Here is a 57,671-nt window from a genome sequence, read left to right as displayed (position 1 = left end):
GCCTTTTAAATATTCAAACATTTCTTTGCTGTCTTCCGCTGTTCCGTAGTCGTACGCCCAACCTGCACCTGCGGTGAAGGTGTGGTAACGAAGCATATCCAATACACCCACTGCCGGAAGAGCCACTTTCATCAATTCGGGGCGTTGCGTCATGGTAGCGCCCACGAGCAAGCCTCCATTTGAGCCGCCACGAACCGCGAGATAATCACTGGAAGTATAATTGTTTTCTATTAAATATTCAGCGGCAGCTATAAAATCGTCAAACACGTTTTGCTTTTTCATCTTAGTGCCGGCGTCGTGCCATTTTTTTCCATATTCCCCGCCTCCGCGAAGGTTGGGTACGGCATAAATACCGCCCTGCTCCATCCAAACCGCGTTTGCTATGCTGAAACTTGGCGTCAAACTTATGTTGAAACCACCGTAGCCATATAGAATAGTTGGATTTTTGCCGTCCATTTTCAATCCTTTTTTGTGAGTAATGATCATCGGGATTTTGGTACCATCTTTTGAATTATAAAAAACTTGGTGGCTTTCAAAATTTTCAGGGTTGAAGTCAATTTCAGGTTTTATGAACAACTCAGAATTTCCGCTTGCAATATCATATTTATAGATGCTGCCGGGAGTAACATAATTTGTGAAGGAATAGTACAGTTCCTTTTCTTCCTTCTTTGTACCAAAACCACCTGCCGAACCAACGCCAGGAAGTTTTACTTCTCGGATCAATTTTCCATCATAGTCATATTGTAATACTTTTGAAACGGCATCTACCATGTAATTTGCAAAGATGTTTCCACCTCCGGTACTAGGCGAAAGTACATTTTCTGTTTCAGGAATAAAATCTACCCAATTATCTGGAGTAGGATTATTGGCATCTACGGTAACTATCTTCCTATTTGGTGCATTTCTATTGGTAACTATATATAATTTTGAACCTACGTTTTCCAAAATAGAGGTATCAGAGTCGGTATCATCCAAAATAGTTACGAACGCAGCGCCGGGCTTTGTTAGATCCTTTATAAATAGTTTATTCCCCGAAGTTGAAGTACTTGCTCTAATTATAAGATAATTGTTGTCCTCGGTAACACTCGCATTTATGTACCGGTGCTTTTCCTCTGGGGTGGCACCAAAGATTACCTTATCCTCGCTTTGAGGTGTTCCCATTTTATGATAATACACTTTATGCTGATCTGTTTTTGCGGAAAGCTCACTACCTTTTGGCTTGTCATAACTGGAATAGTAGAATCCATCCTCACCCTTCCACGAAAGGCTACTGAACTTGATATCCTTTAGCGTATCGCCTACCAATTCCTTGGTTTCGGTGTTCATTACAAGTACTTTTCGCCAATCGCTTCCACCTTCGGAAATGCTATAAGCCAGTTTGCTTCCGTCTTTGGAAAAACTTGTTTCGCCCAATGAAATGGTGCCATCTTCCTTAAAAGTATTGGGATCTAAAAATACTTCGGCAGTACTTGGGTCTTCCCCAGTTTTGTAGCGATATAGCACATATTGGTTCTGAAGACCGTCATTTTTGTAGAAATAAGTATAGTCGCCTTCTTTAAACGGAGGCCCTACTTTTTCATAGTTCCATAAATCGGAAAGCCGTCCCTTTAATTCTTCCCGAAACGGAATTTTATTCAAATAATCAAAAGTCACCTCGTTTTCGGCCTTTACCCATTCAGCGGTCTCGGCACTTCGGTCGTCTTCCAACCAACGATAGGGATCCTTTACTTCTTCACCGAAGTAGGTATCAACGGTATCAACTTTTTTTGTTTGAGGATAGGTCACGGAAATAACTTCTTTTTTTGGTTCTTCCTTACAGCCCACAAAGGCAAGTACAAGGATTGCTGGAACAATTGTAAATTTCATATTATTGATTTTTTCGAAATGTAAATGTAATGTTTTTACTTAAAAGGAAATATTGCAATATGTAAAAGGCTTCCGCAAAGAAGCCCTTAAATACTGCGTACAGTTGAATTTAATGAAATAAGGGTTTATAAACTTTCCAATGCTTATAAATCAAAATAACATTCAATATAGTTATTACCAAGGCCACAAGAAGACCTGGTGTATCCAAAAATAAATGAAATAATAAGATATTAACCGTAATGGGGGCCAACAAAAGCAATGCAAACGAAACCCACTTATTAATAAGCAAAAGCAAACCGATAAAGATTTCCAAAATTCCAATGACTTTTAGAATGTAGCCTGTGCTGCTAAGCGAATCGATAAAAATTGCCGCATCTCCCGTATAAATATGTGTAGGCATAATGTGAAGATTAATCAATTTGCTTAGTCCAAAAAAAAGTAATCCCAAGCCTAAAACGATTCTCAGGATTTTAGTAAATGTTGAATTCATAGGCTTTACGTTTAAGGGTTAATCCTTTAAAGGTACTGAAAAATAAAAAACGCACCTTTAAATAAAGTGCGTTTTTTTAACAAATTTTTAGTTTTTCTCTTAAATGCTTAAACTAGCTTATTGTTTACCAAGTATTCTGCAATTTGAACGGCATTGGTAGCAGCGCCTTTCCGAAGATTATCGCTCACAATCCACATATTCAACGTATTGGGTTGTGACTCGTCCCGACGAATTCTTCCCACAAACACTTCGTCTTTGTCGTGCGCGTACATAGGCATCGGGTAAGTGTTGGTATCTGGATTGTCCTGAACGGTTATACCTGGTGTTTCGTGAAGTACTTTTCGTATATCACTCAATTCAAAATCGTTTTCAAACTGCACGTTTACCGCTTCGCTGTGGCCACCGGCCGTAGGAATTCTCACCGCCGTGGCAGTAACTGAAAATGTACGGTCATCCAATATTTTTTGGGGTTCGCGGGCCAGCTTCATCTCTTCCTTTGTGTAACCATTCGCTTCAAAAACATCACAATGTGGAAGCGCGTTTTTATGGATAGGATACGGGTAAGCCATTTCTCCCTTTACTCCCGCCATTTCGTTCTCCATTTGCCGTACTGCCTTTAGGCCCGTTCCCGAAACAGATTGGTAGGTAGAAACCACTACCCTTTTCATTTTATACTTTTTATGAAGTGGCGCCAAAGCCATCACCAGTTGGATAGTGGAACAGTTGGGGTTCGCGATTATTTTATCTTCTTTTGTAAGTAAGTGGGCATTGATTTCCGGAACGATAAGCTTTTTATCGGCTTCCATGCGCCACGCTGAAGAGTTATCTATTACGGTAGTACCCACCTCTGCAAATTTTGGCGCCCATTCCAAAGAAGTGCTTCCGCCAGCCGAAAATAGGGCGATATTGGGTCTTGCCGCAACAGCCTCCTCTAAACCGATAACTTTATGGTTTTTTCCTTTAAAGGAAATTTCCTTTCCTACAGATTTTTCCGAAGCTACCAAAAGCAGTTCGTCAATCGGGAAATTGCGTTCCTGCAACACTTTCAACATTACCTCGCCAACCATCCCGGTGGCACCAACCAAAGCTAATTTCATTGTTTTATAATTTTAGGCAAAAGTAATTTATAGTAAGCTATTATTTCTGAATAAAAAGCAAAAAAAACCCTCTCCATTTTGGAGAGGGGTTAGGTTAGAATATGTAATGCAGCGGTGGCTGTAAATTATTTTTTTCTGAGTTCGTCGCGAATCTGCATCAGCAAATCCTTTTCAGAGGGCCCTGGATCTGGCGCAGGAGCTTCTTCTTTTTTCTTGCGTACTTTTCCGTAGGCTTTCACTATCAAGAATAATACAAAACCAACGATAATTAAATTGATGATAGAGTTTATCCATTTTCCGTACATAATGGCGTTCTCGGGCTTGGTAATCTCTCCATCGGGAGTAACCACGGCCTCTGAAAGCACTACTTTTAAATCGGCGAAGTCAACACCTCCGGTAAAATTACCTACTATGGGCATCATCACATCATTGGTGAAACTTGAAACAACAGTGCCTACTGCAGCGGCAAGTAGAACAGCTACGGCAAGGTCTACCACATTGCCGGTCATAATAAAATCCCTAAATTCTTTTAACATGTTGATTGGTTTTAGAAGTTAATAGCCACTAATTTACTCAAAAAGAATTCATTTTCTCAAATAATTTCCCAAAAGGAATTAATTCCTACAAACAACCCGTTTCACTCTTTGGGAAACTGCAGTAATCAATTCATAGGAAATAGAATTTATCGTGGCCGATAATTCCTCAGCAGTGGAAGAAGGTCCAAATACAATGGCCTCATCACCTTCCTGACATTCAATACCGGTAACATCAACCATAATCATATCCATGCACACATTGCCAAGAATGGGCGCTTTTTTTCCGTGTATGGTCACCCAGCCTTTTCCTTTTCCGTAGGAACGTGGAATTCCGTCAGCGTGGCCAATAGGAAGCGTTGCTGACATTGTAGTTTTTTCGGCTATAAAACCTCGGTTGTAGCCCACGCTTTCATTTTTTTGTACCGTATGGATTTGTGAAATGACCGTTTTTAAAGTGCCAACAGGCTTTAAATGTTTGTTCTCCTCTTTATCATTTCCAAAACCGTAAAGACCTATACCCGTGCGCACCATGTCAAAATGTGCTTCGGGATAGTTGATAATTCCAGAGGTGTTGGCGCAATGCAGCAAGGGTTTGTAGCCAAGTTTTTCTGAAAGTTCTTCAGAAATTTTTCGAAAATCTTCAATCTGTCTTTTTGTAAAATCCTTCAGCTTTAAATCTTCACTCGCGGCAAGATGTGAAAAAGCAGATTTTACCTTTACAGTTGTGGTTTTTGAAAGTGTTTCCACAATAAAATCCACATCACTTTCAACAAAACCCAAGCGGTTCAAACCCGTGTTGAATTTTAAGTGAATTGGGTAATCTTTCTGTTTTTTCTCTTCAGCGAAAGCAACGAATTCCTTTAGTGTTTTTCGGGAATAAATACTGGGTTCCAAACAGCGATCCACGATTACTTCAAAATTAATGGGTAGCGGATGCAGCACCAAAATGGGGGTTTCAATCTTTGCATTTCTAAGGGTTTCGCCTTCATTTGCATACGCAACTGCAAAATAATCAACGCCTAATACCACAAGTTCTTTTGCAATAACTACAGAATCGCTTCCATAGGCAAAAGCTTTTACTACTGCAAGTACTTTAGTGTTGGGCTTTAATTTTGAGGTAAGGTATTTATAATTATTGTCGAGTGCATTTAAATCAATCTCCAATAATGTTTCGGTGGCTTTGGGCATATTACGCTTGTTTTCCAGGTTTTTCAGGAGCATTCTGCTTACTCAGGTCTTCAGCATCTTTTACTTCCAGTTTTACCACTTTGTCCCGAAGTTGTGCCTTAAAAAATGCAGCGCGGCTCAAAGGTTCGTATTCTTCAGTTTCACCAAGCAATACAAGGTCTTGGCTTTTCGCTTTGCGGTAACTGTAATTGGCAAGGTTTCCCGTGCGGGTACATACGGCATGAACCTTGGTAACATATTCGGCTGTAGCCATTAATGCGGGCATTGGCCCAAACGGATTTCCTTTGTAGTCCATATCCAATCCTGCAACTATCACACGAACGCCGCGATTGGCGAGATCGTTACATACTTTTACTATTTCGTCATCAAAAAATTGGGCCTCATCTATTCCCACCACATCACAGTTATCTGCAAGTATAGGGATGTTTGCAGCAGCGGGAACGGGCGTGGAACGAATTTGGTTGCTATCGTGGCTGGTCACGGCATCCTCGGCATAACGTGTGTCTATGGATGGTGTAAAAATTTCGACTTTTTGACGGGCAAACTGGGCGCGTTTCAACCTTCGGATTAGCTCTTCGGTCTTTCCTGAAAACATAGATCCGCAGATTACCTCAATCCAGCCAAATTGTTCTTTCTGATTTACGGTATTTTCAAGAAACATAGTTTAATTTTACGCGAAACATTTAGTAATAATGCTATTCCCTAAACGTATTCAACTTGAAGATTGTTTGTGGTTTTGAACAAGAAAACAAAAATAGTTGACGTTTACATAAAGGATGCGTAAATTTATAAAAACAAAATAGAAAATCCGGTTAATTTAAAAAGATATGAAGAAGAAACTCCGTGAGCAGGTAACAGCGCTAGCACAGCAATTAATTGAAGAAGAAAAAACGTTTAAAGCCGCCTCCATAAAGGGATTGGTGGGTGAGCTTCATGAAAAATTGGCCGTGCTCGAATATCTTGAAAATCAATTGGAAGAGCCTACCGAACAACCAACCGCTGAATCGCTAGATTCAAAAAGCTTCCGGGAGGAAAATTGGTTTACCGAGCCAGAACCCGTGCCACAACCCGAACACAAGGAAGACCTGATTGAACCTTTGATGGAAAAAATAAAGGATATTGTGGCGCAAATGCCGGAAGAAAGCGAGCGCATAGACGAACTTTTGGATGAAATGCTTCCAAAAAACCACGAAAGCGAAACTGCCAAAATTCAGGAAAAGCCAACGCCAAAATATGCTAAAAACGATTTGGAGGAGTTTGCGTCAAACTACCAGCAAATGCCAGAATTTGAAAGAAAAACCACTGCGCTTTTTCCCAAATCCGTAGAAGGAAAAGAAGCCAGTAAAACATTGACCGAATCGCGCGCAAGATCTATCAATGATACCATAAATAAAGGCTTGAACATAGGCCTTAACGACCGTTTGGCATTTATTAAACATCTTTTTGAAGGACAGACTGAGGATTATACCCGCGTGCTTTCACAGATAAATACGATGGAGAGTTTTGAGGAAGCACAAAGTTTCATCAAAGGCAAAGTAAAGCCAGATTACAACTATTGGCTCAACAAAGAAGAGTATTCCGAAAGGTTTATGAACATTATCGAAAAGCGCTTCAACTAAATTTCACATTTATGACAGCCCAAAAATCAATCTATTGGATAGCCACAGGGCTGCTAAGTGCTCTCTTTCTGTATTCCGCAGTTATGTACTTAACCGATACTGCGGTAATTGAAGGATATTACCAGGATTATCAATACCCCACCTATTTGGTAATTCCAATGGCGCTTGCAAAAATCTTTGCAATTGTTTTTATCCTTTTACGAAAACCAAAATGGGTCATGGAATGGGCATATGCCGGACTCTTTTTTGATATGGTTTTGGCCTGCTTTGCGCATTATCGGCTTAACGACCCAGGGATAACGCTTCCTTTGTTGGGAATTCTTTTTTTGTTGGTTTCCTATTTCTTCGGAAAAACTGTACGCCCATAAATTATGACGGGAAAACTCTATTTGGTGCCTACACCCATTGGCAATTTAAAAGACATGACCTTTCGCGCTGTTGAAGTGCTGAAGGACGTAGATTTAATTTTAGCCGAAGATACACGCAACAGTGGAAAACTGTTGAAACATTTTGAAATAGGCACCCAAATGCACTCGCACCACATGCACAATGAGCACAAAACGGTGGAAGGTATTGTAAAGCGGATTCAAAACGGTGAAAACATTGCGCTCATTAGCGATGCCGGAACTCCCGCCATTAGTGACCCCGGATTTTTATTGACTCGAGCCTGCATAGAAGCTGGTATTGAAGTAGATTGCCTGCCTGGCGCCACAGCCTTTGTTCCAGCACTTGTAAACAGTGGTTTCCCGAATGATAAATTTGTTTTTGAAGGTTTTCTTCCTGTGAAAAAAGGCAGACAAACCCGACTCGAACTTTTAGCCGAAGAAACCAGAACCATTATTTTTTATGAATCGCCGCACAAACTGCTAAAAACCCTTGCGCAATTTGTGGAATATTTTGGTGCCGAAAGACCAGTTTCCGTTTCGCGGGAATTGACAAAACTACACGAAGAAACTGTCCGTGGAACTGCCGAAGAAGTTTTAAAGCATTTTGAAAATAAGCCCCCGAAAGGAGAGATTGTGGTTGTTGTAAAAGGAAATAGTTGATTAAATGTGCTTACCCTTATTCCAACCGTGTTTACCAAGATACTGCTCCCCACTTTCCACAGCGCCCTCTTCAATGGAAGTTCCCATAGAGTCGTTCCAGCGGTTTAAATAACCAAAAAGCGAAATAACGCCAAGCATTTCCACAATTTCGCCTTCGTTCCAATATTTGTAAAGTCTTTCTTTAATTTCCCCGTCAACCGCATTTGGCACTTGGCTGGCAGCCAAAGAAAAGTCCAAAGCGGCTCGTTCCGCTTCCGAAAAGGCGGGATGGGTTCTGTATTCCCAAATGTTGTCAAGCTGTTCCTGCTCCGCTCCGTAGCGTTCCGCAGCGCGGATGGCGTGGGCTTGGCAATAGCGGCAACCTGTGGCATTGCTGCTTACCCAAGCAATCATTCTTTTAAAGGAAGAAGTAACGCGTCCCTCATTAGCCATTACGGCTTTGTTGAGATTGATAAACGCTTTGCTTATTGCCGGGCGGTGTTGCATCGTTAGTACGCTATTGGGACAGAAGCCGAGGGTTTCGTTGAAAAATTCAGCCAATTGTTTGGTTTCGGTGTCGTGGTCTGGGGAAAGCGGTGTTACTAATGGCATCGGTAATTTTTAGAATATTTTATCCGAAGATAGGAATTGCCGATGGCAAATTCCAAATCACAAACTCCAAATTTCAAAGAAATCGCAAACCTCAAATTCCAAAGAAAATATTTTCACCTTAGTTTTTCAACAAACGAAAAATACTGTTTGAGGTTTTTAAAAAATAAACCCCGCTTTGGGCAGCAGTGAGATTTAGCTGCGATTGCTTTTCGGTCAATTCGCCCGAGGCAATAGTTTTCCCGGCAATGTCAGTTATTTCATATTGTTCATTTTCAGAAAACAGTTCACGTTCAATAGTGAAAATTCCATTTGAGGGGTTTGGGTAAATGGTTGTTTTTTGATTTTTGAAGTTAGGAACACTTAGTTGTGAATTATTAAAACGAGCTACTAAAATATTTTGAGGACCACTTAACGGAGCTGTAATACCAGCACCTACAATCTTTCCATCAGTTTGAACAATGGTTTTACTATCTACAAATTCCAAACCTAAAATGAAAGAATAATCTCTATATCCTCCTGAAAAGTACCGCTTAACATTATATACGCCAAGTTCAAAACAATCAGTAGTGCTACCAATGGCAAGCATTCTTTGATTTTCTTGAATTATTAATTGGGAAATAGAGAATCCTGTCTCGGATAATAATCTCGTTCCATTATTTCCAAAATTTAAATCTGGTTGGCCATCACTTAAGAAACGAATAAAATATTGCTTAAAGAATGGTTCTAATTGCAGAGTACAATAACCGTAACTTCCAGCAATCACTATATTTTGATTATTGGTAAAATCAAAACTTGGATTCCGAAAGTTTACTGCATCAATTGATTCAAGTGACTTGGTGGTTAATCCATTATCTCCAAAATTTATATCTAAATATCCGGTTGGTAAAAATTTCAATAATATTATGTCTGCTGTATAAGAATTAGCTCGAATTCCTGAAACGAAGAAATTATTCTCGGAATCTATTTTTAATTCGCTGATAGTAAAAGATCCTCCTGAAAAGTTAGAAATCGCAATGCCATCTATTCCAAAATTAGGGTCTAAAGTCCCATCCTCAAAATAATGAAAAAAGCCAATTTTATCATTGGCAGTAAGTTTTAAAAATAATAATGAGTTATCTGCTAAGACTAGCATTTTGGCAAAATTTCCATTCGGAATTGTTAGAACCCCATTGGTTCCAAAAGAATTTATCAATTCACCATTTGCGTTATATTTTGCAATTTTATAAGTTTGGCTTTGACTGTTGGAGAATTTGCCTCCGGTTAGAATATTCTGTTCTTCATCAAGAAATAAATTAACGTGTTCACAATAACCTTCAGCATAATCAGCAACTAATATCCCATTGTTTCCAAAAGAACTGTCTAAGCTGCCATCTGGCATATATCTTACCAAATATGGTTTACTAAGATTGTTATTTATTGACGTTATTCCCGAAACAATTAGTTTCTGATCATTTTGTTGAACTACAGATGATAAGAGTTCCTCACTATTCTCAATATCGGTTGTAACCACACCTTCTGTTCCAAATGACAAATCTGGACTACCATCCTGTCCGTAAGTAACAACAGAAATTATTCCCACAATAAAAAGTAAAAGTTTTTTCATAATTTTTAAGTTTTGATGCGTCATTGAAATTATAAGGTAACTCAATTCTTCAGCAATCTGAACACCCCATCAGCGGTTTTCAAAAAATAAACCCCAGCTTGTGCCACAGAAAAATCTATTTGGGTTTGGGTATCATTCAATTCGCCTTTAGCAATAATTTTTCCTGTAATATCTGTTATTTGGAAAGATGTGTTTTCAGAAAACAAATCGCGTTCAATAGTGAAAACTCCATTTGAGGGGTTTGGGTAAATGGTTGTTATTTGATTTTTGAATTCGGGAGTGGACAAAGGAGTATTAATATGGCGTTCCATAATAATATCTTCTTGCCCATTGTACCACGGTGTGCTGGCTAGACATACTATTTTACCGTCTTGTTGGATTAACATATTCGAAACAAAATACTCAGAAGGATTAATTGTAAAATTAAAACCAGTATCTAAATGTCCTCCAAGGTGATACCTGTTAATAAAAAAAGGTCCTCCACCCTCAAAAAAATCTGTAAGCTCCCCAAAAACTAACAATCTTTGGTTCTCTTGAACTTCAATCCTGCTTATTATAAAATTATTCCTGTTCGGATTTATATACCCATTATTGCCAAAAGATGTATCAAAGCTTCCATCAGAAAGGTATCTAGAAATTAAATTGGTGATTATATTAAATTGATAATCAAAAAACGAACTGAGCACTGCAATTTTACCATCATTGTACAAAGCAATATTGCTTGAAGAAAAATCAAGATCATTTACAATAGTTACCATTCCATTGTTGCCAAAAGCAGTGTCCAACACGCCATTGGGCATGTAGCGCAATAATACTTGAGAAGACACTCCATTGTCTTGACTGTTTGCAAGCACCACAATTGTATCGTCTTGAGCCAAAGCTACTTTTAAAGCAGAATTCGATTCATTTCCAACTTCTGTTATAACAACGCCGTTATTCCCAAAGGAAGTATCTAACATTCCATTGGACGTATATTTTTTTAAAGCAACTTTAGAGATTCCGTTATCATAAATTTTACCCACTGCTAAAAGTGAATCATCATCCAGTAATGCTAAGTCTCCTTTATAGATGTTCTCCGGAAATACTATTATTTCACCATTATTGCCAAAACTCGTGTCGATTGAACCGTCGGGTAAAAAACGGTTTACTGCATATTGATAACTAGAATTTAGATTAAATGGTCCCCCAGCAATAATCTTCCCATCATTTTGACTTAATACAATTTCATAATAATCATCCTCATAACCTGACCCACCAAAAATTGCCACGCCATTATTCCCAAAAGAAGTATCTAAATTACCATTAATGCTATATCTAGCAATGGAAGGAAAGGCCTGTCCTTGTATAGTGAATCTACCCGCCACTAAAAGTTTTTCATCCGCTTGCTGCGCTATTGATATTGCATAGTCTGAATCGCCATCAATATCTGTTTGTACAGTCCCGTTATTGCCAAACGAAGTATCTAAACCCCCATCCTGCCCAAAAGACGCAAGCGAAACTATTCCTACAATAAAAAGTAAAAGTGTTTTCATAATCCTAAAATTTTAAGGTTAGCGGGGAGAATATTCCCACAAGATAATAAATTATCAAACACAAAAGGCTCTTAAACTATTGTCATAATTTTGTAATTTTACAGCTCTCCCCTTTATTTAATAATCACAACCAATCCAAATTTTGGAATTTGTAATTTTAATCTTTGGAATTTATGAAGTATATGCGCTGGACCCTAAAACCAAAACCCGACGAAGAAAAATTAAAGTCTCTTTCAAAAGCATTAAAGGTGGAGCCCATAATCGCTTCGCTTTTGGTACAGCGCGGCGTGGAAACTTTTGAGGAAGCCGAGAAATTCTTCCGCCCCAGTTTGGAAAATCTGCACAATCCTTTTTTGATGAAGGATATGGACCAAGCCGTTGCCCGCATTGAAAAAGCAATCGAAAACGAGGAAAACATTTTAATCTACGGCGATTACGATGTAGACGGCACCACGAGTGTGGCATTGCTTTCTTCCTATTTAAAAAGTTATTATCCAAATGTTTCCACATACATTCCAGACCGGTATGACGAAGGTTATGGTATTTCATACAAAGGAATTGATTATGCTCACGACAATGATTTTTCGCTGATTATCGCTTTGGATTGTGGCATAAAAGCCATCGATAAAGTTGCGTATGCTTCCGAAAAAAATATTGATTTTATCATCTGCGACCACCACCGGCCAGGGAAGGAAATTCCAAAAGCAGTTGCGGTGCTGGACCCAAAAAGGGAAGATTGCGAATATCCGTACAAGGAACTCTGCGGGTGCGGCGTTGGTTTTAAATTGATTCAAGGTTTGGCAGAAAAAAGAGGTTTGCAAATTGAAGATTTGCTGCTTTATTTAGATCTCGTAGCCACCGCAATTGCGGCAGATATTGTTCCAATTACGGGCGAAAACAGAATTCTTGCCCATTACGGCCTTAAAGTGATAAACAGCAATCCGCGCACGGGAATTCAAGCCATATTAAAGCAAGTGAAAAAAGAAACCCTCACCATTACCGATGTGGTCTTCATCATCGCTCCACGCATCAACGCGGCTGGACGCATGAAACACGGCAACCACGCTGTTACTTTGCTTACGGAAACCGATTTTGAAAAAGCAGAAAATTATGCTGCCGAAATTGAACAATTCAATAAAGATCGAAGAGATGCCGATAAATTGATTACCGAGGAAGCGCTTCAGCAAATAATTCAAAATAAGGAGGAAGAGCGAAAAACCACAGTTGTTTATCAAGAAAATTGGCACAAAGGCGTTATTGGCATCGTGGCTTCCCGCTTGACGGAAACCTATTATCGACCAACTTTGGTGTTTACAAAAAGTGGTGAAAAGCTTGCCGCTTCTGCCCGTTCGGTTAGTGGATTTGACGTTTACAATGCCTTGGAAAGTTGTTCGCAACACATTGAGCAATTCGGAGGACATATGTATGCCGCGGGATTGACCTTGTTTGAAAAAGATTTTGAAAATTTCAAAAATGCATTTGAACGTGTGGTTTCCGAAACCATCGATCCGCATTTACTCACGCCTGAAATTAAAATAGATGCTGAAATAGATTTGGAAGACATCACTCCGAAATTCTTCCGAATATTAAAACAATTTGCACCCTTCGGCCCAGGAAATATGACTCCAACATTTATGACCCAAAACCTAAAAGACACTGGCTGGGGAAAATGTGTTGGTGAAGACAAAAAGCATCTCCGCGTTGTTGTGAAACAGGGAAATTCAAATCAATTTACTGGAATCGGTTTCGGGCTGGCAGATAAACAGGATATTGCCTGTAACGGAAAACCCTTTAAGGCAGCCTATTGCATTGATGAAAATGAATGGCAGGGAAATGTTAGTCTGCAATTACGGTTAAAGGATATTCGGGAATAATATTTATTTCATTATAGTTGTAGGGACAGAGCATGCCCTGTCCCTACAACCTAAACAATTTAATTATTTTGATTTGAATTGTTTTAATTCAAAATCTTCCCCATCAAAAACGCCGTAGGTATAATGGTTTATCCAATCGCCAAGGTTATAATAGGTTGAATTTTCGCCTACCTTAATTTCCATCGGCAAATGGCGGTGGCCAAAAACAAAGTAATCAAAATGTTTGTTTTCCAGTTTTCGTTTTGAGTATTGCGCAAGCCATTCTTTTTCCTCACCCAAAAATTCTTTGTCCTCATCTCCTGAAATCAATTTGTTTTTTACCGAAAGATGTTGCGCCAAACGCACACCAATATCTGGGTGCAACCATCGAAATAGCCATTTTGAAAACGGATTAATAAAAACCTTTTTCATCCGTTTGTACCCTTTGTCTCCCGGACCTTTCCCGTCGCCGTGGCCGATAAAGAAATGCTTGTTATTAAAAACAAATTCCTTTGGGTCGTGATACACGGGAATGTTCAATTCCTTCTCAAAATAATCGTGCATCCATAAATCATGGTTGCCCACAAAAAAGTGGATTTGAATGCCACTGTCGCGAAGCTCGGCCAGTTTTCCCAAAACGCGCACAAATCCTTTCGGTACCACAGTTCTGTATTCAAACCAAAAGTCGAAAAGGTCGCCAAGTAGGAAAATCACTTCAGCATCGTGCTTAATGCTGTCCAGCCATTTCACAAAAATCTTTTCGCGCGGCAAGCTTTCGGCCTGTGTGGGCGCGCCAAGGTGGTTATCGCTGGAAAAGTATATTTTTTTGCCCTGTGGGATCTGCATATTCAAAGATAGGAAACTGTTTCGGTTTAATTATCCCCCGCAAACCACTCCGCATAACTGCTATCGGTTTCCTGTAGTCGTAAGGAGTGAAGCATTATATTTTTAGGAAGACGTTTTTTTATTTTTTCAGAAAAATCGATCACCATCATCTCGCTGGTGGGTTGATAATCTACCAATAGCACGCTGTGCCCACGATCGCTCAATTCCTTTGCCAATTCAACGTGGGGCGTGTTTTTATTGAAAACGGTAGCGTGGTCAAAAACATCTACAATTTCTTCTTTCACAATTTTTTTTAGGTCGCCAAAATCGATTACCATCCCGAATTTTACGTTATCGTTATCAGAAATCGGGGTGCCGATAACGGTTACCGAAAGCTTATAACTGTGGCCGTGTACATTTCTGCATTTGCCGTCGTAGCCGTAAAGCGCGTGGCCGGTTTCAAAAGAAAAAATCTTGGTAATGCGTATCTGTCTCATTGTATAAAGTTGGGCAACAAAGATACAATTTTATACGCCCACGTTTTAAAATGTGGCTTTTGAAAAAAGTAAGCGTTGTTTTCTCTAAAACCACACGTAGTTTCTTCCTAAAGAAGCTTATCTTTTTAACTGATGAAAAAACCAATCGATTTCTGCACTATATTTGCCCACTTTTTTAAAGAATCCAAAAATGACCGAAGAACTTTTTGAGCAACTGGAATTTTTTGAAAATCCGTTGTTTGAAACTATTATTGACGACTTGCTGCAGCAGCAATACAGTATTGTAAACGACTTTTTTTCTTCGGAAGAAGTGGAAGTTTTACGCAATTCGCTGCTTGCAAAATACGAAGCAGACCGCTTTAAGAAATCTGCTATTGGCAATCGCACCAATGAAGAGATAGATAAAACCGTTCGTGGCGATTTTATTCTTTGGATGGATGAGAAGAATGCAAATGAAGCCGAGCAGATTTTCTTCAAAAAGATAAATGATTTGGTAAATTATCTGAATAAAACCTGTTTTTTGGGGATTCTTCACAAAGAGTTCCATTACGCTGTGTACCCAACCGGAACTTTTTACAAGCGGCATTTGGACACGTTTCAAAATGACGACCGTAGAAAACTTTCCATAGTTTGCTATCTGAACGAAGACAATTGGCTGCGCGAAAATGGCGGTGAGCTTACCATTTATACCGAAAAAGAGGAACTGGATATTTTACCACTTCCCGGGCGCGTAGTAATTTTTGAAAGCCAAGTCTTGGAACACGAAGTGAAAGTAGTAAAGGCCTCTGAGCGTATGAGTATTACCGGTTGGCTTAAAACGCGTTGATTACTTCTTTTTAATTTTATTGTAAGCAACCACTACAATTACTAAAATAGCCAATATTAAAAACAGGCCGGGACCGCCAATAAATTTTAACCAATCCATGCTTTGTGATTTGTTGATTCGTATTTCGTAAAAGTATTAATTTTCAATTAGCGGAATGTATTTTCTTCGGAATTTAATCATCAAGGCAACCGCCCGATACGCCACCCAAACAATAAGCGCCGCCCAAATGCCAATCAAACCCCAATCCATATATTTTGAAAAATAAAGTACGGGGATAAAACCGAAAAGGGTTGCGCCCAACAAAACATTACGCAGATAGCGCATTTCACCCAATCCCTTAAAAATAGAATCGAGCGTAAAGGCAAGTGCATTAAAGGGCAAGCAAAGCAGCACCATAAAGAACATGCCGTAGAAGGTAGTTAGCACAATTTCATCTTTATTAAAAATAAGTCCCAACGGTTTGTAAAATACTATCCCTATCAAAACCAATAGCGCAGCCACGCCCACGTTGTAAAGGTTTACTTTTTTGGTAAGCTTCCAAAGGGAATTAAAATTCCGTTCACCCAAGAGTTTCCCGCCGAGGATATTCCCAGCAGCGCCATACCCATCCAGAAAGAAAGCCGTAAAAATCCAAATATTGAACGCTATGGTATGTGCGGCAATGTACTCTTTTCCCAAATCGGCAGCTTCACGCGTAGCCAATATTAAAGCCGTGTTGAGTGCCACGGAACGCAGAAAGAGATTGAAGCTCATGCTTACCAACCGTTTTATTTCGGGGTGCAACGGAAATTTAAGACGAAGCGTGATTTCAGTCTTCTTCATTAAGAAGATAAAAGCTATTATTGCCATCACCGCTTGCGAAATAAGGCTTGCCCACGCCGCGCCTTTTATTCCCATTGGAGAAATAAAGCCTTCAATACCGTAAACCAAGGCAAAATCCAATGCAATGTTCAGTGCCGCGCCAATGGCGGCAATTATCATAGGCCAAAAGGTATTTTGGAGGCCGCGGAAGAGGCCAAACACCGCAAAGGTGAAGAGCGTAAGCGGAAAACCCCACACCCGGATATTGTAATAATCGATGCTAAATGATAGAATAAGGCCCTCGGCATTTAGGATGCGAAAGATTTCTTCCACAAAAAAATAGGTGGAGAACAATACAATGATGCTCAGTGCAATATTGAAATAAATAGCCTGCGCCGGAAAATTGTGTAAGTCTTTCAGCTTGCCCGCTCCTAAGTTTTGCGAAACAATTGCTGAAATAGCGCTCCGGGTTTGGCCAAGAATCCAGATAAGCGCCGACAGAAATGAGCCTACAATACCTACCGCTGCTAATGATTCAATCCCAAATTCCTTTATATTTCCCACAACAGCAGCATCTGTGGCAGAAAGTACGGGCTCTGCAATCCCTGAAATTATTGCAGGAATGGCGAGTTGTTGAATTCTTTTAAAGGAAATATCGGTTTGTCGCATTTTGGAAAAAGCAAAACTACGGAAAATGCAAAAAGCGAATGAGTTTGTTTCTGCCTAATTGTTTAAATTTGGTTGAAATGTTAAAGCATTATGGATTGAACGATATTTAAAGTTAATTTTGTTTTCAAAATAAGTAGAAGTTACTACCTATGAAAAATATATTAGTACCCGTTGGGTCTTCAGCAAATGCAATCGGTAATTTACAGTATGCCATAGATTTGGCCCAATCAATAAATGCCAACGTATATGTTGCTTCGGTATTTCAAGAACTTTCTAAGGTAGGTGGTCTTTCAAAGGTGAATACCATTTTAAAGGAAGAATCAGAAAACCGTTTAGATGAAGTGCTTTCACAAGTAGATCGAAAAGGAGTGCAAGTTATCGCGCACCCAATAAAAGGAGAGGTTTTGGAAGGAATTTCACGCATTAGCAAACAAGTGCCAATAGATTTGATGGTCCTGGCACCACGTAGTAATTCTATTAAAGAAGAAGTATATCTTGGGAAAACCTCTGGAAAGCTTTTAAAACAGACCAACATTCCTATTTTGGTAGTTCCCGAAGGAGCGAAATTTCAACCGCCAAAAACTATGTTGATGGCTTTTAAAAATGGAAGTTTTGAGCGCGATGAACTTTTGGAACCGGTAAGACAGTTCAAAGAAAGTTTTGGAACCGAAATTAACGTACTTCACGTAGAAACTCCCGAAACTAGTGAGGATATGAAAAATGTAACCGATAATTTAAAAGTTTTACAAGATTCATATACTCAAGTAGAGACAGCAACAACTTTTCAAGCGGTAATTGAATATTTTCAGCAGTTTAATCCTGATGTGCTTTGTGTGATTAGAAGAAAGCGTGGTTTTTTCAAAAAGCTTTGGGAAAAGAATGAAATATATAAAAGAGAATTTCATACCAGCAAACCGCTTTTGGTCTTGCCTGTTCAAGAATAAAACAAAAAACCACCGCGAAAACGGTGGTTTTTTTGTGGAGAATACCGGAGTCGAACCGGTGACCTCTTGCCTGCCAGGCAAGCGCTCTAGCCAGCTGAGCTAATCCCCCAATTGCTGATTAGGATGCCAAAAATAGTAAATTTTTTAATACAAGTTCTATTTTAGAAACTCAATTGTCTTTTCAACAGCTTTTTTTAAATGGTTTGGCAGATTACTTCCTTCAAAGGGATGGCTCGCTCCAAAAACATGGTCGGCTCCATCTATTATTACCAATCCACTTTTTGGATTCCAAGAATGGATTGCTTTTGCTTCTTTTTCGGAAACCGTTGGATCTTCGCTTCCGTGAACAATGAGCTGAGGAATTTTTAAGTTTTTGACAGCACGTTTGATAGAAAAACGCTCCTCGTTCTCCTTAAAATCTTTATAGAACTGAAAGTTGTGAGGCAGCATCTGTTTTGTACGGCTGTTTTCAACGTGAGTCACGCCTGTTTCTTTCCAAGTTTCGAACTCTGCAGTGTTCTCTTGGAATCTTGCTTTAAAATCGCTGACGCTGGCCCAGGTAGTTACTTTATGGATGCGAGTATTTTCTTCAGCTTTTATTAAAACAATTCCGCCCCCTCGGCTGTGGCCAATCAACGAAATGGTTGAAATTTTCCTCGGTAGATTTTCGTTGCCAGCTTCAATTTCATTTAAAATTCTATCCAAGTCTTCCAACTCTAAACTGAAATTATTTTCCGCAAAAGCTTCCAAATCGGGAAAATCTATAGGATTCTCCATGGTACCACCATTATGGGAAAAGTTGAATTTCACAATACAAAAACCCGCTTCTGCAAAGGCTTCGGCTACCAAATGCCACGCTCCCCAGTCTTTAAAACCTTTGTAACCGTGGCAGAAAATAACCATTGGCTGCGGCTTTTCCGTTTCATTGTAGTATACATCATAAAGAATCGGTTTTTTCTTTTCTGAGGAAAGTATTCTGTTTTTATTTTTAATCATTAATCTATTTCTTTTTCGGTGAAAGGAATATTGGGATCGCAAATTTCCAAAATTAATTTCTTCAATTCAACGGTAAAATTTTCCAAGGTATCTTCTGTAATTATTTGGGATTTGTTGCGGCTTCCAGACTTTTCCTTTACTCCAAATTTCAAGAATCCAGCTCCTAAGTTTTTAAACGAAATGATTCCAGCCTCGGCATTGTTTATTGGAATTTCTTTATTCATCATCAATGCATAGGCCAAGACTTGAAAAGCTTTACTAAACTTATAGTCTTTGTTGAGTTCTTCCCAATCAATTATTTCTACATCGCCTTGATTTACCAATCCAGTTTTATAATCAATTATTCTGAGCTGTCCATTGTATTCATCAACCCGATCTACCTTTCCGTGTATTTTTACAGGGAAATCAAGTTCTGGAATGGGAATTTCCAAAGTAAGATTGCTCTCAATATTGATGATCTTTATAGTATTTCCAGATTGGATATCGGCAATTTCCCGATCTATAAAATTTGAAATGTAGCGCTTTGCAACTTCAAAAATGATGAGATTTTTTCCTTTGGAAAATGTTCCGCCTTTAAAAGTTTTTTTGAATTGTGAAGTTACTTCTTCGTGAATTTGCCCCTTCATATTCTGGAGGTCTTGGATCCTAAGTACGCAATCTTCAAAGGGTTGATAAAATTTTTCCAAAGTATCGTGAACTATCGTTCCCAACGTATTTGCGGCTACAGTTTCCTCCACTTCCTCCAGTTCATTTAGCTTTAAAATTTTCTGAAAATAAAAATCCAACGGATTGCGGATATAGCTGGTCAAGGCAGAGGGCGAAAACCCTTTTTTTGCAATGTCACGTAAAAGCTGCATCACTGCATCAGTCTTTTCTATCTGCTTTAAAGGTTTTTTTTCAATTTGAACTTTTGGAGCGAGCACTTTCTTTTCGATTGTATGGTTTGGATGTTTTTCAATTTCCAGTTGCCGAATAAAACGGCTCTTTTCACCTGTATTTATCCCTTCGGAATGGTTGTTATAGAGCAATGTCACACTTTTTGCCCGGTGCAACAATCTATAAAAGTGATAGGTATAAATCGCATCCTTTTCGGTAAAAAGTGGCAAGCTGAATTGTTGTTTCAAATCGTAGGTAATAAAAGATGCATTCGACTTTCCGGAAGGGAAAATACCCTCGTTTACTGAGGTTATAATCACGTTTTCAAAATCGAGTACCCGCGTTTCCAAAACCCCCATTATCTGCAACCCATAATACGCATCGCCCTCAAAATCCAAAGATGTTGTAGCTGTAAGTTCTGAAAAAAGTGTGTTTACGCTTTTGATGGATTTTAAATGTGGGTATTTTTGGTTAAGGGCGTCGATTTCACTAAAAACAGTATGTAGTTGTTGTAGGACTACGCTTTCAATGGTTGTGGATGAATGTTTTTTTCGAAGTTCCTCAATAATTTCTAAAGACGATTTTATGGCTGTATGGCTAGTGTTTTTCCAATTCTTAAAAAGAAGCTCGAGCATATCATTTTTCGAAGAATCTGAAAGCGCCATCAAATCTAAAAAGGATATATGCGTAATGTTTTCATTCGTTATATTTTGAGCAATAGTATCAAACTCAGTAACTAAGTTTTTTCCCACAGGATGATTTAAAAGTGATAAAACATCTTTGTAATAAAGCATTTCCGTATCACGGGTGTGAATAGCAAAAAGCTTTTCAAAAAAAACAACCGCTGGAAATTGTTTTAAAGGCACCCCCATGGTGAGGTTCAGGTTTTTCACGTTTTCCGGTAACGAATACAGCAAAGGGACCAATAGATTTTCATCGCCTAGCACCACTGCTGTTTTATTTATTTCATCATCAGAAAGTGTTGAGAGCAATTCACCAACATACTTTGCTTGTCCAATGTTTTTTTGGACCTCTATAAATTGAAATTTTTTTGGTTTTTCATAATTTTGAGCGATGAACTTTGGTGTTTTCTGCTGAAAATATTTCCATTCTTTTATATATTTTCTTATGAAATGAGACGCGCTGTGTTTTGAATCTTCATAAAATGTGCGATCAGCATCCCAATAAACCATTGTAGTTTCGGTTTCCAACAATTCTTGTATAATATGCTGCTCGGCTGTGTTTAAAGCATTAAAACCGATGAAGACGTGTGTCTTATTTTTGTTGGCAGTAATATAATGTTCAATATTTGCCGAGGCCTCACGGTAAACCATTCCTTGATACCCAATTTGCTCTTTTAGCAGAAGCGATTGAATATTTTCATAAAAGGCTGGAAGGCTTTCCCAAAATTGCAAATAGTTGTTTATCAATTCTGTCTTTTCTTCCTTTACGCCCCATCTTTCAAGAGTTTTTATACTAGCCAGATAACTGAAAAATTGTGTCGGTTCAACGAGGTATCGATCTATTTCATTAAAATCATTTAAAAGTGTGGTTGCCCAGGTTGAATAGGTTTCAAAATCTTCCTTTTCCGTTATTGAATCAGTCTTTAGATATGCTTCATAGCTTTTAAAGAGAAGTTCAGCATTGTTTATGATTTTTAAGTTGGAAAGCTCTTCAATAAATTCTTCAATACTGCAAATTAGCGGAGCAAAAAAAGTGGCAGCAGTATTCTTTTTCAATTCGTTCAAAAGAAAGCCACCAGCCCGTTTGCTTGGCAATATAAAAGTAATATCCGAAATATCAGGAAGGCTATTCTTAACATCGGTTAAGGCGTCTTGAAGAAATGTTACCATAGCCTAAAAATAAGAAACGCCTCCGAAAATCGGAGGCGTTTCAAAATTATTTATTAAAACTTATCTGTTGAAATTATTTTTTTAAAGAAATCTCAACACGACGGTTTTGTTGTCTACCAGCTGCAGTATTGTTAGTTGCAATTGGTCTTTCTTCACCGTAACCTTCAGAAGTTAATCTGTTACCGTCCATACCAATAGTAGTTAAGTAATCCTTAACAGAAGCAGCTCTTTCTTTAGAAAGCTTCATATTGTATGCATCACTACCACGGCTGTCAGTGTGACCTTCTACGTGGAAAGTAGTGTTTGGATATTCTTTCATAATATCAGCAATGCTCTGAAGTGCTGCATAAGACTCTTTTCTTATAGAAGACTTATCGTAGTCAAACAAAATAGTTTTAGAGTACTCGTTCAATTGCTTGATAACTTCTACAGAAACTTCTGGACAACCTTTGTTTGCTACAGTACCAGCAACATCTGGACACTGATCGTCTTTGTCAAGAACACCGTCGCCATCTCTGTCTTGGTAAGGGCAACCGTTGTTAGCCTTTGGACCAGCTTCGTTAGGACAAGCATCATCTTTATCAGCGATACCGTCACCGTCTGCATCTGGGCAACCGTTAAGAGCAGCTAGACCAGCTACTGTAGGACACTCATCCTGTGGATCAGCGATTCCATCACCGTCAGTATCAGGACATCCGTTGAATTCAGCTAGACCTGGAGTGTTAGGGCAAGCATCATTTCTATCTTCGATTCCGTCACCGTCTGTATCAGGACATCCGTTGAATTCAGGAAGACCCGGAGTTTCTGGACACTCATCATCTTTATCATAGATTCCGTCACCGTCTGTATCTTTTCCACCAAACTGGAATACGATTCCAGCAGAATGTTGGAAGTGAGTAATTCCATAAGAATCCTCAAATGCATGCTTATAAGTAGATTGAAGGTTAAGAGCTAAGTAATCGTTGAACCAAAACTTAACACCAGCAAGCGCGTTAGCAGTACCAAAGCCGATATTATCAACCCAAGTATAACCACCACCAATACCAATAGATGGGTCAAACCATCCACCGCCTAGTGCATTTTTGAAGCTGTACTTAACCTCTCCATCTGCACTGTAGTAGCTAAGGTCATCAGCAGGAAGATCGCCTAATTTGTCGATTCTGTTAATAGAACCTGCTGCAGTGAATACAAAACCACTACCAATGTATCTGCTAATAGCTAGCCTAGAAACTGATGGAAGAATGTTCCAGTGGTCATTTGCATTAAAATACTCGTCAAAGATATCCCCTCTAGCAGCAGCTGGGATACGTACTTGATCCTCATTAAGTCCGGCTGAATAAACGTCAACAGCGTTTACACCAACCTCAACAGCCCAAGGATTGTTTTCGTCTTGCGCGTTCGCCACCCCGATTCCCATAAATAGGATAGCAGCAACTAATAATCTGTTAAGATGTTTCATATTCGATTGTTTAATTTTTAAGTGTTAATTAAGAGCAAAAGTAAGTTGTTAAATTTTATAAACAAAAGCAAATCTAATAAAATTTTCCTAAAGTCGTTGCTATTGATACGTAAATAAAGGATTTACTAGTCAATAACCCCCAATTTTTGTCCAATCTTAATAAACGCATTTATGGCTTTGTCCAAATGCGCTTTACTGTGGGCTGCTGAAAGCTGCACACGGATTCGTGCCTTGCCTTTCGGCACAACGGGAAAAAAGAATCCTATAACATATATTCCCTCTTCCAAAAGCATATCTGCCATTTGCTGAGATAGTTTGGCATCATACAACATTACTGGTACTATAGCAGAATCACCATCAATAATATCAAATCCTGCTTCTTTCATTCCTTTTTTGAAATAAGCCGTATTTTCTGCCAGCTTATCTCTTAGGGAAGTATTACTTGAAAGCATATCAAACACCTTAATAGATGCTCCAACAATTGCAGGCGCCAATGAGTTTGAAAACAAATAAGGACGGGAACGCTGGCGAAGCATTTCAATAATTTCTTTTTTGCCAGTTGTATAACCGCCCATGGCACCACCCAAAGCTTTTCCAAGTGTTCCGGTAATAATATCTATTCTGCCCATTACACCTTTCTCTTCCAAGGTCCCTCTTCCGGTATCACCTATAAATCCAGCGGCATGACATTCATCAATCATTACCATGGCATCATATTTATCAGCCAAATCACAAATTTTATCAAGCGGGGCTACCAAACCGTCCATCGAAAATACACCGTCCGTAACTATAATTTTAAATCTGGCACCTTTTTCATTAGCGGCAATTAGTTGCTTTTCCAAATCTTCCATATTGCTATTCTCATAACGGTAGCGGGCTGCTTTGCACAACCGAACCCCATCTATTATAGAAGCGTGGTTCAACGAATCTGAGATAATTGCGTCTTCAGCGCCCAAAAGGGGTTCAAAAACACCTCCGTTGGCATCAAAAGCAGCTGCATATAATATAGTATCTTCAGTTTCGTAAAAATCGGCTATTTTCTTCTCCAGCTCTTTATGGATGTCCTGTGTTCCGCAAATAAAACGAACTGACGACATTCCAAAACCGTGAGTGTCCATCGCATCTTTTGCTGCTTGGATCACCTCTTTATTTGAAGAAAGGCCTAAATAATTATTCGCACAAAAATTGATAACCTTCTCACCCGTTGATATAGTGATTTCAGCATCTTGTGGCGAAGTAATGATACGCTCTTTTTTATAAAGTCCGTTGTCCTTTATTTCTTCAAGTTCTTTCTCTAGATGTTCCTTTATTTTTCCGTACATAATTAAACTTTGTTTAAAGTTTCAAAATTAAACTTTATTTATTACTATTTCATCCTTGTTGCTGTAGATAAGCATTTTTTCTGAAACCACAAACCCCATATCCTGCAACGCATTCGCATAATCAATCAATTGGTCATTATGGTAAATTTTAGGGCTTCCGGATTTATAATCCACAATTACCGAAGTGTTTGCAGTACTTATATTTATTCTATCTGGTCGCAAAACCAAGCCGTCTTTTGTGATTATACTCCGTTCGTTATAAACTTTATAAGTGCCGTCAAATAGTTTCCTCAAATCTGTATGTTGAATAATTTGATAAACTGTTTTCCGTAAACTATCAAACTCATCTTTTGGGATTATGGCGCGCTCTTCCAATTCCATTAAAACCCTTTCGGCATCAATTTCCGTATAAATCTGGGCCATGGTGTCGTGAAGCAAATTCCCCGCAGTAATGGCAGCAACTGTTTCTGTCTCCAAATAAGTTTCTTGGGATGGAACAATTTTAAGTCCGTGCTTTTGGGGGTTACTGGAAAGGTATTTTGGCCTTATTTGGGGAACAACTTCTTTTTCTTTTGAAGTTTTTTCTAAATTTTTCCCAAATTCATAAACTCTTTGATCGCTATTCCACATTCCCCCTTGTTTCAGAAATTTCATAAAAAGATGGTTGTAGGAGGAAGGAATTCCATCTTTGGGTTCCGTTGGCATTTCAGCAAAAACATAGAGTTTCTCAACAGCGCGCGTTAGGGTAACGTAGAGCAGATTAATATTGTCCAGTTCCAACTGGCTTCGATGCTCGTGGTACATTTGTTCTCCAATTTCACCGTAATTTGCTATTTCAGACTTAAAGTTTATTTGCGCTTTCTTAAAGCTGAAGTTTTCATTCGCCAAAGGATACCAAAGCTTATCATGCTTACCGTCAAATAATTGAATATCAGCAAAGGGAAAAATCACTATTGGAAACTCCAGCCCCTTTGCTTTGTGAATGGTCATCAATTGCACGGCATTTGTGCCTTCACTGGCAGGAATGGAGGCGCTATCTTTTTTTGTTTCCCAATAATCCATAAACGAAAATTTATCTGCCTGGGGTTGTTGCTCAAATTCATAGACCAAATCCATAAACCCGCAAAGATATGCGTCGGCAACATCGGCTATTTTGAATTTTTCCATGCAATATTCAAAGGCCTCATAAAGTGAAACGGAGCCCATTTCCGCAAAAGAGAAATCAACATCATATTTCTTTAAATTTTCAGTAAATTTTTGGTCTGAAATATTTAGAAATTTAGTGAAAAAAGTGTGCTTCGCCTCTGAAATATTCAAGTGGTCATGCAGCAAATCCAACAACTGTATTTTGGCTTCGTCATTGTTTGGTTGTAGACAAAACTGAAGCGAAAAAACAAGCATTTCTACAAATGGCGATGATTGCAACAACAAGGTTTCCGAAGAAATTACAGACACGCCCTGCTCCATCAAAAATGAGCCAAGTGCTATCCCATCTGCCTTTTTTCTTGTTAAAATACAAATATCGCTTTCGGAAAAACCTTTGTTTTTAACTTCGTGAATTGTTTCTAAAACCAGCGTTGAATAAGCTTCTGTTTTTTCTGTTTTATTCTGCTTTTCAACAAATTCAAATTTTATATAACCGTTCTTTTTATCATTGCAGTTTTGTTTATTTCCTTCTAAGTACAAATTTTCGTGGCCGGAATCTGCAAAATAAGAAGAAATGAAAGTGAAAAATTCATTGTTGAAATCCACTATTTCCTTGCAACTGCGATAATTGGTGCCAAGCGCCAATATCTTCTTTTCCCGCTGAAACGGATTTTCATTTCTGCATAAACCCATAAATTGTTCGGGCAATCCCCCGCGCCAGCGATAGATGGATTGCTTAGCATCGCCTACCAACAAAAGACTTCCAGAGCTTGGCTCCAATTCCTGCGACAGGGCATTATCGATTAGCGGAATTAAATTTTCCCACTGAAGTTTTGAGGTATCCTGAAATTCATCGATAAAAAAGTGTCGGTATTTTTCTCCCAAACGCTCATAAATAAAAGGGGCCGGCTGGTTTTTAATTTCCTTATTTATAAGCGAATTGAATTCTGAAATAGGCAACACATTTTTTTCTTCCTTAATGGTTTCAATTTCGTGGTTCACCAGATTTATTACGGAAAGCGGGGTAATGTTTTTCAGCATATTTTCAAACAATAGTACCTTGAAAACCAACTCTTTTGTTTGCTGAAAGTTTACAATAAAATGGGGCGTTAATTCATCAATTATACCTCCAATTGCTGCAGAAACCCGTTTTGGATAAAGTGGCTTTTCACCCATGGTCTCCTGCCATTTTGCACTAAAATTTACATCATATCTCCCCACTGAAAGATTTTGGAAATGCTTCGGAAGATAACCTCCACTGAAATCGTCGTCCTGCAAACCGCTCTCTTCAATAAGTTGAAGCGTCTGCGAAGCGATGCTCTCAATTTTCTGCGAGAGTAATTTCTTTTTAAGAACCAATTGCTTTTTAAATTCCAGAAAATCCTCCAAAGATTTCTCTTTTAAAACCGAAACGTGTCCTGAATTGTTTTCATCGTAAAGCAATTTTGCAGCTTCTGCAATATCCCGGGAAATGTCCCATGATTTGTCGTCGTCTGTTTTTTCTAATGCAAAATCGAGCAAAACCTTTGTAATTTCCTTGTTTTCTCCAGCTTTGCTCAGTAAAAGATCCACGGCCTCTGCCAAAAGTTCATTGGTTTCAAGCGTAACTTCAAAATTGGTTGCCAGTTTTAAATCGCGTGCAAAAGTTCGTATTAATCGATGGTTGAATCTATCAATGGTCTCTACGCTGAAAGCTGCGTAATTATGAAGCAGGTTTTTTATAATTTTTCGGGACTGCATTTGGATTTCAACCAAACTTTTATCCGTTTCTTCAGCAATTTTCAGCATCATCGGTAAGGGTTCCGCAACGCTTTTTTCTTCGCTGAAATTCACCAAAGTTTCCACAATGCGCTGCTTCATTTCGGTCACTGCTTTGTTGGTAAAAGTGATTGCCAAAAGATGCTTAAAGTAATCTTCACTTTTTGAAGAAAGGATCTGCTTTAGATATTCTTTTACAAGTGTGAAGGTCTTTCCACTTCCTGCCGCGGCATCATAAATTGAAAAGGAGGATTGTTTTTCCACGGAATTTTCATTTTGCACTAAAATACTGCTTTTAGGGCTTTGGAATCAAATTAATCTATGGTTGAATAGAAATCTTATAAAAGCTATAACACTTTCGGCCCACTATTATGTTTAAATTTGAGGGAATTTAGTAATAACCAATAAAAAACAATATAATTATGTCATTCGAACTACCGAAATTACCGTATGCATTTGATGCCTTGGAACCGCACATAGACGCAAAAACCATGGAGATACACCACGACAAGCACCACCAAGGTTATACCGATAAATTGAACGATGCCATTAAGGGCACCGATAAGGAAGGAAAAACAATTGAAAATATTTTGACCAATCTGGATATGGATAATAAAGCCGTGCGTAATAACGGCGGTGGATTTTACAACCACAGCCTTTTTTGGAAGGTAATGTCGCCAAACGGGGGCGGAAAGCCATCGGGCGATCTGGCCAAAGCCATTGATAGCGCCTTTGGAAGTTTTAATGCCTTTAAGGAGAAATTTTCCGAGGCCGCAAAAACACAATTTGGTTCCGGTTGGGCCTGGCTTTGCGTACACAAAGGAGGTAAACTGGAAATCTGCTCTACCCCAAACCAGGACAACCCATTAATGCCCGGCGTAGGCTGCGGCGGAACGCCCATCTTAGGATTGGATGTTTGGGAACACGCCTATTACCTAAAGTATCAAAATAAGCGCCCCGATTATGTTGGTGCGTTTTGGAATGTAATTAACTGGGAAGAAGTTTCTTCTAATTATGCGAAGAATAAATAAATTCAAGTAATAAATTATACCGAATCCGCAGTTTCATTTTTGAACTGCGGATTTTTTTATGCGAAATAATTGACCTTGGGTAAAAAAGGAAACGAAGACCGCTCGACACAAGTTGAGATTTGGGTATAGAAAAAGGCAAACGAGTGTCTCGGGGGGAAGGGGAAACGGCTCGCTTTGAATTTCCGAAACATAGAATGAAAATACGGAACTGCTCGCCACCCCGAAGATTTGGGACATAAAAAAAGGTAAACTAGCGTCCGGAAAAAGAAAAACGGCTCGCAATAAAATTCTGAACTTAAGAAACAGCAAGCTGATGGCTCGCCACCCCGTTGAGATTTGGGCATAAAAAAAGGTAAACTATCGTTTACCTTTTTTTGCCCCAAATCTACCATGAACTTAACCTACTTATGCTAATGGTATGTTCAAATATAGGTCAATAATACATTCAGAATTATGCTTTTAGATGAATTGCCAATATTTTCGTTAAAAAACATATTTTGACATATTCCAGCTAAAATTACCTCATTAAAACTAAGATTTTAACAACCCCATCGCTTCGGCTAAGCGAGAAATTTTCGATGTACAGATTTCCTTGGTTAAGAAATTGAATTATTTTTCCAAAAGTAGTGGGAAGAAATTATTCGTTGGAATTGGTATAGAGAAAATTATGAAGACTTGTAAAGGGCTTATATGAAAATAGGCAGACCTAAGCCTGCCTATTTTGCCCCAAATCTTACCATAGACCTAACCTACTTACGCCTTATGGTAAGTTCAAATATAATTCAAGTTTAAGCAGTAAAACAGTGTTAATCAACAATTTCGATTAAGTGAATTAGCTTTCCGATAAACGGCAATGGCCCTGTTAAATTTTGGGAAATTTTAATATGCCCGTTCGGGATTGCCCTCGTAAAAGTTAATGTATGCCCTATTCACAACCCTATTCCCACCTGCTGTTGGGTAATTTCCGGTAAAATACCAATCGCCCAGATTTTTTGGACATGCCTTATGAAGATCATCAACAGACTGAAAAATCAGTTTTACTTTAGCCTTAATATCCACATCGCTTATTATTTCGGCAATTTTATCAGAAATCTCCTCGTCGGAGAAAGGAGCATATAATTTCTTGACATGATTGATAACTGAAACGTCCTCCATTTCAACTTGCTCTTTACATTTATGGTAAATCTCCTCCACAATTGCGTAAGTGCCGCGATCTTTATGAAGTTCCAAAGCCGCTTGGAAAGCAACCAAATGTTCCAGCCGTGCCATATCGATTCCATAACAGTCCGGATAACGAATTTGGGGCGCCGAAGAAACCACGACAATCTGCTTCGGGTGTAGCCTGTCCAGCATTTTTAAGATACTCTTTTTTAGCGTTGTTCCGCGAACGATGCTATCGTCTATAATTACCAAGTTATCATCTGGTTTTACTACGCCGTAGGTAACGTCATAAACGTGGGCCACCAAATCGTCGCGGCTGCTATCGTCCGTAATAAAGGTTCTTAATTTTACGTCCTTTATCGCAATTTTCTCGGTGCGTATTTTGTGCGCCTGTATCTGTTGAAGGCGTTCGGGAGTCAAACTTTCCTTTTCTTTCAGGATAGCCTCGTTCTTCTGTTTGTTAAGTTCGTCCTGTGCGGCTTCCAGCATTCCGTAGAAGGAAGTTTCTGCCGTATTCGGTATAAAGGAAAATACTGAGTTTTCGGTATCGTATTTTATGGCTTCCAAAATTTTCGGCATTATCAGTTTTCCGAGCATTTTACGTTCCTGATAGATTTCTGCATCGCTTCCGCGGGAAAAATAAATGCGTTCAAAAGAACAGGATCTACGTTCCAATGGTGCAAGTATTTCAGAAAGTTTCATGCTTCCATCCTTTTCAATGATGATGGCATTGCCAGGTTCCAGTTCTTTCACTTCTTCAAAGGGAACATTAAAGACAGTCTGGATTGCCGGCCGTTCGGAAGCTACCACGATAACCTCTTCATCTTGATAATAATACGCAGGACGGATTCCCGCAGGGTCGCGAAGCACAAAGGCGTCTCCATGCCCCAAAAGACCTGCCATGGCGTATCCCCCATCCCAATTGGAAGCCGACTTTCGAAGAATTTTGGCGACGTTCAAGTTTTCGGCAATGTAGGGCGAAGCCTCCTGCTTGTTCATTCCCTTCGCTTTCGCCTTTTTATATAATTTTCTTACGGCATCATCCAGAAAATGGCCTATACGTTCCATTACCGTAACGGTATCGGCCTTTTCCTTTGGGTGCATCCCGAGCTTTATGAGGTTGTCAAAAAGCTCGTTGGTATTAGTCATGTTGAAATTTCCCGCAATAATTAAATTTCGGTGCATCCAATTGTTCTGGCGTAAAAAGGGATGGACATTTTCCACACTATTTATTCCGAAGGTACCGTACCGCACGTGGCCGAGGAACAATTCACCTATATATGGAATATTTTTTTTCTGCGCGGCAACATCATCTTTATATTCGGGATGGTTCTTAAATTCAAGATTTATACGCTCGTTAATCTGTGCAAAAATATCCTGAATGGGCTGCGCGGCATTGGACCGAACACGACTTATGTAGCGCTCTCCGGGGTTTACGTCCAGTTTAATGCTGGCAAAACCTGCACCGTCCTGTCCGCGATTGTGCTGTTTCTCCATCATCAAATACATTTTGTTTACACCGTAAAATGCCGTCCCGTATTTTTCCTTGTAGTACTCCAAGGGTTTCAACAGTCTTACCAGTGCAATTCCACATTCGTGTTTTAACGCGTCGCTCATTTGTGAAGTTAATAGTTAATGGTTAAAAGTTATTAAGTCTGTGTTTATTTGGATGCTAACTTTTTCTCAAAATAAAATTACAAAAAACGCCCTGAAATTTCAGGGCGCGTATTTAGGTTAATTTGATGTCAAACTGTGTTAAGCTCTTAAATTGCTGTATGCGTTGATGCACTTCGGAATTTGTTAGATTCAGTAACCTTTCGGGGCCAAATTTTTCAACACAAAACGAAGCCAAGGCCGAGCCGTTGATAACCGCATTTTTCATATTATCGTAACTATAATCGCCTGTTCTTGCCAAATAACCGGTAAACCCGCCTGCAAAGGTATCGCCGGCGCCCGTTGGGTCAAAAACTTCCCGCAATGGCATGGCAGGAGCGAAGAATACATCGTCATCATCAAAAAGTAACGCCCCGTGTTCGCCCTTTTTTATCACTACATAATTGGGGCCCATTTCCCTAATTTTCTGAGCTGCCTTTACCAATGAATATTCTCCCGATAGTTGTCTCGCTTCTTCGTCGTTGATAGTAATTACATCTACTTTGGCGATAACCTGCATTAATTCATTTAAGGCACTGTCCATCCAAAAATTCATCGTGTCCAGCACAATTAATTTCGGTGCATCCATCTGCTCAATAACTCCCAATTGGACGAGCGGATGTAGGTTTCCTAACATAACCACCTCTGCGTCGCGATATTTCTGGGGAACTTGTGGGTTGAAATCGGCAAGCACGTTCAAATCGGTTATCAAGGTGTCGCGGGTATTCATATCGTTGTGATATTTTCCGCTCCAGAAGAAGGTTTTTCCATCTTCCACGACCTCAAGGCCTGTAATATCCATCCCGTTTTCTTCGAGCATTTTTAGGTCTTTCTTCGGAAAGTCGCCACCAACGATTGAAACTATTGCACCATCAACTTTAAATTGGGAAGCTGCCAAACCTATATAGGTAGCGGCGCCGCCAAGGATTTTATCGGTTTTCCCGAAAGGAGTTTCAATAGCATCAAAAGCTACGGTACCAACGATTACGAGTTTGCTCATAAAGGGATTTTTAAAGAGGGTGCAAATTTAATCAATTATTTACAATTTTAAGTACTTATAAAGTTGAAGAAATAATAAGATGATTTTTAAAGTAAAAAATAGTAATATGTAAAAAAATTGTAAATTCCGAAACTTTTAATTTCCTATGAATGAAAAACTTATGCTTTTTAATTTCGTTCTTTCTGTTTTTTCAATTTATATATCCCCAAGATGGCGTTCCGTTTAAAGAAAACAAACAATTTTATCTTCAGGGGAATTCCATACTTATTGGAAACAACATTTTGGGCGATGACCCCACAGAACCATTAATGGATATTGGCATTCCCAACGATGTTGTAAAAATGAAATATATAGATATTGACAATGATGAAACAACATTTAGCTCCAGTGAAGCTATTATAAAAAGCACTCCTGTAAAGCCCAAGATTTCATACGCCGCCCTTTATTGGTGTGGATTGTACCCTGATGAAAAAAGTGCACTGCGGAAATCTGGCAATAGAATGGTACACGTGGGTCGTGGCGAAAGGGATGCAGCGGTAAATTCAATATTGTTTAAAACACCTAGTGGAATCTATGAAACCTTAATCGGTAAAATAATTTTTGATAGTTACAATACGGAAGTTTTCAAAACCAATTCCCCCTATGTTTGCTATGCCGATGTTACCACAAAACTTCAGAATCTTGCAACTATTAACGGCACTTATACCGTTGCCAACGTTAAAGCCACCGAAGGTGAAATTTCAGGCGGCGGCTCTGCCGGTTGGCTTTTATATGTTATTTATGAGGACCCTTCGGAAAGCCCAAAATACTTCACAACCTATAATGGCCTGGTTGAAGTGAATAAAGAAGTCATCGATATAGATTTCAAGGGTTTTAAAAGCAAAGAAGAAGGCATTGTTAATACTACCATCGCTCTCGGAGCCATGGAGGGTGACCGGAAAATAAAGACAGATGAGCTTTTGATATTCGATAAAAAATCTGGAGATTATAAACCTTTAAGCAATAAAGTAAGGGAAGAAAAAAATTTTTTCAACAGTTCTATTACAATGGGTGATGAATTTTTTACAGATAGAAACCCACACAGCGCCAACACATTGGGTTTTGATTTATTGAAAATGGAAATCCCAAACCCAAACAATGACCTTTTGGACAATGCAAGCACGCAGGCAAACCTTAGGTTTCAAGCAAAAGCAGATCGTTTTTACTTGTTTTTTGTAGCATTTGAAACTGAAATTAACAAGGATTTTTTAGAAGAAAAAATAAATGTGGCTTCAGACTCTCTTGTTAGTGGCCCTGCAATTACAGAAATTTCAGAACCTATTGTGGAGGAAAAGAAAATAACTATTATTTCAACTGAAAAAAAGGAAATTAAACCCCTTGAAAAAGAAAAAGTAGTCCCCAAAAAACCCATTGCTCTTTCAGAAGAGGATAAAATAAAAAAGGAGGTCAGAATCCAATCGATGTCGGTACCCGGTTTGGCTTCGGGCTATTACCTGGTTACAAATGTATTTTCCGTAAAAGAAAATGCCGCAAAATGGTCACAATTTTTAACTGGAAAAAACTATCGGCCCCAAATTTTTATCAATTCCAGAAACAACTGGAATTATGTCTATGTGGCAAACAATAAAGCGTTACTACCGGTTTACGAAAAGTGGAAAGAATATAAGGGCTTTGAATATTTTAAGGATATCTGGATTATGAAAATTAATCTTTAGAATTTATTTCCTTCCAAAATCCGCAGGAATCTCGCCCCAAACTTTCGTTTCCCATTTCACGATTTTTGTTTCGTATTTATTAGTCTTTAGCCAGTTCTCGGCGCGAGCGACCAATTCAAAAAGCGTTTTATTCTTTGCAGATTGTTTCAACTTTGTATTGCACTTTTTCTTTTTCACCCAACCCATTGCAATTCGTGAATCACTGTAAATAATACGGTCGCTGTTATTCTTTTTCAGAAACGCCAAACCGTGAACCAATGCTAAAAACTCGCCTATATTATTGGTTCCCTGCTGAAATGGCCCTTGGTGGAAAAGTTGTTTTCGGGTTTGCGTATCCACGCCGCGGTATTCCATTTTTCCGGGGTTGCCGCTAGATGCTGCATCAACGGCGATGGAATACAGGTTGGGTTCGCCTATTTTTTCAAGCTGTTCCTTTGAGAGTGTTTTCTTTACCGTCTTTCCTTTATAGTCGGCGTATTCTTTATTGTAGGCTTTTTTGGCTTCCTCAAAGGTTTCAAAACTTTTGTACTGCGCGCCTTTTACGCCTTGAATGCTGCGTTTGCACTCCTCCCAACTGCCAAAAATACCAGCGGGATTCCCGAACCAGACTACGTAAAATTTCTGCTTTTTAGCCATTGCGAAGTACTTCTTCAATTATTTTCGGAAACCATTCGTATTCCAAGATATGCACCTTTTCAGCAACCGTTTCGGGGGTTTCGTTTTTTGAAAGGGTCACTTTTTTCTGTGAAATAATTGCGCCTTCATCATAATTTTCATTCACATAATGAATGGTTATTCCCGTTTCGGCTTCATTATTTTTCACCACTGCTTCGTGCACAGAATTGCCGTACATTCCCTTTCCGCCGTATTTGGGAAGCAGCGCAGGATGTATGTTTATTACCTTGTTTGGAAATTCTTTCAGAATATTCTCAGGAAATTTCAGCAGAAAACCCGCTAATACTATAATGTCCGGCTTACTTTCCTTTAAAATTTTCAAAACACCTTCTTCTGAAAACAATTCATCCTTTGTAAAGAAAACCGTATTTACGCCAAGCTTTTCGCCACGATCCAAAACTTTGGCATCCTTCTTGTTTGAAAGCACGCGAACGACCTCGGCAAACTGGGTTCGTTGAAAGTATTTAATAATGTTCTCGGCATTGGTACCACTACCCGACGCAAAAATTACAATCCGCTTCTTCATTCCCGTTTCCAAAAGTTTTTCTCGAAGTAAATATTAACAAATAAAACACAAAAGTAAGGCAATAGGGTTTTACTTCGCCCAAAATTGTTTAAATTGGTTTTTCCAATTTTGTTGAAATGTGAAAATTCAAAATTATCAAAGGCACATTTTTAACATTAAATGGTGATTTCAATTAAAATATTTTATTTTTGCCACTTATAATTAAATTTAAAAATCAAGAATTATGTCAGACATTGCATCACGAGTAAAAGCGATTATCGTAGACAAATTAGGTGTAGACGAAAACGAAGTTGTAAACGAAGCGAGCTTCACTAACGACTTAGGAGCAGACTCCCTAGATACGGTAGAGCTTATCATGGAATTTGAAAAAGAATTTGATATCCAGATTCCAGACGACCAAGCTGAAAACATTGCCACTGTTGGTCAAGCAATTTCCTATATAGAAGCAGCAAAATAACCATTCTTCTATGGAATTAAAGCGAGTTGTAGTTACAGGCCTTGGTGCCCTTACCCCTATTGGCAACAATATTCAAGAATATTGGGATGCCCTTGTTAGTGGGAAAAGTGGCTGTGCGCCCATAACCTATTTTGATACTGAAAAGTTCAAAACAAAATTCGCTTGCGAATTGAAGAATTTCAACGCAGAAGATCATTTTGACAGAAAAGAAGCCCGAAAACTGGACCGTTTTGCCCAATATGCCCTTGTATCTTCAGATGAAGCCATACAAGACGCCGGAATAAACCTCGACGAGGTTGATAAATTTCGTGTTGGTGTAATCTGGGGAGCCGGAATAGGTGGGCTGGAAACTTTTCAAGATGAAGTAATAAACTTTGCAGAAGGGGATGGAACACCACGTTTCAACCCCTTCTTTATTCCAAAAATGATTGCGGACATTGCGCCTGGAAACATTTCCATAAAGCACGGTTTTATGGGGCCCAACTATACCACAGTCTCTGCCTGTGCCTCCTCTGCCAATGCAATGATAGATGCGCTAAACTACATACGTTTGGGGCATTGCGATGTCATTGTAACAGGCGGAAGCGAAGCAGCAGTAACCATAGCAGGTATGGGCGGTTTTAACGCTATGCACGCCCTATCAACCCGCAACGATAGTCCAGAAACGGCTTCGCGTCCTTTTGACGCTACCCGCGATGGTTTTGTTTTGGGCGAGGGAGCAGGAGCACTTATCCTTGAGGAATACGAACATGCAAAAAAGCGTGGTGCAAAAATTTATGCCGAAGTTGTGGGCGGTGGCATGAGCAGCGATGCTTACCATATGACGGCGCCGCATCCTGACGGAATAGGCGTAGAGCGTGTAATGTTGAACACCCTGCGCGATGCCAATATGAGCCCGAACGAAGTGGATGCCATAAACACCCACGGAACCTCAACCCCACTTGGCGATGTTGCCGAACTGAAAGCGATTGTAAATGTTTTTGGCGAACACGCCAAGGATATAAATATCAATTCAACAAAATCCATGACCGGCCACCTTTTGGGCGCTGCCGGTGCTATTGAAGCCATTGCCTCTATTTTGGCAATGAAACACGGGATTGTTCCACCTACCATTAACCATACTACGGTAGATGAAAACATAGATCCTTCCTTAAACCTTACCCTTAACAAAGCTCAAAAACGCGACATTAAAGTAGCCATGAGCAATACCTTTGGGTTTGGCGGGCACAATGCTTGTGTGCTCTTTAAAAAACTTGATGCCTAAAACAATTAATGGCCTCCATTAAAAACATATTTTCTTCCCGTGCAGATAAAAACGGGGAATTTTTCAATTCCCTAAAAAAAATATTGGGGTTTAGCCCTAAAGACCTTTCCATATACGAAACCGCTTTCACCCACCGTTCTACCAACGAAAAAAATACCAGCGGCCAACCACAAAATTATGAACGGCTTGAATTTTTGGGAGATGCCATGCTAGGTGCCGTAATTGCTGCACATTTGTTCAAAAAAGTACCTGGAGGCAACGAAGGCTATCTTACCAAAATGCGAAGTAAGGTTGTGAGCCGTGAGCATTTGAATGAATTAGGCCGCGACCTACAATTGGTAAAATTTTTAAAAACCACCATTCCCACCCAGCAATTCAGCGGCAATATCTATGGAAACGTTTTTGAAGCCTTAGTGGGCGCCATTTATTTGGATCGCGGATTTAAATACTGCGAAAAATTTATCCAAAAAAGAGTCATTAAACCCTATGTGGACATCAAAAAACTGGAGGGAAAGGTAATCAGTTATAAAAGTCTTTTCATTGAATGGTGCCAAAAACATAAAAAACAGTTCACTTTTGAAGTTTATGAAGACAACGGCAAAGATGAACTGAAACATTTCGCCGTTCGATTAAAACTTGAAGATGAAATAGTGGCAAAAGCAAGGGCCACCTCAAAGAAGAAAGCCGAGGAACGTGCAGCCAAAAGAGCCTTTTACAAACTTCAAATTAAGGTTGATTCAGAAAAACCTTAGCTGCCAAAAGTTATTTTACCATCAAATTTAGCGATAGCATCCAAGTTCTTTCGTTAATCCCTTTAAAGTTGCCTATTTTTGTAAGTAGATATCTTGAAAATAGCAATGGCAAATCACAAATTGATTTTTGATGAAGATTTTGAAGAGCCCTACACGCTCATCGCCATTCATTGTAGTGAAGAGGCCTATAAAATGGCATATCTACTGAACCGCCACTTAAATTTGAAGCTGAAAAGAAAACAAACCGATCTCGATTTTTCAACAGAAGGTTTGCTAATAACATTTCCGCTCTATGATTTTGAAGATGTTCACAAATACACCCATTTTTACCTCATAGCCAACAAATGCAAATCGGTTGAGGCAGGTTTGCAAAGTTCCGGCGGTTTGTTTGCGGAAATGGTTTCCGAAAAATCCACGGTTCACTATCTGCTCCCCGAATTAAAAAAAGTAGATTATTTTCTGAAAATATACTCAGATTTTGATACTGTGCCCTTGCGAAAATTTCTTTCAGAAATAAACGAAATAAAACAGATCATTTCTGCCTATATCGTAGAAACAGAACATATAAAAGCTAAGAACAATTTAATTTTCGACTAAATGTCAAATCAAAAAAGAACCAAAATAGTAGCCACACTTGGGCCTGCATGTTCAAGCACCGAAACCTTAAAACATATGATTTTGGAAGGTGTAGATGTATTTAGGATAAATTTTTCCCACGCCGATTATTCAACCGTTAAAGAGAACATTCAAAACATCCGAAAGCTTTCTGAAGAGTTGGGCACCCACGTTGCTATTTTGGGCGATCTGCAGGGGCCAAAACTTCGTGTGGGAATGATGAAGGAAGAAGTGATCGTGCAACCCGGCGATGAGCTTTTATTCTGTACTGGCGATGAATTTGAGGGCAACCGCGAACGCGTTTATATGAACTATGACAATTTTCCGCGCGATGTAAATCCCGGTGAACGTGTGCTCCTGGACGACGGCAAACTTATTTTTGAAGTGCTGGAAACCAACAATACCAACGAAGTAAAAGTAATGGTAATCCAAGGCGGCCCACTTCGTTCCAAAAAAGGGGTTAACCTTCCCAATACAAATATTTCCCTTCCCGCGCTTACCGCCAAAGACAAAGAAGACGCCATCTTTGCTATCGAGCAAAAAGTAGACTGGCTCGCACTTTCCTTCGTGCGCCATGCCGAAGATTTAAAGGAGCTGCAAGCGTTGATCGAGGCGCATTCTGAATATAAAATTCCTATAATTGCCAAAATTGAAAAACCCGAGGCGGTCGAAAATATTGACAGAATCATCGCCTACTGTGACGGCTTAATGGTAGCTCGTGGCGATTTAGGTGTGGAAGTTCCCGCAGAGGAAGTTCCACTTATTCAAAAAGAGCTGGTTCTTACTGCAAAACGCGCCCGTATTCCCGTAATCATTGCTACCCAAATGATGGAAACCATGATTACTTCCCTTACCCCAACCCGGGCGGAAGTGAACGATGTAGCAAATTCCGTAATGGACGGCGCCGATGCCGTAATGCTTTCCGGCGAAACTTCAGTTGGGAATTATCCCGTTGCCGTAATTAAAACAATGGCAAAAATCCTAAAAAGCGTTGAAAATTCTGAATTGATACACGTACCGCAGGAGCCGCCGCAAATTAAAACCAATCGTTACGTTACAAAATCCATCTGCTACCACGCGGCCCACATGGCCAACGAAATTGAGGCGCAGGCAATTTGTACCTTGACCAATAGCGGCTATACTGCTTTTCAGATTTCGGCTTGGCGCCCTTCGGCTTTTATCCTTGCCTTTACCAGCAACAAACGCATTCTTGCCCGCTTGAATTTACTCTGGGGCGTAAAGGCTTTTTATTATGATAAATACGTAAGCACAGATGAAACTGTAGATGATGTAAACCGTATTGCTTTCGAAAAAGGCTATGTGCACAAAGGTGATTATTTAATCAATCTTGCAGCTATGCCTATTGTAGATAAGGGAATGGTGAATACGTTGCGGGTTTCGCAGGTGAAATAATTAGTCTGCTACTTCCGTCTTTTCCAGTTTCATCCCCTCCGCTTCTTTGGTAATAGTAACCGTATAGCCAAAACCTGTGGTTTTGTAATTATACACTATTTTCTGAAGCTGATTGTCGTTTCGGGCAATCTGTAGCTCGCTTACAAAATCCCCCTTCTTTTTATCGTTGTTCTGTTGCGTTTCGCTATTGGAACCTTTTGGGTTGGGAAAAGCAAACCCCTTTGGTATTGCAAAAAGCTGTTGCGCCGTAAAAAAAGCTTCGTGCCATGTATCGGTTGGTAAAATAAGCGTTTCCGTTTTGGTGGGTTGGCTTGCAGTACCGCCCGTAGCTTCGGTATAACTCACTTTTGGAAAATCCTTTTTCAATTCCTCAGCATAATTCTTTGCGGAAGCATCTTGTCCTGGAGGGGAAAATTTCGACAGAAAACCGTTAAATGCATACCCTTTTTGATTGTTGAACTCCACCTCATCCATCGCTCCGTCTATTCCGCCCACGTTCATCGTGGTTTTTCCTTCGGTATTTACAATTTTCACTTTCGTGCCCAAAGGCATCACGGCAAGTTTCGCACTTTGAAGATTGGGAAACTCGCGTAAGGTCAGCCCGCTTACAGCGGTAACATACATAGCATCGGGCGCAGTTTCCGCAGGAATGGAATCAGTTACAACAGTCTGCGTTTCTTCGTTGGTTTTGGCGTCATTTTTACAGGAAAATAAAAGTGTAAAACCTGCAAGGGCAAGAAGGGAAAAAGCTACGGTTTTCATAAGCTGGAGTTTTAAATTAGTTTAAAGATACGTAGTCTTCTGTCATATTTAAAATTCAAGTTTTAATTGCACGTCTATGGATTCCTTTGGAACCTCCTTTTTCTTCGGGGTTTCGTTGTTAAGGTGTGAAATGGAAATTCCCAACAACCGTACCGATTCTTTCATTTTTTCCTGAAATAACAATTCTTTAACCACTTCCAATATCAATTCCTTTGAAGCTATAAACAGCGGAAGCGTTTTGCTGCGCGTTTGCAGCGTAAAATCGCGATATTTAATTTTCAGCGTAACAGTTTTTCCCGCCAGTTTTTTGCTCTTTAACCTGTTTTCAACTTCTGCTGCGATTTCCTCAAGCCTTTCGAGCATAAAAATTTCAGAAGAAATATTTTCAGAAAAAGTATGTTCTGCCGCCAACGATTTCTGCGTTCGCGAAGGCTTTACTTTGCTGTTGTGGATGCCACGGACCACCTTGTAATAAAACCCGCCGCTCTTTCCGAAGTGTTCCTCTAAAAATTCAAGCGATTTACTTTTCAAATCCTTTCCCGTAAAAATGCCCAAACGGTACATTTTCTCTTTGGTTACTTTCCCGACACCGTAGAATTTCTTTACATCCAGCGTTTCCAAAAAAGGAACCACTTCCTCGGGACCAATGGTTTTTTGTCCGTTGGGCTTGTTAATATCACTAGCAATTTTTGCCACAAATTTATTCACCGAAATTCCTGCGGAAGCGTTCAACCCTGTCTTTTCTTTTATCTTTTTCCGAATCTCGGTTGCAATCATCGTGGCGCTGGGATTGCCCTTTTTGTTTTCGGTTACGTCCAAATAAGCTTCGTCCAAAGACAGCGGTTCCACCAAATCGGTATATTCAAAAAATATTTTCCTGATTTGTTTTGAAACTTCTTTGTAGCGGTCAAAATTGGTTCGTACAAAAATCAAGTCTGGACAAAGCTTTCGTGCTACCGTCCCACTCATCGCACTGCGTACACCAAATTTTCGGGCTTCATAACTTGCCGCGCTTACAACGCCACGTACCGAACTTCCGCCCACGGCTATCGCCTTTCCGCGAAGCTCGGGATTGTCCAACTGCTCCACGGACGCATAAAAAGCGTCCATATCTACGTGTATAATTTTGCGGATGGGCATTTCGTCCTGCATCTTACAAATTTAATATCTTTAATGTCTGGTTGAGCGCAGTCGAAACCTATTTTTAATGGAAACATATTCAATGAAAAAAACAGCAATCATTTTAGGCGCCACGGGCTTAACGGGAAGTATCCTGCTCAAAAAACTTTTGAAAGACCCTGTTTATGAAAAGATAAAACTCTTTTCGCGCAGCACTGCCGATATGAATTCCCCGAAAATTGAGGAGCATTTGATAGATATGTTTCAACTGGAAAATCATTCCGAAGCCTTTAAAGCCGATGTGGTTTTCTGCTGTATTGGCACCACAAAATCCAAAACGCCCGATAAGGAAACCTATAAAAAGATTGATTACGGCATTCCTGTGACTGCCGCCAAGCTTGCAAAACAGAACGGAATTGAAACGTTTATCGTAATTTCGGCAATGGGCGCAGATGCCAATAGCAGTATTTTTTACAACAAAACCAAAGGCGAAATGCAGCGCGATGTATTAAGTCAGCGTATCAAAAATACATACATTTTGCAACCTTCACTAATTGTGGGCGATAGGGATGAAAACCGTTTTGGTGAAAAAGTGGCAACTTTTTTTATGAAAACCTTCGGATTTTTGATTCCAAAGAAATACAAAATGATTAAAGCCGAAACCATTGCCGAGGCGATGCTGGCTTTGGCGAAAAAAGAATTTCCAAAACAACAAATCACTTCCGATGAAATCAAACAAATAGCCCAAAATGCAGGAAATAGAACGTAAATTTTTAGTCACCTCCGAAGCTTTTAAAAATGAGGCGCACAAACGCACGCGAATCGTTCAAGGGTTTTTGAACACTCATCCCGAACGCACCGTGCGCATCCGCATACAAGGGAATGATGGGTTTATTACTATAAAGGGGAAGTCAAATAAATCCGGCCTTTCCCGCTTTGAATGGGAAAAACAAATTTCACAGGCAGAAGCAGAAGAATTGCTCCACCTTTGCGAGCCGGGAATTATTGAAAAAACACGCTATGAAATTTTCTTTGACGACCATACTTTTGAAGTGGATGATTTTATGGGCGATAACGAAGGTTTAATCATTGCCGAAATAGAACTCGATTCCGAAACCGAACCCTTTTCAAAACCCGAATGGCTGGGAAAGGAAGTTACGGGCGATGTGAAATATTACAATTCAAATTTGAGTAAAAACCCATATAAAAACTGGACAAATGAAAACTAAACTACTATTGATAATTTTAGGAATCACATTTTTTAGTTGTGAAACCAAAATTGAGAAAGAATACATCACCGAACCTTGCCCAGAGGAAGAGAAAATTCCAATGGCGCAACTAAAAGAGGAACTTACTCAAAAAGGCTTTCAAACCTTCGATTATGTTGATGAAAAATCGGGCGACACTATTTTGATGCAGCAATATTTCATCGCATTCTTGAAAAAAGGATCAACGCGTTCGCAAACCAAAAAAGAAGCAGATAGCCTTCAAAAGTTACATTTAGCACACTTGGGCCGGATGTATGAAGAAGGTTTTGCGGATATTTCGGGCCCGTTTGGCGATGATGGCGATATTCGCGGTATCACCATTTATAACGTCCCTACCCAAAAAATGGCGGACAGTTTGGCCAATATGGACCCGATGGTAAAAGCGGGCAGATTGGAAATTGAAATCCACCCGTGGTGGGCGGCCAAAGGATTTCCGTTACGCTAAAAGTGCTTTTATTTTTTGAATGGTTTCGGCATTTGAGGTCGCAATAATTCCTTCTTCAAAAAAAGAATCACTGTGCATTGAAACGATGGGCTTTTTTGAAAGAACTTGTTTTTTCGTTGTTGCCGAAAAGTGAATGCTTTTAAATCCAGCTTTCTTAAATTTCAAGACATTTTCAATGTTAATTCCGCCTCCAGGCATAAGCTCAATTTTACCCTTTGAAATATTTTGAAGTTCTTTTAAAAGTGAAATTCCTTCGATTGCAGTTGGTTTTTGACCCGAAGAAAGCAACCTGTTTACTTCTAAATCAATCAATTTTTGAAGTTCTTCCAAAGGATTTTCAACCCAATCAAATGCTCTATGAAAAGTAAACTCCATTCCTTCGGAAGCGGCAATTAATCGTTTTGTTTTTCCTGAATCAATTTTGCTTTCCGAGGTTAAAAATCCGCTTACAATTCCTGCGCATCCCATCTTTTTGCAGAACGAAATATCGCGCAACATCACATCCATTTCTTCATCGGAATAGGTGAAATTTCCACTTCGCGGGCGGATTAAAACGTGAGTGGGAATATTCAATTCCGAAACCACTTTTTCAATCAAGCCGTGACTTGGCGTGAGTCCGCCAACCGAAAGTTCGGTGCAAAGTTCAATTCGGTGTGCACCGGCAAGTTGTGCGGCTTGGGCACTTCCAAAACTGTTTGCGCAGATTTCTATAATCATTCTATAATAATTTCGTCAATAAATGTCCAAGCTTTGTTTCCTGCTCCTTGCTGGCCTTCGGGGATGGTTCCATAATTGGGGACTTTAATATGCAGACCTTTTGTCTTAAAAGGTTTATTTTTAATCGATAAATCAATTTTTACATTTTTAATATTTGGCTGTAGATTTTGAAAATACTTTGTTGATGAAGTATTCTTTTTTCCTTCCAAATCATAGCAAAAACCAATAACTTCTTTCGGCGCATGAATCCACTGTCCAGGCGCATCATAAAATCGAAGATTTACGGAATTAATTTCAATTTCCTTTCCGAAATCAATCGTAATTTCCAAATCATCTCCCCAAAACCCCAGCCATTCCTTATCGCCGTAACGTTTATCACTTCCTGAAATTCCATTAATCAAAGCTTCTTTTCCGCCAGCGGCATACGCAGGATTTGGAGAAACGTTCAATGAAATTTTAGCTGTAATTCCTTTGTGATACATAATTTCTTCTGAAAATTCACGCCCCACTTTTTCGCCATTTTTAAAAACATTGGCTGAAATCTTCGAACTTTCTTCAATCAAAATCGGTTTTAAATAGACTTTAGTTTCAGAATTATTTATAGAGTAGCAGATTTCCTTTCCCTTTGTTGGCGTTGTCAGCTCGTAAAAAACCTTGCCGTCCTCTTTCAAAATCTTGCCTTCAAGTTCGTATAAATGATTGGCATAATTAATATTCAAAGAATCCAAACGCGGCATAAACGCTTCAACGCGAGTAACGAAATCTGGGTAATCCTTTTCCAAATTTTCTGAAGGACCGCTCCACGTAACTTCACTCATAGCAAGGATTCTTGGAAAAACCATATATTCAACTTGCTTTTCATTTTGAATATATTCCGTCCACAAATTTGCTTGTGCCCCGAGTATATATTTTGACTCTTCCGCATTCAGTTCCTTTGGAATTGGATTAAACGAATACACTTTTTTTAAGGGAACAAAACCTCCAATTGCCAAAGGCTCATCTGGGTTATCACTTTGATAATAATCAAAATAAGAATGTGAGGTTGGCGTCATGATCACGTCGTGTTTTTCTTTTGCAGCATCAATACCGCCCTGCATCCCGCGCCATGACATTACGGTTGCGTTTGGCGCTAGGCCACCTTCCAAAATCTCATCCCAGCCTATTATTTTTTTCCCTTTGCTGTTTACAAACTTTTCTATTCGCTGAATAAAATAACTCTGCAAACCGTGCTCATCTTTTAAATTTTTATCCTTTATCAATTTTTGGCAATGAGCACAATTCTTCCATTGTAATTTTGGGGCTTCATCGCCGCCGATGTGAATATATTCACTTGGAAATAAAGGAATAACGTCACTTAACACATTTTCCAAAAAGGTAAAAGTTTCTTCTTTCGGACAAAAAATATCTTCAAAAACACCCCATGTTGTAGCAACGGGAATTTGTGTGCCTGTGCAGCCCAACTCAGGATAGGCACTGATTGCAGCCTGGGCGTGGCCAGGCATTTCAATTTCGGGAATTATGGTAACGTTGTGTTTTGCAGCAAAAGCTACTACTTCTTTTATGTCTTCTTGGGTGTAAAAACCGCCGTAACGCTTGCCGTCAAATTTTTGTGGGGTATCGTTATAATGGCCAATTAACGTTTCTTCCCGAAATGCGCCTTTTGATGTGAGTTCCGGATACTTTTTTATTTCAATCCGCCAACCTTGGTCATCCGTGAGATGCCAATGAAAATAATTCATTTTCAACAAAGCGAGATTAGCGATGTATTTTTTCACGAACTCTTTATCGAAAAAATGCCGAGCACAATCCAAATGCATTCCTCGGTATTGAAATTTTGGGTAATCTGTAATCGTTAATTGTGGTATTGAAAATGATTGTTTTTTAGTTGGATTTTTTGCCTCAGCCTGGGGCGGAAGTAATTGCCGCAAGGTTTGAACCGCATAAAAAGCACCGCTCGCATCAGAAGCTTTTATTGTAATTTTTGAATTTGATATTACTAAAATATAGCCTTCGGAAGGTTGGGACACATCTTTTTTGAAAATTAAATCTGCTTCTTTTTCCGAAGTTTTTTTAAGCTGAAATCCCGCTCCATTTTGAAGAAAATCATTTAAAAAATTTCCTGCAATTTCAAATTCTGGTTCAAAATAAAGGGTTATGTTTTCATCAATTTTGAAAGTTCCTTTTTTTAATTCCAAAGACTGCGGTTTGGGAATCAGTGCAATTTGATCGCTCTGCGAAAACATTCCAGCGGACATTACAAATATGAATAAGAAAAGGATTTTTCGCATCGTTATTTTATGAATTGATTTAAGGCTTTATATTCCAGTTCTGGCGGTGATTTGCTTTCGGTTGAAAAAAGAATTGTTTTAGGCTCATTCGGCAAAAGATCAAAATAATTATCTTCAAAAGTTCCTTTTTCATTGGCAATTAAAAATACATTTTTCTGAAGTGTTTTTGAGAAAAGCGTAATCATAAATCCATCTTTCGCCTTTTCAGTTTTGATTTCGATTTCACTTTTGCTCAAATTCAAATCCTTTGGTTTTACGAAATAATGGAAGTATTCATTTTTTCCAAAATTCACTTTTAATACACAAACCGTCCTTTTAAATTTCAAGGTTTGCAGTTGAAGCGAAAAAAGCTCTTCACTACTATTTTCAAGGCTTTCAGCCAAAAGTTTGTTCTCATAAATAACTTTTCCATCGAAATCCATCAATTTCACAGAAAGGGAATCCTTAATGTTTTTAAAACTATCATTAACAACAAAAATATTTAGCGTGTCGTTTTTTTCTTCCGCGGAAATCAAAATGTTATCAAAAGCTTTTTTTGCGCTATAATGCAATGCTTTCCAATTGCCAAAATAATCAATACTCGACCACGAAACCGCTGGCCAGCAATCGTTCAACTGCCAATAAAGTGTGCCCATATTGTAAGGTTTTGCGCGGCGCTGGGCATGGATTCCTTTGGAAATTCCATAGGCTTGCAGAAGTTGGCTCATATAAACGTAATCGTCAGCGTTTTGAGGAACGGAAAAATCTCGCGCCATATAATCTTCAATAATCTGAAAACCCCGCGAATGCTTTTGATGGTTTGTAAAAAGTGTATCATTCATTACCACCGAATCTCTTTCAGTGGTGTATTTTATGGTTTCAACAGTTGGGAAAGATTGAAATCCAAACTCGCTCATAAATCGGGGCACGTTTTCCTCAAAATGTTCAAACGGCCAGCCGTCGTGCCACACCCACCAATCGTGCGCATCGCCCTCAAATTGGTAGCGTTTGTCGCCACGACCGTATTTTGGCGAGCTTTCCCAATAACTGATTGTCGGGCTTAAACTATCCACAACTTTCGGTAAAATATTGTTGAAAACCGCATCGTAATTTGCCCAAATTTCCTGCTTTTGTTCCTCGGTTTTACCGTCCTGCCAGCCCCAGCGATGCCAACCCTCGCCGCTCTCGTTATTGCCGCAAAATAGCGCAATACTTGGATGCCCGCGCAACCGTTTCACATTGTCAATGGCTTCCTGTTTTACATTTTCCAAAAAAGCCGCATCGCCGGGATACATCGCGCAGGCAAACATAAAATCCTGCCAAACAAGGATTCCTTTGGCATCACAAAGCTGGTAAAAAAAGTTGTCCTCATAAATTCCACCGCCCCAAACGCGCAGCATATTCATATTTGCCAAAACCGCGCCATCAATAAGTTTTGTGTATTTTTCTTGGTCTAATTTTGTTTCAAATATTTGTTGGGGAACATAGTTGGCTCCCTTCATATAAACAGGTTTCCCGTTTAACTTGAAATAAAAACTTTCGCCGATGGAATCTTTTTCTGTAATCAATTTTATCGAACGAACTCCGAGTTTTTTGGAATGTGTTTCCAAAACATTTTTATTGTGAATCAATTCAACTTGAATGTTATACATAAATGGTTCGCCCAAATTATGCGTCCACCAAAGTTTTGGGTTTTTGATGTTGAAAGGTATTTGATATTCACTTTCACCCGCTTTGGTTTTAAAGGTTGAAGTGAAGGTTTCAGACGTATTTTTATTTGTGATTTGAAGGGTGATTTCTTCTTCTTTTACCGTTTCAATTTCAAATTTTGCAACAATTTCGGCCACCGAGTCTGAGATAGATTTTGTTTCAAGAAAAACGTCTTTTAACCGTGCAAAATCATAACTCATCAACGAAACATTTCGCCAAATGCCCATCGTTTTTATAGTTGGCGCCCAATCCCAACCGTATTGATATTGCGGCTTTCGGGTGAAAACACGACTTCCGCCGGGTAGTTCATAATTTAAATTTTCAGCTTCACTTTTTTCGATGGAATCTGGGCTTTTGAAAATTATCAAAAGTTCGTTTTCGGGTTTTAATGCATCGCTAATATCGACTTCCCAGCTTCGGAAAGCATTGTTTGCGGAGAGAATTAAACTGTCATTGAGTAAAACTTTGGCATATGTATCCAAACCTTCAAAATTCAAAAAATGTTTCGTTCTTTTTAAGATTTCTTCGGAAACCGAAAATTGCTTTTTATACTGCCAATTTCTTTCCGAAATCCACTGAATGGAGTCTTCGTTATTTTTTAAAAAGGGGTCTGGAATTTCTCCCAATCGCAGCAAATCTGCTTGCACGGTTCCGGGAACTTCCGCAGTTTTCCAATCATTTTTTCCAGCTTCGGAAAATTGCCAATCGCCATTCAACGAAATAGTTTCATTAGGCGCTTCTTCACAGGAAATAAAGGCGAAAACAAGTAAAAAAATGATGAAGTGAAATTTTCCCATTGCACTAAAATAGCTGTTTTCGAAATAGGATATAAAAAAATCTGCCTTGAAAAAAAGATTCAAGACAGATTTACAATCAACAATAAAAAATATGAAAAAACTATCGCCAACCGCCGCCCAAGGCTTCGTATAAATCCACGATGGCCTGAAGCTGGTTATTTTTTGTGTTTATAAGGTTTAAGCTTGAATTAAGCGCGTTTTCCTGCGCGTTCAAAACTTCCAAATAGTTTGCATAACCGTTGTCCAAAAGTTCTTCGGAATAGCCTGTTGCCAAATTATAAGCCTCAAATTCCTTTTGGTTTACTTCAATTTTTTCGGTTGCAGACTGATAATTATAAAGCGCATCCGAAACTTCTTTACTGGCAGTGATAACGGCCAATCTAAAATCCAAATAAGCCTGTTCCTGCTGTGCCTGAGAGACTTCATACTGCGTACGGATTTGACGTTTGTTGAAAATAGGCTGCGTCAACCCTCCAATAATAGTTGCAAATAGCGAATTGGCATTGAAAAGTTTATCAATCTCAATATTCTGAAAACCTCCCGTTGCCGAAAGCGTCAATGACGGATAGAAGCTGGCTCGGGCTGCATTCGTAAGTTCAAAAGCATTCATCAAACTGTATTCCGCGGCCATAACATCGGGTCTATTTCTGAGCAATTGTGACGGAATTCCTGTTTTCAACGGTATTTCGATATCTTGATTTTCCAAGCTTCCACGGGTTATTTCGTGCGGAGCGCTTCCCAATAAAATAGACATTGTATTTTCCAACAGGCGGGCTTGGTTTTTTAAATCGATTAAAATTCCTTGAGCGGTATAAAGCTGCGCTTCCGTTTGCTTTACGCCTACTTCGGTAACGTTTCCGGCCTCCTTTAAAGCTTGGGTTGTTTCCAAACCTTTTGAACGCGTCTCGATGGTTTCCTCGGTAACACGAATTTGTTCATCCAACGCCAACAATTGGTAATAAACCGAAGCAATATTGGCAATCAACCTACTTTTTACGGCTTGGTGTGCCGCAACAGTTTGAAGGTATGAAGCTTGAAAAGCCCTTTCATTGCTACGAATTTTTCCCCAAATATCTGCTTCCCACGAAAGACTCGCGCTCAACTCGTATTGACTGATGGAAGAAATATTGCCAAACTGGTTTTGGGCCGGCAATTCCTGATGTGTGTATTTTGCATTTCCACTCAACGAAGGAAAATACCCCGCCTTGCCCTGTTTTACATACGCTTCGGCTATACGTATTTGCTGAAGCGCCACCCGAATGTCCATATTGTTTTTCAGGCCTTCTTCAATGTAACCTTGCAACAAAGGATCCGTAAACAAGTCCTTCCACGAAAGGGTCGCGATGCTTAAGGTATCCTGCGGAAGATTTTCAGTTCTGTAATTTGCTTCATTTACCACTTGGGGCCGTTCATAATCTTTCGCGGCAAAGCAAGAAACCAGCAGAAACGGCAAACTTGCCAATATCAAAATTTTATATATGCTATTATTTTTCATGAGAAGTGTTTTCTTCAATAGTTTCTAATTTTTCAGTCGGTGCGCCCGTAATTTTTTCCTGTAACCACTGGAAAAGGATGAACAAAATTGGAATTACAAAAACCCCTAAAATTGTTCCTATCAATAAACCACCAACGGCTCCGGTACCAATGGAACGGTTACCTGCGGCACCAACCCCGTTTGAAAGTACCAACGGCATCAATCCAAATATAAAGGCGAAGGAAGTCATCAAAATGGGTCGCAATCGCGCTTCGGCACCGTCAATGGCAGCATCCAAAATAGATTCGCCGTGCTTTCTTCGCTGTAAGGCAAATTCAACTATAAGAATTGCGTTTTTCGCGAGCAACCCTATAAGCATTATGAGCGCAATCTGAAAGTAGATATTGTTTTGCAATCCCATAAACTGTGTTGAAATATAGGCTCCAAAAACCCCAACTGGCAATGAAAACAGAACTGAAAAGGGCAATAAATAGCTTTCATATTGAGCTGCTAGCAAAAAGTAAACGAATACCAATGACAAAATGAAAATCATCGTTGTTTGGTTGCCTGCGCTTTTTTCTTCCAAGGTTAAACCTGAGTAAGCGATATCAAAATTGCTGGGCAAAGTTTGGCTAACGTCTTCAACAGCGGCAATAACATCACCCGAGCTATAGCCCGGCGCCGGCGCAGCTGTAACTTTTGTGGAATTGAACAAATTGAAACGCGTAACCGATTGTGGCCCATAAACCCGTTTCAGCGTAACGAATTGGGTAATTGGCGTCATTTCACCGCTGGCAGTGCGCACATAAATATTGTTCAAATCGCTTTCACTTGCCCTGTCTTCCGGCAATGCTTGAACATACACGCGATATTGTTTTCCGAAGCGGGAAAAATCTGCTGCGAAAATACTTCCTATATATCCCTGCAAAGTGTTGAAAATAGTTTGAACCGAAACCCCAACTTCTTTTGCCAATGGCACGTTCAGCGTCATTTCATATTGCGGATAACGCGTGTTGAAAGAGGATTGTGCATATTGAATTTCAGGCCGCTGGCTCAATTTTGCAATAAACTCCTGATTGGTTTGGTCCAAATCTGTAAAGCTTCCACCGGAGCGATCCAAAAGATTCACTTCGGCTCCAGCGGAGTTTCCAAAACCGGGAATACTTGGTGGCGAGAAAAATATAATTTGCGCCTCTGGAATTTGCGCAGCAATTCCGAAAAGTTGGCCAGTTATTGCCTGCACCGAAAGCGATTCGTCTTCTCTGTCTTTCCAATCGTCAAGCCTAATAAAGCCAAGTCCGTAATTGCTTCCCGCACCGCTGATCAAACTTCGACCGTCAATAACCGACGCACCTTGTACGCCAGGAAGGTCTTTTATTTTATTGTATAGTTTTAGGTTTACCTCACGCGTACGATCAATTGAAGAACCCGCGGGAAGTTCTACGTTCATAAAGATAATTCCACGATCTTCATCGGGCACAAAGCCTGTTTTCAAAGTTGCAGATGACCACCAAATTCCCAAAACTGCCAAAAGCAAAATAACTCCAGTAATCCATTTATGCCTGTATAGGAAATGGACAGATCTTCCATAACGGTTTACAGTAGCTTTAAAACCTCTGTTGAAACCGTTAAAGAATTTCTGAATAAAACCTGGTTTATTGCTGTTTTGTTTTTCATCGTGACCTTTTAAGAAAAGTGCACTCAGCGCGGGTGTTAAAGTCAAAGCGTTTATTGCAGAAATAATAATTGCAACAATAAGCGTTACTCCAAACTGCTCATAAAATACTCCCGTAGGGCCTTTTATAAAAGTTACGGGGATAAACACTGCAGACATCACCAAGGTAATGGAAACAATAGCTCCGGAAATTTCGTGCATGGCTTTAAGCGATGCCTTTTTCGGGCTTTTCTCTCCTTCGTCAATCTTTGAATGGACTGCCTCGACGACTACAATAGCGTCATCTACCACAATACCAATTGCCAATACCAAAGCGAAAAGCGTCAGAAGGTTGATGGAATATCCAAATAAATTTAGGAAGAAAAATGTTCCAATAATCGAAACTGGTACCGCAATTGCCGGTATTAAAGTGGAACGAAAATCCTGCAAGAATATAAATACCACAAGAAAAACTAGCAGGAACGCTTCTACCAAAGTCATTACCACCTTTTCAATTGAGGCATTCAAAAAGTTGTTAGTATCATACGGAATATAATACGTGATGCCTTCGGGAAGATTGGCTTCCACTTGAGCCAATTCTACTTTTATAGCATCAATAATTTCCTGTGCATTTGAACCTTTCGTTTGAAAAATACCCATATTTACCGCAGGATTTCCATTGGTAACAGATCCACCTGCATAAGATTGTGCGCCAAGTTCTATTTGTGCAACATCGCTCAATCTCAAAAATTCGCCATTGCCCAAAGCTTTAATCACAATGTCGCTGTATTGCTGCTCAGTTTTGTAACGTCCCGGATATTTAATGGTATATGAAAAGGCTTCGCCATTATTTTCACCCAAAGCACCCGCCGCGGCTTCCAAACTCTGTTCTTTTAAAGCCGCTACAACGTCTGAAGGCATCAAACTATAGGCTGCAAGTTTTTGAGGATTTAGCCAAATGCGCATGGAGTAATCTTTTCCTCCGAATACACTCACGTCACCAACACCGTTTACCCTTTGTAATTCGGGAATGACGTTTATCTTTAAATAATTCTGAAGAAACGTATCGTCATAATCTGGGTTTGTGCTGTAAAAGGAAAGAAACATCAACGCACTGGTTTGTTGTTTTGAAGTTGTAACCCCAGTTTGAATTACGGCTTGCGGCAACAATGAATTAGCCCGTGCCACACGGTTTTGAACGTTTACAGCGGCAATATCCGGATCTACATCCTGATCAAAAAACACGCTGATGGAAGCCGTTCCATTGTTGGTGGCGGTGGAAGTTAAATAGGTCATTCCTTCCACTCCGTTTATCTGCTCTTCAAGCGGAATAATAACGCTTTCAAGAATGGTTTCGGCGTTCGCTCCTGGATAGGTTGCATTCACCTGAATGGTCGGCGGGGCAATATCGGGGTATTGGGTAATGGGCAGATTCGAAAGTCCCAAAATTCCCAAAATCACAATAATTATCGAGATAACCGTAGAGAGTACGGGTCTGTCTATAAATGTTTTTAACATGATTGGTTTTTCTTAAACGGTTATCTGAAAACTTTTTCAATAGGTTTGGCAATGCTGTCAAAAGGCATTTCCTGTGGATTTATTTTGGAATTTCCACGTAGTTTGTTTGCACCTTTTGCAACAATTTTATCGCCTTTCTGCAAGCCGGAAGCTACCACGTAAAGGTTTCCAACTTCTGCCGTTGTTTCAATTTTGGTTGAAGTGGCCATGCCATCTTCGCCCACTTTATACACATAAATACCGCCTTGTTGTTCGTAAGTGGCTTCCTGCGGAACAACTACAGCATCGGTATAAACTTTTGGAATTTTAATTTTTCCGCTGTTACCGTTTGTTAAAATTCTTGAGGGATTATCAAAAACAGCCCTGAAAGAAATAGAACCCGTATTCGCATTTACTTGTGAGTTAATGGTTTCAATGGTTCCTTCTTCTTCGTAAAGGCTTCCGTTCGCCAATAACAATTGCACTTTCGGAAGTTTTTTTATTTTTTCTTCGATATCCTTTCCTTCTGCATTTTGAATAAAATCCAAATATTCCTTTTCATTCATTGAGAAATATGCATACACTTTGCTGATGTCTGAGACAGTCGTCATAGGGACTTGTGACGATGGACTCACCAACGCACCTTTCCGAAGATTTATGGAACCCACATAACCATCAACTGGGCTTTTTATGTTTCCGTAATCTATATTTGCCGCAATGCTATTATAACCACTTTTTGCTTGTTGGAGTTTTGCTTTGGCAGTTTCAAGTTGCACATTGCTGATAATGTTTTTTTCAACCAAAGGCTTCAGTTTATCAACCTCAACCTGTGCAGCATTCACATTGGCGCGAGCGGCAGCGGCATCTTGGCTCAAAGTTTGGGTCTCCAGTCTAAATAACGTTTGTCCCTTTCTTACTTTTTGACCTTCATCAACCAAAACATCAGTAATATATCCTGAAATTTTTGCATTTACCTGACTGTTCACAATCCCTTCAATACTTGCAGGATAGGTTGTAAATGCTGTAACAGTTTTCGTTGGAATTGATACAACCGGTAAAGTTGGGGCTTGTTGTGCCATTTGGGCCTGTTGTGCACTTTTGTCGTCACCACAAGAAGAAAACAATAGCAAAATGCCTAAAGCTATGGGAAGTGAATGAATAAAATTTTTCTTTTTCATTGTTGATTTAATTAGTCGTTTTTATGTTTTTCAGTAAGCTTTTTTTGAATTTTTTCCATGGAAGCACTTGCTTGTGCAAGGAATTCCAAATAATCTTTATGTAATTCCAAGTCGAAGATTTCTGAACAATCCTCAGGAAGTTCTGCATTTATTTCCTTTTTATATTCCATTATTTCAAGATGCAGATCGCGTTCATTTTTCCAGTTTTTGAGCATTTCATTCATGGAATTTATCATCACATCTGGAACAAGTGTGAAATACTTTTTTCTATCGCCACATTTTGTGTGATAGGTAATTCGGTTTGCGGCCTGCAAAGTGGTTAAATGTGTTGAAATTGTACTTTTACTGGCATTAAGCTCACAAACCAAAGATTCAAATGTGGCTCCTTTTTTGCCCGTTAAAATCAAGGTAGAAAGAATTCGCGCAGCCAATGGAGCAAGCTGCTCCTTGTTTTCAATGTGAACTCCCAATTTCTCAATTAAGTTTTCTTTTTTAGTCAAAATATGTGTATGATTTAAAATGAAGATGCAAAAGTACGTTTGGTTCGTAATATTCCGAACCAATCAGTATTAATGTTTTGTTAAATAATTTTTAAGGGTTTTCTGAAGCAGATTTTATTTCAATCTGCTCACGAAGTTCATTGCCGTCCTGATCTACCGTAGTCAATAAATATGCTCCTGGTTTTGGCGAAATGGCCAGTTCGTGAAAGGTCTCGGTCTTGCCGATATATTTTGAATCCAAATACCAAAAAACGGTAGTTTCGGGCGAACGATGTGCCAGCTTAAAAATTACTTCGTTTACATTTTCATCAAAGTTCTTCGGAAGAAGAACGGTTTCATTTTTCTTCGGATAAATAAACGCCATCAACTTTTCGCCTTCCTGCAAACAATTCGGCGCAAAGGGCGGCAAGATTTGGTATTCGGGGTGAAGTTGTGCGTAATAATATTCCATTACCGGCGGCAGCACGAACCAGTTCTTTTGAACCATTGCTGAAAGTGGATAACACGAAGAATTCACCCGAAAATTTTCCGAATCCTTTAGAAATACAGTTTGATGATACGGGCAAGCTTCGGTTCGCGTTCCGTTTTTTGGAATCCATTCCATTTTTGTTTCATCACAGAAAAGTCCCGCTAAATGGCCACTTTTTGCGCAGATTTCTACCTCAACCAATTCATCATAGGGAATTTTAAACCATCCCGATTGCGGCAAAACATTTAAAACATCAAACAGAACTGGCGCCGCAGCTTGAATTCCCGTCAAGCCTGGCCGCCCCTCGCCATCTGCATTTCCCACCCAAATTCCGATGGCGTATTTTGGCGTAACGCCAACGGCCCACGCATCCTTAAACCCGTAACTCGTTCCGGTTTTCCAAGCAAGCGGTTGGCTGCTTGTGAAAAATTCCCAGTTTTCCTCACCGCTTGGGCGATTCACTTTTTCCATTGCTTCGAAAGCTTCGTAAATCGCACCGGCATTCCAAACAGAGGGTTTTTGTTGAATTTCCCCGAAGGATACTTCTTCGTAATCTTTCACATAAACAGGTTCCACAAACTCATTTTTTCGGTATTCGCTGGAAGAATTGTTGAAAAAATTTAAGGTGGAAGCCATTCCCGCATACGCATTTGTAATATCCCACAAACTGCTCTCCGCGCCACCTAAAATCAACGAGAGACCGTAATAATCTGCGGGTTTATCAATTGCTTTTTGATTGGTTTTTTTCAAAACATTATAAAACCGTTGAAACCCAAAATCCCGCAACATCCGCACTGCCGGAATATTTAACGAACGCGAAAGTGCCACACTCGCTGGCACCGCGCCATTAAATTTTTTATCGAAATTTTCAGGCGTGTAACCATTTACGGTCGTTGGAATATCCGCCACCAACGTATTCGGAAGAATTTCGCCAGCATCCAATAATGAAGTGAATAAAAATGGTTTCAAAATACTGCCCGTGCTTCGTGGTTTTTCAATGATATCCACAAAATTATTGTGTTGGCGAGTCGTCGGGGAATTACCTACATACGCCAAAACTTCGCGGGTATTTACGTCCAAAACCAAAACTGCAAGATTGTGTATTTGGTTTTGCGCAAGCATATAATTTTGTTCTTTTACAATATTATTTACCTTTTGTTGAAGCGAAAAATCAATCGTGGTTTCAATACTTTTTCCGAGATGTTCCCTTCTTATTTTTTCGGTTAAATGCGGCGCAAATTCTGGCAATGGCAAAGGTTTTCCGGGAAGAATTTCGTCCAAAGCCAATTGATAGGTGGTTTCATCAATTACTTTATTTTGAAAAAGTTTCAATAATAAAGCATCTCTTTTTTGTTTTAAAATTTCTTCGTTTTTCCCGGGAAAAATAAGCGCCGGCGCATTCGGAAGAACCGCTAACGCCGCCGATTGCCCCCAACTCAATTCGCTGGCAGGAATGCCAAAATACCGCCACGAAGCGGTTTCCAACCCAACCACATTTCCACCGAAAGGCGCATAAGATGCATATAAATTCAGAATAGATTTCTTTTTGTAACCTGCTTCCAAACGCGTGGCTTGAAATATTTCAATCACTTTTTCAAAATAAGTTCTGCCTTTATTTTGTCTGGAAAGCCGAATAACTTGTTGCGTAATCGTACTTCCGCCTCGGCGAGAATTTGTAGTAAGATTATTCCAAAGTGCTTTTGAAATAGAAACTGGATTAAAACCGGGATGCCAATAAAAATGTTCGTCTTCAAAATAGAGAATGCATTTTTCAAACCGCTCTGGCACAGAATCCATTTGTGGAAAACGCCATTGACCGTCATCGGCAATTCGTGCGCCCAGCATTTGTCCGCTGCTGCTTTCGGCAACGGTTGCGGTGGGAACGTTGAATAATGGCGAGGGGAGGCAAAAGAGCCAAATTAAAAACAGAACCAACAGGACACTAAGTTTTATTTTGTGCCTGCTGATCTTTTTTTTTATTTCTGTTTTGTCAAATTTCAATGAATTTTTACTGCTCAATCGTTACCCACATTCCCTTATTTCGCGCATAATATGAGTTGTCATACATAGCTTCAACCTGCGTTCCCGGCAAATAATACGTTCCCAAATAGGAAGCGTTCAATTTTACGCTGAACGTTTTGGTTTCCCCTGCTTTTAAA

The 57,671-nt window shown here is 39.5% G+C and carries 48 protein-coding genes and 1 tRNA gene (2 of these 49 cut by a window edge); 16 read left to right on the top strand and 33 right to left on the bottom strand.

The window, feature by feature from the left end:
• The 6 genes from LS48_RS05130 to LS48_RS05105 all read right to left on the bottom strand — a co-directional run.
• A protein-coding gene (locus LS48_RS05130) for a prolyl oligopeptidase family serine peptidase (protein WP_062620593.1) crosses the window boundary here: on the bottom strand, positions 1–1,866 show its 5' portion. 297 nt of this gene lie to the left of the window's left edge; the window shows 1,866 of its 2,163 coding nt (coding positions 1–1,866); the start codon lies at positions 1,864–1,866; its stop codon lies beyond the left edge, outside the window.
• A gap of 109 nt (positions 1,867–1,975) precedes the next feature.
• Positions 1,976–2,356 (bottom strand): DoxX family membrane protein, encoded by a 381-nt coding sequence (locus tag LS48_RS05125; RefSeq protein WP_062620591.1) that lies wholly within the window; start codon positions 2,354–2,356, stop codon positions 1,976–1,978.
• A gap of 107 nt (positions 2,357–2,463) precedes the next feature.
• Entirely contained in the window at positions 2,464–3,453 is a 990-nt protein-coding gene (locus LS48_RS05120; protein WP_062620588.1) for an aspartate-semialdehyde dehydrogenase, read from the bottom strand.
• Positions 3,454–3,578: 125 nt separating this feature from the next.
• Positions 3,579–3,989, bottom strand: coding sequence for a large conductance mechanosensitive channel protein MscL (gene mscL / locus LS48_RS05115; protein WP_062620586.1), 411 nt, complete (start codon positions 3,987–3,989; stop codon positions 3,579–3,581).
• Positions 3,990–4,067: 78 nt separating this feature from the next.
• Positions 4,068–5,177 carry an alanine racemase gene (alr, locus tag LS48_RS05110; protein WP_062620713.1) on the bottom strand — a complete coding sequence of 370 codons (1,110 nt, stop codon included), beginning with the start codon at positions 5,175–5,177 and terminating at the stop codon, positions 4,068–4,070.
• A gap of 1 nt (position 5,178) precedes the next feature.
• A complete protein-coding gene (locus LS48_RS05105) occupies positions 5,179–5,838 on the bottom strand; it encodes a thymidine kinase (protein ID WP_062620584.1) in 660 nt (219 codons plus the stop codon).
• Between the two features lie 166 nt (positions 5,839–6,004).
• Between LS48_RS05105 and LS48_RS05100 the strand changes: the two genes are divergently transcribed.
• The 3 genes from LS48_RS05100 to rsmI are packed head-to-tail and all read left to right on the top strand — an operon-like array spanning position 6,005 to position 7,842.
• Entirely contained in the window at positions 6,005–6,796 is a 792-nt protein-coding gene (locus LS48_RS05100) for a DUF8457 domain-containing protein (protein WP_062620583.1), read from the top strand.
• Between the two features lie 11 nt (positions 6,797–6,807).
• On the top strand, positions 6,808–7,164 hold the full coding sequence (locus LS48_RS05095) for a DoxX family protein (RefSeq protein ID WP_062620581.1): 357 nt from the start codon (positions 6,808–6,810) through the stop codon (positions 7,162–7,164).
• Positions 7,165–7,167: 3 nt separating this feature from the next.
• Positions 7,168–7,842, top strand: a complete 675-nt coding sequence (gene rsmI, locus LS48_RS05090) for a 16S rRNA (cytidine(1402)-2'-O)-methyltransferase (RefSeq protein ID WP_062620580.1) — start codon at positions 7,168–7,170, stop codon at positions 7,840–7,842.
• Here the strand turns inward: rsmI and LS48_RS05085 are convergent, their stop codons facing one another.
• The 3 genes from LS48_RS05085 to LS48_RS05075 all read right to left on the bottom strand — a co-directional run bounded on the left by LS48_RS05085 (position 7,843) and on the right by LS48_RS05075 (position 11,568).
• A complete protein-coding gene (locus LS48_RS05085; protein WP_062620578.1) occupies positions 7,843–8,433 on the bottom strand; it encodes a carboxymuconolactone decarboxylase family protein in 591 nt (196 codons plus the stop codon).
• Positions 8,434–8,551: 118 nt separating this feature from the next.
• Positions 8,552–10,036, bottom strand: a complete 1,485-nt coding sequence (locus LS48_RS05080; protein ID WP_162266494.1) for a T9SS type A sorting domain-containing protein — start codon at positions 10,034–10,036, stop codon at positions 8,552–8,554.
• Positions 10,037–10,077: 41 nt separating this feature from the next.
• On the bottom strand, positions 10,078–11,568 hold the full coding sequence (locus LS48_RS05075; protein WP_062620575.1) for a T9SS type A sorting domain-containing protein: 1,491 nt from the start codon (positions 11,566–11,568) through the stop codon (positions 10,078–10,080).
• A gap of 182 nt (positions 11,569–11,750) precedes the next feature.
• On the opposite strand from LS48_RS05075, the gene recJ reads away from it, so the two are divergent.
• The gene (gene recJ, locus LS48_RS05070) at positions 11,751–13,442 is read left to right on the top strand and encodes a single-stranded-DNA-specific exonuclease RecJ (protein WP_062620711.1); all 1,692 of its coding nucleotides are present in this window, start codon (positions 11,751–11,753) and stop codon (positions 13,440–13,442) included.
• Between the two features lie 63 nt (positions 13,443–13,505).
• Here recJ and LS48_RS05065 read toward each other — a convergent pair whose 3' ends face one another.
• Both LS48_RS05065 and LS48_RS05060 read right to left on the bottom strand, forming a co-directional pair.
• The gene (locus tag LS48_RS05065) at positions 13,506–14,267 is read right to left on the bottom strand and encodes a UDP-2,3-diacylglucosamine diphosphatase (RefSeq protein ID WP_062620573.1); all 762 of its coding nucleotides are present in this window, start codon (positions 14,265–14,267) and stop codon (positions 13,506–13,508) included.
• Positions 14,268–14,293: 26 nt separating this feature from the next.
• Positions 14,294–14,743 carry a 6-pyruvoyl trahydropterin synthase family protein gene (locus LS48_RS05060; RefSeq protein ID WP_062620572.1) on the bottom strand — a complete coding sequence of 150 codons (450 nt, stop codon included), beginning with the start codon at positions 14,741–14,743 and terminating at the stop codon, positions 14,294–14,296.
• 190 nt (positions 14,744–14,933) lie between these two features.
• On the opposite strand from LS48_RS05060, the gene LS48_RS05055 reads away from it, so the two are divergent.
• Positions 14,934–15,569 carry a 2OG-Fe(II) oxygenase gene (locus tag LS48_RS05055; RefSeq protein WP_062620709.1) on the top strand — a complete coding sequence of 212 codons (636 nt, stop codon included), beginning with the start codon at positions 14,934–14,936 and terminating at the stop codon, positions 15,567–15,569.
• 135 nt (positions 15,570–15,704) lie between these two features.
• On the opposite strand, the gene LS48_RS05050 is transcribed toward LS48_RS05055, so the two are convergent.
• Positions 15,705–17,039 carry an MATE family efflux transporter gene (locus tag LS48_RS05050; RefSeq protein ID WP_062620570.1) on the bottom strand — a complete coding sequence of 445 codons (1,335 nt, stop codon included), beginning with the start codon at positions 17,037–17,039 and terminating at the stop codon, positions 15,705–15,707.
• A gap of 149 nt (positions 17,040–17,188) precedes the next feature.
• Between LS48_RS05050 and LS48_RS05045 the strand changes: the two genes are divergently transcribed.
• On the top strand, positions 17,189–17,983 hold the full coding sequence (locus tag LS48_RS05045) for a universal stress protein (protein WP_062620569.1): 795 nt from the start codon (positions 17,189–17,191) through the stop codon (positions 17,981–17,983).
• A gap of 35 nt (positions 17,984–18,018) precedes the next feature.
• Here the strand turns inward: LS48_RS05045 and LS48_RS05040 are convergent.
• The 6 genes from LS48_RS05040 to LS48_RS05015 form a co-directional block, all read right to left on the bottom strand.
• Positions 18,019–18,092, bottom strand: a tRNA-Ala gene (locus LS48_RS05040).
• Between the two features lie 47 nt (positions 18,093–18,139).
• Positions 18,140–18,979 (bottom strand): alpha/beta hydrolase family protein, encoded by an 840-nt coding sequence (locus tag LS48_RS05035; RefSeq protein WP_062620568.1) that lies wholly within the window; start codon positions 18,977–18,979, stop codon positions 18,140–18,142.
• The gene (locus LS48_RS05030) at positions 18,979–21,708 is read right to left on the bottom strand and encodes a PD-(D/E)XK nuclease family protein (protein WP_062620567.1); all 2,730 of its coding nucleotides are present in this window, start codon (positions 21,706–21,708) and stop codon (positions 18,979–18,981) included. Before LS48_RS05030 ends, LS48_RS05035 begins: the two co-directional genes overlap by 1 nt.
• 73 nt (positions 21,709–21,781) lie before the next feature.
• Entirely contained in the window at positions 21,782–23,167 is a 1,386-nt protein-coding gene (locus LS48_RS05025) for an OmpA family protein (protein ID WP_062620566.1), read from the bottom strand.
• 125 nt (positions 23,168–23,292) lie between these two features.
• Positions 23,293–24,489 (bottom strand): glycine C-acetyltransferase, encoded by a 1,197-nt coding sequence (gene kbl / locus LS48_RS05020; RefSeq protein ID WP_062620564.1) that lies wholly within the window; start codon positions 24,487–24,489, stop codon positions 23,293–23,295.
• Positions 24,490–24,516: 27 nt separating this feature from the next.
• On the bottom strand, positions 24,517–27,657 hold the full coding sequence (locus LS48_RS05015; RefSeq protein ID WP_076692419.1) for a UvrD-helicase domain-containing protein: 3,141 nt from the start codon (positions 27,655–27,657) through the stop codon (positions 24,517–24,519).
• A 158-nt stretch (positions 27,658–27,815) separates the two neighbouring features.
• Here LS48_RS05015 and LS48_RS05010 point away from each other — a divergent pair, with 158 nt between their 5' ends.
• Positions 27,816–28,424 carry a superoxide dismutase gene (locus LS48_RS05010; RefSeq protein WP_062620560.1) on the top strand — a complete coding sequence of 203 codons (609 nt, stop codon included), beginning with the start codon at positions 27,816–27,818 and terminating at the stop codon, positions 28,422–28,424.
• A gap of 879 nt (positions 28,425–29,303) precedes the next feature.
• Here LS48_RS05010 and LS48_RS05005 read toward each other — a convergent pair.
• Both LS48_RS05005 and LS48_RS05000 read right to left on the bottom strand, forming a co-directional pair.
• Positions 29,304–31,202 carry an amidophosphoribosyltransferase gene (locus LS48_RS05005; RefSeq protein ID WP_062620558.1) on the bottom strand — a complete coding sequence of 633 codons (1,899 nt, stop codon included), beginning with the start codon at positions 31,200–31,202 and terminating at the stop codon, positions 29,304–29,306.
• A 112-nt stretch (positions 31,203–31,314) separates the two neighbouring features.
• Positions 31,315–32,238 carry a PfkB family carbohydrate kinase gene (locus LS48_RS05000; protein WP_062620556.1) on the bottom strand — a complete coding sequence of 308 codons (924 nt, stop codon included), beginning with the start codon at positions 32,236–32,238 and terminating at the stop codon, positions 31,315–31,317.
• A 149-nt stretch (positions 32,239–32,387) separates the two neighbouring features.
• Between LS48_RS05000 and LS48_RS04995 the strand changes: the two genes are divergently transcribed.
• Positions 32,388–33,953, top strand: a complete 1,566-nt coding sequence (locus tag LS48_RS04995; protein WP_062620554.1) for a hypothetical protein — start codon at positions 32,388–32,390, stop codon at positions 33,951–33,953.
• A gap of 3 nt (positions 33,954–33,956) precedes the next feature.
• Here the strand turns inward: LS48_RS04995 and LS48_RS04990 are convergent, their stop codons facing one another.
• Complete coding sequence (locus LS48_RS04990) at positions 33,957–34,589, bottom strand: ribonuclease H1 domain-containing protein (RefSeq protein WP_062620552.1); 633 nt, start codon at positions 34,587–34,589, stop codon at positions 33,957–33,959.
• A complete protein-coding gene (gene purN / locus LS48_RS04985) occupies positions 34,582–35,154 on the bottom strand; it encodes a phosphoribosylglycinamide formyltransferase (RefSeq protein ID WP_062620707.1) in 573 nt (190 codons plus the stop codon). The genes LS48_RS04990 and purN overlap by 8 nt, the downstream gene beginning before the upstream one ends.
• A gap of 223 nt (positions 35,155–35,377) precedes the next feature.
• Here purN and LS48_RS04980 point away from each other — a divergent pair, with 223 nt between their 5' ends.
• The 5 genes from LS48_RS04980 to pyk all read left to right on the top strand — a co-directional run bounded on the left by LS48_RS04980 (position 35,378) and on the right by pyk (position 39,655).
• A complete protein-coding gene (locus LS48_RS04980; protein ID WP_014781833.1) occupies positions 35,378–35,611 on the top strand; it encodes an acyl carrier protein in 234 nt (77 codons plus the stop codon).
• A gap of 10 nt (positions 35,612–35,621) precedes the next feature.
• The gene (gene fabF, locus LS48_RS04975) at positions 35,622–36,875 is read left to right on the top strand and encodes a beta-ketoacyl-ACP synthase II (RefSeq protein WP_062620550.1); all 1,254 of its coding nucleotides are present in this window, start codon (positions 35,622–35,624) and stop codon (positions 36,873–36,875) included.
• A gap of 8 nt (positions 36,876–36,883) precedes the next feature.
• A complete protein-coding gene (rnc, locus tag LS48_RS04970; protein WP_062620548.1) occupies positions 36,884–37,627 on the top strand; it encodes a ribonuclease III in 744 nt (247 codons plus the stop codon).
• Positions 37,628–37,732: 105 nt separating this feature from the next.
• On the top strand, positions 37,733–38,224 hold the full coding sequence (locus LS48_RS04965) for an IPExxxVDY family protein (RefSeq protein WP_062620545.1): 492 nt from the start codon (positions 37,733–37,735) through the stop codon (positions 38,222–38,224).
• Positions 38,225–39,655, top strand: coding sequence for a pyruvate kinase (gene pyk / locus LS48_RS04960; RefSeq protein ID WP_062620543.1), 1,431 nt, complete (start codon positions 38,225–38,227; stop codon positions 39,653–39,655).
• Here the strand turns inward: pyk and LS48_RS04955 are convergent, their stop codons facing one another.
• Positions 39,656–40,417 carry an SH3 domain-containing protein gene (locus LS48_RS04955; RefSeq protein WP_062620541.1) on the bottom strand — a complete coding sequence of 254 codons (762 nt, stop codon included), beginning with the start codon at positions 40,415–40,417 and terminating at the stop codon, positions 39,656–39,658.
• Positions 40,418–40,465: 48 nt separating this feature from the next.
• Positions 40,466–41,569, bottom strand: a complete 1,104-nt coding sequence (gene dinB, locus LS48_RS04950) for a DNA polymerase IV (RefSeq protein WP_062620539.1) — start codon at positions 41,567–41,569, stop codon at positions 40,466–40,468.
• Between the two features lie 70 nt (positions 41,570–41,639).
• On the opposite strand from dinB, the gene LS48_RS04945 reads away from it, so the two are divergent.
• From LS48_RS04945 to LS48_RS04935, 3 genes are read left to right on the top strand one after another with little or no spacing between them, the layout of a single operon-like run.
• Positions 41,640–42,305 carry an NAD(P)H-binding protein gene (locus LS48_RS04945; RefSeq protein WP_062620538.1) on the top strand — a complete coding sequence of 222 codons (666 nt, stop codon included), beginning with the start codon at positions 41,640–41,642 and terminating at the stop codon, positions 42,303–42,305.
• Positions 42,286–42,765 (top strand): CYTH domain-containing protein, encoded by a 480-nt coding sequence (locus tag LS48_RS04940; protein ID WP_062620535.1) that lies wholly within the window; start codon positions 42,286–42,288, stop codon positions 42,763–42,765. The genes LS48_RS04945 and LS48_RS04940 overlap by 20 nt, the downstream gene beginning before the upstream one ends.
• Positions 42,755–43,249, top strand: a complete 495-nt coding sequence (locus LS48_RS04935) for a YciI family protein (protein ID WP_062620533.1) — start codon at positions 42,755–42,757, stop codon at positions 43,247–43,249. Before LS48_RS04940 ends, LS48_RS04935 begins: the two co-directional genes overlap by 11 nt.
• Here LS48_RS04935 and LS48_RS04930 read toward each other — a convergent pair.
• The 9 genes from LS48_RS04930 to LS48_RS04890 all read right to left on the bottom strand — a co-directional run.
• Positions 43,241–43,966 (bottom strand): copper homeostasis protein CutC, encoded by a 726-nt coding sequence (locus tag LS48_RS04930; protein ID WP_062620532.1) that lies wholly within the window; start codon positions 43,964–43,966, stop codon positions 43,241–43,243. The two genes, LS48_RS04935 and LS48_RS04930, sit on opposite strands and share 9 nt — an antisense overlap.
• On the bottom strand, positions 43,963–46,254 hold the full coding sequence (locus tag LS48_RS04925) for a beta-N-acetylhexosaminidase (RefSeq protein WP_062620530.1): 2,292 nt from the start codon (positions 46,252–46,254) through the stop codon (positions 43,963–43,965). The genes LS48_RS04930 and LS48_RS04925 overlap by 4 nt, the downstream gene beginning before the upstream one ends.
• A 2-nt stretch (positions 46,255–46,256) precedes the next feature.
• Complete coding sequence (locus LS48_RS04920; protein WP_062620706.1) at positions 46,257–48,740, bottom strand: beta-mannosidase; 2,484 nt, start codon at positions 48,738–48,740, stop codon at positions 46,257–46,259.
• 100 nt (positions 48,741–48,840) lie between these two features.
• Positions 48,841–50,235, bottom strand: a complete 1,395-nt coding sequence (locus tag LS48_RS04915) for an efflux transporter outer membrane subunit (RefSeq protein WP_062620528.1) — start codon at positions 50,233–50,235, stop codon at positions 48,841–48,843.
• Positions 50,225–53,386 (bottom strand): efflux RND transporter permease subunit, encoded by a 3,162-nt coding sequence (locus tag LS48_RS04910; RefSeq protein WP_062620525.1) that lies wholly within the window; start codon positions 53,384–53,386, stop codon positions 50,225–50,227. The genes LS48_RS04915 and LS48_RS04910 overlap by 11 nt, the downstream gene beginning before the upstream one ends.
• Positions 53,387–53,406: 20 nt before the next feature.
• A complete protein-coding gene (locus LS48_RS04905; RefSeq protein ID WP_062620523.1) occupies positions 53,407–54,543 on the bottom strand; it encodes an efflux RND transporter periplasmic adaptor subunit in 1,137 nt (378 codons plus the stop codon).
• Positions 54,544–54,554: 11 nt separating this feature from the next.
• Positions 54,555–55,043, bottom strand: a complete 489-nt coding sequence (locus tag LS48_RS04900; protein ID WP_062620520.1) for a GbsR/MarR family transcriptional regulator — start codon at positions 55,041–55,043, stop codon at positions 54,555–54,557.
• A gap of 91 nt (positions 55,044–55,134) precedes the next feature.
• Positions 55,135–57,513, bottom strand: a complete 2,379-nt coding sequence (pbpC, locus tag LS48_RS04895; protein ID WP_262480961.1) for a penicillin-binding protein 1C — start codon at positions 57,511–57,513, stop codon at positions 55,135–55,137.
• 7 nt (positions 57,514–57,520) lie between these two features.
• A protein-coding gene (locus tag LS48_RS04890) for an alpha-2-macroglobulin family protein (protein ID WP_062620518.1) crosses the window boundary here: on the bottom strand, positions 57,521–57,671 show its end. Its footprint extends 5,468 nt past the window's final position; the window shows 151 of its 5,619 coding nt (coding positions 5,469–5,619); the start codon falls outside the window, past its right edge — the gene reads right to left on this strand; it ends in the stop codon at positions 57,521–57,523.

This window comes from Aequorivita aquimaris, assembly GCF_001573155.1.
Taxonomy (GTDB): domain Bacteria; phylum Bacteroidota; class Bacteroidia; order Flavobacteriales; family Flavobacteriaceae; genus Aequorivita; species Aequorivita aquimaris.
The sequence above is the reverse complement of the archived record's forward strand: the minus strand, read 5'-3'. Positions and strand labels throughout refer to the sequence as shown.

Excerpts from the sequence above, each read along its gene's own strand:
- LS48_RS05030 (WP_062620567.1), bottom strand. The coding sequence starts at position 21,708 with ATGGTAACATTTCTTCAAGACGCCTTAACCGATGTTAAGAATAGCCTT.
- LS48_RS05085 (WP_062620578.1), bottom strand. The coding sequence starts at position 8,433 with ATGCCATTAGTAACACCGCTTTCCCCAGACCACGACACCGAAACCAAA.
- alr (WP_062620713.1), bottom strand. The coding sequence starts at position 5,177 with ATGCCCAAAGCCACCGAAACATTATTGGAGATTGATTTAAATGCACTC.
- LS48_RS04980 (WP_014781833.1), top strand. The coding sequence starts at position 35,378 with ATGTCAGACATTGCATCACGAGTAAAAGCGATTATCGTAGACAAATTA.
- rsmI (WP_062620580.1), top strand. The coding sequence starts at position 7,168 with ATGACGGGAAAACTCTATTTGGTGCCTACACCCATTGGCAATTTAAAA.
- LS48_RS05045 (WP_062620569.1), top strand. The coding sequence starts at position 17,189 with ATGAAAAATATATTAGTACCCGTTGGGTCTTCAGCAAATGCAATCGGT.
- LS48_RS05065 (WP_062620573.1), bottom strand. The coding sequence starts at position 14,267 with ATGCAGATCCCACAGGGCAAAAAAATATACTTTTCCAGCGATAACCAC.
- LS48_RS04990 (WP_062620552.1), bottom strand. The coding sequence starts at position 34,589 with ATGGCTAAAAAGCAGAAATTTTACGTAGTCTGGTTCGGGAATCCCGCT.
- LS48_RS05025 (WP_062620566.1), bottom strand. The coding sequence starts at position 23,167 with ATGAAACATCTTAACAGATTATTAGTTGCTGCTATCCTATTTATGGGA.
- LS48_RS05060 (WP_062620572.1), bottom strand. The coding sequence starts at position 14,743 with ATGAGACAGATACGCATTACCAAGATTTTTTCTTTTGAAACCGGCCAC.
- LS48_RS05055 (WP_062620709.1), top strand. The coding sequence starts at position 14,934 with ATGACCGAAGAACTTTTTGAGCAACTGGAATTTTTTGAAAATCCGTTG.
- LS48_RS05120 (WP_062620588.1), bottom strand. The coding sequence starts at position 3,453 with ATGAAATTAGCTTTGGTTGGTGCCACCGGGATGGTTGGCGAGGTAATG.
- LS48_RS05125 (WP_062620591.1), bottom strand. The coding sequence starts at position 2,356 with ATGAATTCAACATTTACTAAAATCCTGAGAATCGTTTTAGGCTTGGGA.
- LS48_RS04930 (WP_062620532.1), bottom strand. The coding sequence starts at position 43,966 with ATGATTATAGAAATCTGCGCAAACAGTTTTGGAAGTGCCCAAGCCGCA.
- kbl (WP_062620564.1), bottom strand. The coding sequence starts at position 24,489 with ATGTACGGAAAAATAAAGGAACATCTAGAGAAAGAACTTGAAGAAATA.
- LS48_RS04910 (WP_062620525.1), bottom strand. The coding sequence starts at position 53,386 with ATGTTAAAAACATTTATAGACAGACCCGTACTCTCTACGGTTATCTCG.
- LS48_RS04940 (WP_062620535.1), top strand. The coding sequence starts at position 42,286 with ATGCAGGAAATAGAACGTAAATTTTTAGTCACCTCCGAAGCTTTTAAA.
- LS48_RS04905 (WP_062620523.1), bottom strand. The coding sequence starts at position 54,543 with ATGAAAAAGAAAAATTTTATTCATTCACTTCCCATAGCTTTAGGCATT.
- LS48_RS04915 (WP_062620528.1), bottom strand. The coding sequence starts at position 50,235 with ATGAAAAATAATAGCATATATAAAATTTTGATATTGGCAAGTTTGCCG.
- LS48_RS05010 (WP_062620560.1), top strand. The coding sequence starts at position 27,816 with ATGTCATTCGAACTACCGAAATTACCGTATGCATTTGATGCCTTGGAA.
- dinB (WP_062620539.1), bottom strand. The coding sequence starts at position 41,569 with ATGCAGGACGAAATGCCCATCCGCAAAATTATACACGTAGATATGGAC.
- purN (WP_062620707.1), bottom strand. The coding sequence starts at position 35,154 with ATGAAGAAGCGGATTGTAATTTTTGCGTCGGGTAGTGGTACCAATGCC.
- LS48_RS05100 (WP_062620583.1), top strand. The coding sequence starts at position 6,005 with ATGAAGAAGAAACTCCGTGAGCAGGTAACAGCGCTAGCACAGCAATTA.
- LS48_RS05050 (WP_062620570.1), bottom strand. The coding sequence starts at position 17,039 with ATGCGACAAACCGATATTTCCTTTAAAAGAATTCAACAACTCGCCATT.
- LS48_RS04955 (WP_062620541.1), bottom strand. The coding sequence starts at position 40,417 with ATGAAAACCGTAGCTTTTTCCCTTCTTGCCCTTGCAGGTTTTACACTT.
- LS48_RS04920 (WP_062620706.1), bottom strand. The coding sequence starts at position 48,740 with ATGGGAAAATTTCACTTCATCATTTTTTTACTTGTTTTCGCCTTTATT.
- LS48_RS05075 (WP_062620575.1), bottom strand. The coding sequence starts at position 11,568 with ATGAAAACACTTTTACTTTTTATTGTAGGAATAGTTTCGCTTGCGTCT.
- LS48_RS05105 (WP_062620584.1), bottom strand. The coding sequence starts at position 5,838 with ATGTTTCTTGAAAATACCGTAAATCAGAAAGAACAATTTGGCTGGATT.
- LS48_RS05005 (WP_062620558.1), bottom strand. The coding sequence starts at position 31,202 with ATGAGCGACGCGTTAAAACACGAATGTGGAATTGCACTGGTAAGACTG.
- LS48_RS05035 (WP_062620568.1), bottom strand. The coding sequence starts at position 18,979 with ATGATTAAAAATAAAAACAGAATACTTTCCTCAGAAAAGAAAAAACCG.
- LS48_RS04925 (WP_062620530.1), bottom strand. The coding sequence starts at position 46,254 with ATGCGAAAAATCCTTTTCTTATTCATATTTGTAATGTCCGCTGGAATG.
- rnc (WP_062620548.1), top strand. The coding sequence starts at position 36,884 with ATGGCCTCCATTAAAAACATATTTTCTTCCCGTGCAGATAAAAACGGG.
- mscL (WP_062620586.1), bottom strand. The coding sequence starts at position 3,989 with ATGTTAAAAGAATTTAGGGATTTTATTATGACCGGCAATGTGGTAGAC.
- LS48_RS04935 (WP_062620533.1), top strand. The coding sequence starts at position 42,755 with ATGAAAACTAAACTACTATTGATAATTTTAGGAATCACATTTTTTAGT.
- fabF (WP_062620550.1), top strand. The coding sequence starts at position 35,622 with ATGGAATTAAAGCGAGTTGTAGTTACAGGCCTTGGTGCCCTTACCCCT.
- LS48_RS05080 (WP_162266494.1), bottom strand. The coding sequence starts at position 10,036 with ATGAAAAAACTTTTACTTTTTATTGTGGGAATAATTTCTGTTGTTACT.
- LS48_RS05000 (WP_062620556.1), bottom strand. The coding sequence starts at position 32,238 with ATGAGCAAACTCGTAATCGTTGGTACCGTAGCTTTTGATGCTATTGAA.
- recJ (WP_062620711.1), top strand. The coding sequence starts at position 11,751 with ATGCGCTGGACCCTAAAACCAAAACCCGACGAAGAAAAATTAAAGTCT.
- LS48_RS04945 (WP_062620538.1), top strand. The coding sequence starts at position 41,640 with ATGAAAAAAACAGCAATCATTTTAGGCGCCACGGGCTTAACGGGAAGT.
- LS48_RS05095 (WP_062620581.1), top strand. The coding sequence starts at position 6,808 with ATGACAGCCCAAAAATCAATCTATTGGATAGCCACAGGGCTGCTAAGT.
- pyk (WP_062620543.1), top strand. The coding sequence starts at position 38,225 with ATGTCAAATCAAAAAAGAACCAAAATAGTAGCCACACTTGGGCCTGCA.
- LS48_RS04965 (WP_062620545.1), top strand. The coding sequence starts at position 37,733 with ATGGCAAATCACAAATTGATTTTTGATGAAGATTTTGAAGAGCCCTAC.
- LS48_RS04995 (WP_062620554.1), top strand. The coding sequence starts at position 32,388 with ATGAAAAACTTATGCTTTTTAATTTCGTTCTTTCTGTTTTTTCAATTT.